At 41.6% G+C, this 57,671-nt stretch carries 50 protein-coding genes, 3 tRNA genes and 1 pseudogene (2 of these 54 only partly in view); 44 read left to right on the top strand and 10 right to left on the bottom strand.

Going from position 1 to position 57,671, the window contains the following annotated elements; all coding sequences use genetic code 11:
* On the bottom strand, nucleotides 1-524 hold the 5' portion of the coding sequence (locus FNT16_RS02730) for a putative RNA methyltransferase (protein ID WP_143870116.1). 337 nt of this gene lie to the left of the window's left edge; the window shows 524 of its 861 coding nt (coding positions 1-524); the start codon lies at nucleotides 522-524; the stop codon falls past the left edge of the window.
* A 297-nt stretch (nucleotides 525-821) separates the two neighbouring features.
* Between FNT16_RS02730 and FNT16_RS02725 the strand changes: the two genes are divergently transcribed.
* Together FNT16_RS02725 and FNT16_RS02720 are read left to right on the top strand one after the other, a co-directional pair.
* The gene (locus tag FNT16_RS02725; protein WP_143870115.1) at nucleotides 822-1,532 is read left to right on the top strand and encodes a SapC family protein; all 711 of its coding nucleotides are present in this window, start codon (nucleotides 822-824) and stop codon (nucleotides 1,530-1,532) included.
* A gap of 45 nt (nucleotides 1,533-1,577) precedes the next feature.
* Nucleotides 1,578-2,126, top strand: a complete 549-nt coding sequence (locus FNT16_RS02720; RefSeq protein ID WP_143870114.1) for a SprT-like domain-containing protein — start codon at nucleotides 1,578-1,580, stop codon at nucleotides 2,124-2,126.
* Between the two features lie 43 nt (nucleotides 2,127-2,169).
* Here FNT16_RS02720 and FNT16_RS02715 read toward each other — a convergent pair whose 3' ends face one another.
* From FNT16_RS02715 to FNT16_RS02705, 3 genes are all read right to left on the bottom strand, one after another.
* Nucleotides 2,170-3,375 carry a pyridoxal-phosphate-dependent aminotransferase family protein gene (locus tag FNT16_RS02715; protein WP_143870113.1) on the bottom strand — a complete coding sequence of 402 codons (1,206 nt, stop codon included), beginning with the start codon at nucleotides 3,373-3,375 and terminating at the stop codon, nucleotides 2,170-2,172.
* Between the two features lie 226 nt (nucleotides 3,376-3,601).
* A complete protein-coding gene (locus FNT16_RS02710) occupies nucleotides 3,602-4,654 on the bottom strand; it encodes an aldo/keto reductase (protein WP_143870112.1) in 1,053 nt (350 codons plus the stop codon).
* A 28-nt stretch (nucleotides 4,655-4,682) separates the two neighbouring features.
* Complete coding sequence (locus tag FNT16_RS02705; RefSeq protein ID WP_246072315.1) at nucleotides 4,683-5,237, bottom strand: YfaZ family outer membrane protein; 555 nt, start codon at nucleotides 5,235-5,237, stop codon at nucleotides 4,683-4,685.
* Nucleotides 5,238-5,429: 192 nt separating this feature from the next.
* Between FNT16_RS02705 and moaE the strand changes: the two genes are divergently transcribed.
* The 3 genes from moaE to pyrE all read left to right on the top strand — a co-directional run bounded on the left by moaE (nucleotide 5,430) and on the right by pyrE (nucleotide 7,333).
* Nucleotides 5,430-5,873: a molybdopterin synthase catalytic subunit MoaE gene (gene moaE / locus FNT16_RS02700; protein WP_143870111.1), complete on the top strand. Its 444-nt coding sequence runs from the start codon at nucleotides 5,430-5,432 to the stop codon at nucleotides 5,871-5,873.
* A gap of 87 nt (nucleotides 5,874-5,960) precedes the next feature.
* Nucleotides 5,961-6,674, top strand: coding sequence for a ribonuclease PH (rph, locus tag FNT16_RS02695; RefSeq protein ID WP_143870110.1), 714 nt, complete (start codon nucleotides 5,961-5,963; stop codon nucleotides 6,672-6,674).
* A gap of 14 nt (nucleotides 6,675-6,688) precedes the next feature.
* Nucleotides 6,689-7,333, top strand: coding sequence for an orotate phosphoribosyltransferase (gene pyrE / locus FNT16_RS02690; protein ID WP_143870109.1), 645 nt, complete (start codon nucleotides 6,689-6,691; stop codon nucleotides 7,331-7,333).
* On the opposite strand, the gene FNT16_RS02685 is transcribed toward pyrE, so the two are convergent.
* The 4 genes from FNT16_RS02685 to metK all read right to left on the bottom strand — a co-directional run bounded on the left by FNT16_RS02685 (nucleotide 7,330) and on the right by metK (nucleotide 11,081).
* On the bottom strand, nucleotides 7,330-8,340 hold the full coding sequence (locus tag FNT16_RS02685) for a phospholipase A (protein WP_143870108.1): 1,011 nt from the start codon (nucleotides 8,338-8,340) through the stop codon (nucleotides 7,330-7,332). The two genes, pyrE and FNT16_RS02685, sit on opposite strands and share 4 nt — an antisense overlap.
* Before the next feature lie 57 nt (nucleotides 8,341-8,397).
* Nucleotides 8,398-9,369, bottom strand: coding sequence for a putative metalloprotease CJM1_0395 family protein (locus tag FNT16_RS02680; RefSeq protein ID WP_143870107.1), 972 nt, complete (start codon nucleotides 9,367-9,369; stop codon nucleotides 8,398-8,400).
* A gap of 23 nt (nucleotides 9,370-9,392) precedes the next feature.
* Complete coding sequence (locus FNT16_RS02675; RefSeq protein ID WP_143870106.1) at nucleotides 9,393-9,689, bottom strand: hypothetical protein; 297 nt, start codon at nucleotides 9,687-9,689, stop codon at nucleotides 9,393-9,395.
* A 240-nt stretch (nucleotides 9,690-9,929) separates the two neighbouring features.
* A complete protein-coding gene (metK, locus tag FNT16_RS02670; protein ID WP_143870105.1) occupies nucleotides 9,930-11,081 on the bottom strand; it encodes a methionine adenosyltransferase in 1,152 nt (383 codons plus the stop codon).
* 472 nt (nucleotides 11,082-11,553) lie between these two features.
* Between metK and tkt the strand changes: the two genes are divergently transcribed.
* From tkt to FNT16_RS02640, 6 genes are all read left to right on the top strand, one after another.
* On the top strand, nucleotides 11,554-13,548 hold the full coding sequence (tkt, locus tag FNT16_RS02665; RefSeq protein ID WP_143870104.1) for a transketolase: 1,995 nt from the start codon (nucleotides 11,554-11,556) through the stop codon (nucleotides 13,546-13,548).
* 67 nt (nucleotides 13,549-13,615) lie between these two features.
* Nucleotides 13,616-14,626: an erythrose-4-phosphate dehydrogenase gene (epd, locus tag FNT16_RS02660; RefSeq protein WP_185976737.1), complete on the top strand. Its 1,011-nt coding sequence runs from the start codon at nucleotides 13,616-13,618 to the stop codon at nucleotides 14,624-14,626.
* 30 nt (nucleotides 14,627-14,656) lie between these two features.
* A complete protein-coding gene (locus FNT16_RS02655) occupies nucleotides 14,657-15,835 on the top strand; it encodes a phosphoglycerate kinase (RefSeq protein WP_143870102.1) in 1,179 nt (392 codons plus the stop codon).
* Between the two features lie 205 nt (nucleotides 15,836-16,040).
* On the top strand, nucleotides 16,041-17,723 hold the full coding sequence (locus FNT16_RS02650; protein WP_143870101.1) for an esterase-like activity of phytase family protein: 1,683 nt from the start codon (nucleotides 16,041-16,043) through the stop codon (nucleotides 17,721-17,723).
* 102 nt (nucleotides 17,724-17,825) lie between these two features.
* The gene (locus tag FNT16_RS02645; protein ID WP_143870100.1) at nucleotides 17,826-18,971 is read left to right on the top strand and encodes a DNA alkylation repair protein; all 1,146 of its coding nucleotides are present in this window, start codon (nucleotides 17,826-17,828) and stop codon (nucleotides 18,969-18,971) included.
* A gap of 97 nt (nucleotides 18,972-19,068) precedes the next feature.
* Nucleotides 19,069-19,305, top strand: coding sequence for a DUF1059 domain-containing protein (locus FNT16_RS02640; protein ID WP_143870099.1), 237 nt, complete (start codon nucleotides 19,069-19,071; stop codon nucleotides 19,303-19,305).
* Here FNT16_RS02640 and FNT16_RS02635 read toward each other — a convergent pair whose 3' ends face one another.
* Entirely contained in the window at nucleotides 19,306-21,174 is a 1,869-nt protein-coding gene (locus FNT16_RS02635) for a sigma 54-interacting transcriptional regulator (protein WP_143870098.1), read from the bottom strand.
* Between the two features lie 293 nt (nucleotides 21,175-21,467).
* Here FNT16_RS02635 and cynS point away from each other — a divergent pair, with 293 nt between their 5' ends.
* From cynS to FNT16_RS02515, 23 genes and pseudogenes are all read left to right on the top strand, one after another.
* Entirely contained in the window at nucleotides 21,468-21,908 is a 441-nt protein-coding gene (cynS, locus tag FNT16_RS02630; protein ID WP_143870097.1) for a cyanase, read from the top strand.
* 128 nt (nucleotides 21,909-22,036) lie between these two features.
* Nucleotides 22,037-22,849, top strand: coding sequence for a formate/nitrite transporter family protein (locus FNT16_RS02625; protein ID WP_143870096.1), 813 nt, complete (start codon nucleotides 22,037-22,039; stop codon nucleotides 22,847-22,849).
* A 148-nt stretch (nucleotides 22,850-22,997) separates the two neighbouring features.
* Complete coding sequence (locus tag FNT16_RS02620; RefSeq protein ID WP_143870095.1) at nucleotides 22,998-24,704, top strand: bifunctional protein-serine/threonine kinase/phosphatase; 1,707 nt, start codon at nucleotides 22,998-23,000, stop codon at nucleotides 24,702-24,704.
* A 772-nt stretch (nucleotides 24,705-25,476) separates the two neighbouring features.
* A complete protein-coding gene (locus FNT16_RS02615) occupies nucleotides 25,477-25,959 on the top strand; it encodes a zinc ribbon-containing protein (RefSeq protein ID WP_246072313.1) in 483 nt (160 codons plus the stop codon).
* A gap of 906 nt (nucleotides 25,960-26,865) precedes the next feature.
* Nucleotides 26,866-29,457 carry a leucine--tRNA ligase gene (gene leuS, locus FNT16_RS02610; protein WP_143870094.1) on the top strand — a complete coding sequence of 864 codons (2,592 nt, stop codon included), beginning with the start codon at nucleotides 26,866-26,868 and terminating at the stop codon, nucleotides 29,455-29,457.
* 40 nt (nucleotides 29,458-29,497) lie between these two features.
* Nucleotides 29,498-29,983: an LPS-assembly lipoprotein LptE gene (locus FNT16_RS02605; RefSeq protein WP_246072311.1), complete on the top strand. Its 486-nt coding sequence runs from the start codon at nucleotides 29,498-29,500 to the stop codon at nucleotides 29,981-29,983.
* On the top strand, nucleotides 29,983-31,026 hold the full coding sequence (gene holA / locus FNT16_RS02600) for a DNA polymerase III subunit delta (RefSeq protein ID WP_143870093.1): 1,044 nt from the start codon (nucleotides 29,983-29,985) through the stop codon (nucleotides 31,024-31,026). Before FNT16_RS02605 ends, holA begins: the two co-directional genes overlap by 1 nt.
* Nucleotides 31,013-31,666: a nicotinate-nucleotide adenylyltransferase gene (gene nadD, locus FNT16_RS02595; protein ID WP_143870092.1), complete on the top strand. Its 654-nt coding sequence runs from the start codon at nucleotides 31,013-31,015 to the stop codon at nucleotides 31,664-31,666. Before holA ends, nadD begins: the two co-directional genes overlap by 14 nt.
* 31 nt (nucleotides 31,667-31,697) lie before the next feature.
* On the top strand, nucleotides 31,698-32,018 hold the full coding sequence (rsfS, locus tag FNT16_RS02590) for a ribosome silencing factor (protein ID WP_143870091.1): 321 nt from the start codon (nucleotides 31,698-31,700) through the stop codon (nucleotides 32,016-32,018).
* Nucleotides 32,015-32,485 carry a 23S rRNA (pseudouridine(1915)-N(3))-methyltransferase RlmH gene (gene rlmH / locus FNT16_RS02585; RefSeq protein WP_143870090.1) on the top strand — a complete coding sequence of 157 codons (471 nt, stop codon included), beginning with the start codon at nucleotides 32,015-32,017 and terminating at the stop codon, nucleotides 32,483-32,485. Before rsfS ends, rlmH begins: the two co-directional genes overlap by 4 nt.
* A gap of 5 nt (nucleotides 32,486-32,490) precedes the next feature.
* Nucleotides 32,491-34,428 carry a penicillin-binding protein 2 gene (gene mrdA, locus FNT16_RS02580; protein WP_143870089.1) on the top strand — a complete coding sequence of 646 codons (1,938 nt, stop codon included), beginning with the start codon at nucleotides 32,491-32,493 and terminating at the stop codon, nucleotides 34,426-34,428.
* Entirely contained in the window at nucleotides 34,425-35,537 is a 1,113-nt protein-coding gene (gene rodA, locus FNT16_RS02575) for a rod shape-determining protein RodA (RefSeq protein ID WP_143870088.1), read from the top strand. Before mrdA ends, rodA begins: the two co-directional genes overlap by 4 nt.
* Nucleotides 35,537-36,319, top strand: a complete 783-nt coding sequence (locus tag FNT16_RS02570; RefSeq protein WP_143870087.1) for a septal ring lytic transglycosylase RlpA family protein — start codon at nucleotides 35,537-35,539, stop codon at nucleotides 36,317-36,319. Before rodA ends, FNT16_RS02570 begins: the two co-directional genes overlap by 1 nt.
* 64 nt (nucleotides 36,320-36,383) lie before the next feature.
* Nucleotides 36,384-37,535, top strand: a complete 1,152-nt coding sequence (locus FNT16_RS02565) for a serine hydrolase (protein ID WP_143870086.1) — start codon at nucleotides 36,384-36,386, stop codon at nucleotides 37,533-37,535.
* Between the two features lie 643 nt (nucleotides 37,536-38,178).
* Entirely contained in the window at nucleotides 38,179-38,442 is a 264-nt protein-coding gene (gene ybeD / locus FNT16_RS02560) for a DUF493 family protein YbeD (RefSeq protein ID WP_143870085.1), read from the top strand.
* A gap of 1 nt (nucleotide 38,443) precedes the next feature.
* Entirely contained in the window at nucleotides 38,444-39,091 is a 648-nt protein-coding gene (gene lipB / locus FNT16_RS02555; protein ID WP_143870084.1) for a lipoyl(octanoyl) transferase LipB, read from the top strand.
* The gene (lipA, locus tag FNT16_RS02550; RefSeq protein ID WP_143870083.1) at nucleotides 39,084-40,049 is read left to right on the top strand and encodes a lipoyl synthase; all 966 of its coding nucleotides are present in this window, start codon (nucleotides 39,084-39,086) and stop codon (nucleotides 40,047-40,049) included. Before lipB ends, lipA begins: the two co-directional genes overlap by 8 nt.
* 138 nt (nucleotides 40,050-40,187) lie before the next feature.
* Nucleotides 40,188-42,404: a TonB-dependent receptor gene (locus FNT16_RS02545; protein WP_143870082.1), complete on the top strand. Its 2,217-nt coding sequence runs from the start codon at nucleotides 40,188-40,190 to the stop codon at nucleotides 42,402-42,404.
* Between the two features lie 139 nt (nucleotides 42,405-42,543).
* A tRNA-Phe gene (locus FNT16_RS02540) sits at nucleotides 42,544-42,619 on the top strand.
* A 419-nt stretch (nucleotides 42,620-43,038) separates the two neighbouring features.
* Nucleotides 43,039-43,114 (top strand) — tRNA-Thr (locus FNT16_RS02535).
* 20 nt (nucleotides 43,115-43,134) lie between these two features.
* Nucleotides 43,135-43,210: transfer RNA gene (locus FNT16_RS02530), tRNA-Phe, on the top strand.
* Between the two features lie 733 nt (nucleotides 43,211-43,943).
* Nucleotides 43,944-44,274: pseudogene (locus FNT16_RS02525) on the top strand (nucleotidyltransferase substrate binding protein).
* Nucleotides 44,267-44,563, top strand: a complete 297-nt coding sequence (locus FNT16_RS02515; protein WP_185976667.1) for a nucleotidyltransferase family protein — start codon at nucleotides 44,267-44,269, stop codon at nucleotides 44,561-44,563. The pseudogene FNT16_RS02525 and the gene FNT16_RS02515 overlap by 8 nt, the downstream one beginning before the upstream one ends.
* Nucleotides 44,564-44,572: 9 nt before the next feature.
* Here the strand turns inward: FNT16_RS02515 and FNT16_RS02510 are convergent, their stop codons facing one another.
* Entirely contained in the window at nucleotides 44,573-45,019 is a 447-nt protein-coding gene (locus tag FNT16_RS02510) for an REP-associated tyrosine transposase (protein ID WP_143870079.1), read from the bottom strand.
* A gap of 551 nt (nucleotides 45,020-45,570) precedes the next feature.
* On the opposite strand from FNT16_RS02510, the gene FNT16_RS02505 reads away from it, so the two are divergent.
* From FNT16_RS02505 to FNT16_RS02460, 10 genes are all read left to right on the top strand, one after another.
* Nucleotides 45,571-46,941 carry a Fic family protein gene (locus tag FNT16_RS02505; protein ID WP_143870078.1) on the top strand — a complete coding sequence of 457 codons (1,371 nt, stop codon included), beginning with the start codon at nucleotides 45,571-45,573 and terminating at the stop codon, nucleotides 46,939-46,941.
* 344 nt (nucleotides 46,942-47,285) lie between these two features.
* The gene (locus FNT16_RS02500; RefSeq protein ID WP_143870077.1) at nucleotides 47,286-50,372 is read left to right on the top strand and encodes an SLBB domain-containing protein; all 3,087 of its coding nucleotides are present in this window, start codon (nucleotides 47,286-47,288) and stop codon (nucleotides 50,370-50,372) included.
* Nucleotides 50,373-50,492: 120 nt separating this feature from the next.
* Nucleotides 50,493-51,488, top strand: a complete 996-nt coding sequence (locus tag FNT16_RS02495) for a Wzz/FepE/Etk N-terminal domain-containing protein (RefSeq protein ID WP_143870076.1) — start codon at nucleotides 50,493-50,495, stop codon at nucleotides 51,486-51,488.
* A 23-nt stretch (nucleotides 51,489-51,511) separates the two neighbouring features.
* Complete coding sequence (gene rfbB, locus FNT16_RS02490; protein ID WP_143870075.1) at nucleotides 51,512-52,588, top strand: dTDP-glucose 4,6-dehydratase; 1,077 nt, start codon at nucleotides 51,512-51,514, stop codon at nucleotides 52,586-52,588.
* 244 nt (nucleotides 52,589-52,832) lie between these two features.
* The gene (gene rfbA / locus FNT16_RS02485) at nucleotides 52,833-53,693 is read left to right on the top strand and encodes a glucose-1-phosphate thymidylyltransferase RfbA (RefSeq protein WP_143870074.1); all 861 of its coding nucleotides are present in this window, start codon (nucleotides 52,833-52,835) and stop codon (nucleotides 53,691-53,693) included.
* A gap of 25 nt (nucleotides 53,694-53,718) precedes the next feature.
* On the top strand, nucleotides 53,719-54,642 hold the full coding sequence (locus tag FNT16_RS02480) for a methionyl-tRNA formyltransferase (RefSeq protein ID WP_143870073.1): 924 nt from the start codon (nucleotides 53,719-53,721) through the stop codon (nucleotides 54,640-54,642).
* A 2-nt stretch (nucleotides 54,643-54,644) separates the two neighbouring features.
* Complete coding sequence (gene rffA / locus FNT16_RS02475; protein WP_185976666.1) at nucleotides 54,645-55,778, top strand: dTDP-4-amino-4,6-dideoxygalactose transaminase; 1,134 nt, start codon at nucleotides 54,645-54,647, stop codon at nucleotides 55,776-55,778.
* On the top strand, nucleotides 55,769-56,545 hold the full coding sequence (locus FNT16_RS02470) for an NDP-hexose 2,3-dehydratase family protein (protein ID WP_221935051.1): 777 nt from the start codon (nucleotides 55,769-55,771) through the stop codon (nucleotides 56,543-56,545). The genes rffA and FNT16_RS02470 overlap by 10 nt, the downstream gene beginning before the upstream one ends.
* Nucleotides 56,542-57,522 carry a Gfo/Idh/MocA family protein gene (locus tag FNT16_RS02465; RefSeq protein ID WP_221935050.1) on the top strand — a complete coding sequence of 327 codons (981 nt, stop codon included), beginning with the start codon at nucleotides 56,542-56,544 and terminating at the stop codon, nucleotides 57,520-57,522. Before FNT16_RS02470 ends, FNT16_RS02465 begins: the two co-directional genes overlap by 4 nt.
* Nucleotides 57,519-57,671, top strand: the 5' portion of a protein-coding gene (locus tag FNT16_RS02460; protein ID WP_185976665.1) for a TDP-N-acetylfucosamine:lipid II N-acetylfucosaminyltransferase family protein. It continues 915 nt past the right edge of the window; the window shows 153 of its 1,068 coding nt (coding positions 1-153); it begins with the start codon at nucleotides 57,519-57,521; its stop codon lies beyond the right edge, outside the window. Before FNT16_RS02465 ends, FNT16_RS02460 begins: the two co-directional genes overlap by 4 nt.

Here is a 57,671-nt window from a genome sequence, read left to right as displayed (position 1 = left end):
AAACATGCAAAAGTTGGGAAGCCAAACAGACATAAGATATGGCTTAAGCGCTCGTTTTGAATGGGCAGGGCTTTATTTGATGCGACAAAATAACATGCGTGTTTATCCTGTTTGGCGGCACTTAAAATAGCGTCTTTGGAAATATCTGATGCATAAAAATTGGCTTTAATATTGTGCTGATGCAAACATTTTTGTAGTTGACGAAGGTAATACCCTTCTCCGCATCCAGCATCCAAGATATTGATTGCCTGTTGATCAGATGGCATATCAGATATCATTTTTAATATCTGTTCATTCAAAGCTTGGCTGATAAATTGATATGCACCAGATTGTAAAAATTCACGGCGCGCATTAACCATTAACTTGTCATCACCGGGTTGTTTAGAGCGCTTGTTTTGCACGGGCAATAGGTTTACGTAACCTTGTTTGGCTATGTCAAAGGTATGTCCGGCATCACACTGCAGACTGTTGTTGTGTTGAGTCAAGGGTTTTTGATCAAAAGGGCAGGTTAATAGTTGAGCCATGGTGTTTTATTGTATTCGACTGCTAATGTATCAGTTGTGCACTATACGCTTTTTTTACAAGTATTTTAACAAGCTGTCTGTGAGGATGGGTGTTTTTTAAACTGACAAAAGCTAAAAAACATACGAATGAACAAAAAAACTGCGTTCATTTACCCTAATTTAACTTTTTATTTATTTTATGCTTGATTTAAATTCCCGAATGCATATCTTAGAAGCTACTTTTGACTCAATTGCTGGTCGGTTGAGCTTAAAGCTGAGACACTAACTGAAAGATATTATAAATACCGGAGAACCCAGATGTTCAAGAAATTGGTTCCTATTAACTCAAGCCAACACAAAGACATTAAGCTTAAGCGAGCACCGAATTATAACTTTGCTAAAAATGTGCATGTAGCACCTTTACTTGCCCATGAATTCCCGCAAGCATCATCCAGTTTTCCAATTATCTTCCACAAAAATGAAGAAAATGGTGAATTTCATCCGTTAGCACTATTAGGTTTGAAAAAAGAAGAAAACCTAATGATTCAAGATGGTAAATGGTCTGCTAACTATGTTCCTGCTTCAATTCGCCGTTACCCGTTTGCTGCTGCGTCTGTCAATGGCGACGATGGCAATATGGTTGTCTGTTTAGATGAAGAAGCAGAAATGTTCAACACAGATGAAGGTGAAGCATTATTCAATGAAGACGGTTCTGAAGGTGAAGTATTAACTCAAGTTAAAGAGTTCATGAATTCATTTTTAGAGCGTGAAGCGGCGAGCCGTGGATTTGTTGCTTTTGTCGCTGAAAAGGAACTATTAGTTCCGCGCACTGTGGGTTATACAAAACCAGATGGTGAGCGTGTAAATATTGGTAGTTTTTACGCCTTTGATGAAACTAAATTTAACGAATTGTCTGATGAAGCATTTTTAGAAATGCGTAAGCGTGGTTATTTGCCAGTTGCCTATGCAATTTTAACTTCTATGCAGCAAATGGAAACTTTATTCCGTTTACAGCAGCAACAGGGTTAATGATAGTGCGGCCTGTTGTTTTGCAGGCCGTTATTCAATTTGAACATGCAAAATTTGACAGAAAAAAAAGCGCAGATTGTATCTTTTTTCACACAACTTCAAACACAACATTCAAAACACCTGCCTGAATTATCCGCTTACCAATTAAAATTTAGTCAAACCAAACGCCAGCTTGGCAGTTGTCATTATCGCGACAAAATTATTCGTATATCCGAACACGTGCTGCAACACAATGGTATAGAGATGCAGCTAGACACGTTAAAACACGAATTCGCGCACGCCATTGCTTTTCATAAACATGGTGAAAGGGGGCATGGCTCTCGTTGGAAATACTGGGCACTTCAATTGGGGGCGACTCCAGCGAGCAGAGCGCAGGAAGCCGTTAAAACGGAATATAATTACCGTTTGGTCAAATATGCGCAAGGGGAATTGGTACCCTTAAAACGTTTTTATCATCGAAAGGTTGCACTAAAAAACCGCTATATACCGAATGATCCAAACAGCTTAAACTGCTTGTTTTTAGTTTCTACTCAAGCACTAGAGCAATACTTAAAGGGTGAAATAAAACTCAACGAGCTGGAATTTCACCAATAAGTAACAGAGACACCTAAAACTGCGTTATTCAGTTAGGTTTACGCTATTCAGCGTCACTCAAGTTATTTTGTAAACCGCGCTCTAATTCTGCCATGCCGGTCGGTAAGTCAACATTGCCACCGAGATCGCGGATCGCACACCCAAAAGCATGCAAGGTTCTAAATAAATGATGAGCACGGCTTTGTTCGCCCATTTGTCCAATTCTAACAATGTCTAAGCCAAAAGAACCGGCTATTTCGACTCGGTATCGGTTTGAAATATGTTGGCATAATGCATTTTGCGCTATGCCATTTGGCACCTGTATGCCAATAACCGAATTGAGTCGGGCTTGTGCCGGTACAAATAGTTTCAAACCCAGCGCTTCAATCCCTCTTTGTAACGCCAATGAACATCTTAAATGACGGGCAAAGCGGTTTTCTAAGGTTTCTTTACAGATAAGCGCTAATGCTTCGTGAATGGCTAAAATGCCCGATACAGGAGCCGTGTAGTGGTAAGAGCTTTGATGCCAGAATTTTTCTGCCAAACGCGCATCCAGACACCACTGTGGACAATCATTTGGTCGGCTGTGAATACGCTGATAGGCACGCTCAGAAAATGCGATCAGTGAAACACCCGGTATTGAAGAGAGTCCTTTTTGGCCGCCGGTTATAACAGCGTCAATTTTCCACTCGTCCATTTGCAGTGGCATGGTACTAAGTGTACAAACAGCATCTACAATCACGTAGCACTGATACTGACTTGCAAGTTCTGCAATTTCACGTAAGTTTTTATTACAAACGGTATTAGACGTTTCCCCTTGAACCAAGGTGATGACTTCCGGTTTATGCGTTTCAATATAAGATTTAATGCTTTCTAAGTCGGCTGTTTGTTGCTGTTCTACCTGATAAACCACAACATCCGCGCCTACCCGACGTGCCATTTCTGCCAATCGGCTGCTGAAAAAGCCATTACTGATACTTAAAACTTTAGTGTTTTGCCAAATTAAATTGGTGATCGCCATTTCCATTGCGGCAGAGCCCGGGCCTGCAACCCCCATGATCCATTTAGATTGAGTTTGAAACACATACCGCGACATTTGTTTAACTTGTTCGATAATCTTCGCCATGGTATCACCGAGGTGATTGATGACGATTGAATTTGCTTTTGCTACGCGTTCAGGGATAGGTACAGGACCTGCGCCCATCATGAGTAAAGGTTCTGTTGGTAAAATATTGTCTAAAGAGGTTAGTTCGGGCAATGGGATTTGCATATTAAGAAAATATTCCGAGTTTCAGATTTATGACAGCTGTATTTTGATTGTCGCGTAAATTTATCTAAATCGCTAGGGGCTGTTGATTATTTAGCTCGGTTTTTACTTCGACGTCTGTTTAATTGATCTTGCAGGTTGGCAGCTTAGTTGGCTAAACCTTCAAACCTGCAATGATTTTAAACGCCTTAGTTTGAATTTTTAAACTAATTGTTTGAGGTGTTGCTTTTTAAAACGGCGCGGGATAATTTTTTAATACGTCACTAATTTGTTGCAGTGTTTGCGCAGAAAGCTTGATATCAAAAGCGGCAATATCTTCAGCTAGCTGTGCCATAGAAGTCGCACCAATAATGGTTGAAGTTACCCCATCCACCTGATCGCACCAAGCTAACGCTAATTGCGCAGGAGTTATATTATTGGCTTTTGCTATTTCTAGGTATTGTGCAACCGCTTCATGTGTCGTTTGTGTATCTCTAAATAAACCATTGCGCTGAGCTTTACACCAACGGCTGCCTTCAGGTCGGGCGCCGTTTAGATATTTACCGGTTAACACGCCGCCTGCAAGTGGCGACCAAGGTAAAAAGGCAACGTCTTCATGAATACAGTTTTCGATTAAATAAGGCCAATCTTTAGTGTGCAGCAAACTAAACTCATTCTGAATTGAGGTTACGCGCGCCAGATTGTGCTCTTTACTCAGTTTAATATATTCGTTAATACCCCAAGGCGTATCGTCAGACAAACCAAAGTGGCGGATCTTACCTTGTTTAATGGCTTTATCCAGTGCTTGCAGAATGTCTAACATGCCAGCACGCTCTTGCTCTGCGTCAGCATCACTAAAACGGATAGTGCCGGGGTGGTGTTTACCAAAATGAGGAGAGGTGCGGTTTGGCCAATGCAATTGATACAAATCAATATAATCGGTTTGCAAGCGCTTTAACGACGCATCAATTGCCTGAGTTACCGTTTCGCCAGAAATATCAGCACCACCTCGAATGTAAGACAAGCCGGTGCCAGCTATTTTACTGGCCAGAATAATCTTGTCGCGCTTTTGCTGATTGTTTGCCAGCCAATTACCAATAATGGTTTCGGTAGAGCCATACGTATCGGCAGTCGGTGGAACGGCATACATTTCGGCGGTATCAATAAAGTTGATACCTTGCTCAAGTGCATACGCGATTTGTTGATCCGCATCTGATTGGTTGTTCTGTGTACCCCAAGTCATTGAGCCTAAGCATACTCTTGATACCGACAGTTCACTTGAGCCCAGTTTAGAATATTGCATGCACCTTCTCTCCTGCTAAATAATTTAACTAGAAACTAAATTCAAACCCCAGGTGGATACCTTTGTCTAAGATTAAATTTCTAGAGTCTTCAATATTGGTTTGTAAATAACGGTAGCCTGCGTAGACAGCACCATTTGGTAATAATTGATAATTTACACGCACGTTTAAGTCAGTTTGATAGTCTATATCGTCACTTGAAGTAATACCCGGTGCATAGAAAAACTCACCAATTAACGAAACTTCTTTCGCTGTTGGAATATTGTATTGCGCAAAGCCACCTAAAGCAAAAGCCTGCATGTTGTTATCGTACGCATCCGCATAATATAAACGTGCACCTAAACCCGCATTGATCTCTTTATATTGCTGCACGGGGCCAGCCATGACAGCGGTCGCAGCAAAGACATTTACATCATCATCTGTGCCCAAACCAGACAAAGACAAACGGACATCTGGGATCAGTCTTTCGGAGGTGATTTCAACTTTAAATGCATCATTGCTTAAATCAGCGGTTAATTGGTCGGCTGATAAGCTAAAACTCGCTAATAATGAAGTGACTGCTAATGCTGTATATTTAATATTCATATTGATTTCCTTTTTCAAGAAGTAATGCCGCGCATCATATAGGCAAAGCGTTATTAGTCAAACGACTGTTACTGTAACTTGTGATATTTAAAACAAAAATAAAATTCTCTTCGTCATCAACGGAATAAAATAAAGCCTGATGAATAGGTTATACTTATAAGGCTTTAGTATTACAGTTAAGTGGCGGTCTATATGATTAGGGTACAAACAGAAGATTTCAATATTGCAGATGAATATCAAAAATTAATTGATGATAATCAGAAAGATGGTGCTATCGTTTTTTTTGTCGGTATGGTGCGTGATTTTAATCAGAACGCAAACATCAAAGCACTGACATTAGAACATTATCCTGCAATGACTAACAAAACACTCGTTGAAATTGTCGATACAGCTAAGGCTCGTTGGCCATTAAGCCGGGTCTCAGTGGTGCACCGTGTTGGGCGTTTGCCATTAGGTGAGCAAATTGTATTTGTTGGCGTCACAAGTCAACATCGACAAGATGCTTTTGAAGGTGCGCAGTTTATTATGGATAAACTTAAAACAACCGCGCCATTTTGGAAAAAAGAAGAAACAGAACAGGGCACACACTGGGTTGAAGCCAAAGCAAGCGATGCAAAAGCCGCAGATTCCTGGTAAATCTAAATCAAATTGTTTAGCACTCATGCATCTTCGGTTAATTTGGGTATAATGTCGGCCTAAATTAGTGCATTACAGGAGAATTCCATGCGTCCAAGTGGCCGAACTGCGAGTCAAATCCGTCCTATCACAATTACCCGTAATTTTACCATGCATGCCGAAGGGTCAGTATTAATTGAATTCGGCGATACTAAAGTACTCTGTACAGCCTCTGTAACAGAAGGGGTGCCTCGTTTTATGAAGGGCAAAGGTGAAGGTTGGATAACGGCCGAATATGGCATGTTGCCTCGTTCTACACATACCCGATGTGATCGAGAAGCTGCGCGTGGCAAACAAGGTGGCCGAACACTTGAAATTCAACGTTTGATTGGTCGTGCATTACGAGCCGCGGTTGATTTAAAAGCATTGGGTGAAAACACCATTACATTAGATTGTGATGTTATTCAGGCCGATGGCGGCACGCGTACCGCATCTATTACCGGTGCTTGTGTGGCACTCGTCGATGCATTATCACATATGCGCAGCAAAGGCATTTTAAAAACAAACCCGCTTAAATACATGATTGCGGCGATTTCAGTGGGCGTATATAAAGGGCAAGTTATCGCTGATTTAGAATATCTTGAAGACTCAGTCGCTGAAACTGACATGAATGTTGTGATGTCTGAAAATGGCAAACTTATCGAAGTGCAAGGCACAGCAGAGGGTGAACCTTATAGCTTTGACGAGATGCAGGAAATGTTGGAATACGCGCGCTTGGCCACCAAAGAAATCTTTGATATTCAAAAAGCCGCTCTAGCTTAATAAGGGAACTGACGATGCAAGATTATAAAAAAGACTTTATTGAATTTGCTTTGTCTCGCGGTGTCCTTAAATTTGGTGAATTTACCCTGAAATCCGGTCGTACCAGTCCTTATTTCTTTAATGCAGGACTGTTTAAAACCGGTGGAGATTTAGCTAAGTTAGGTCGCTTTTATGCAGCTGCGTTAGCGCAAAGCGGTGTTGAGTTTGACGTGTTGTTTGGCCCCGCTTATAAAGGGATCCCAATTGCGTCAGCAACCAGCATCGCGCTGGCGGATCATTACGAAAAAGACGTGCCTTATTGTTTTAATCGTAAAGAGAAAAAAGATCACGGCGAAGGGGGGACTTTAGTCGGTTCCGATCTGATCGGCGACATAATGCTAGTCGATGATGTGATCACCGCTGGCACAGCGATTCGCGAGTCGATGCAAATTATTCAGGCGCAAGGTGCAAACCTGAAAGGCGTTTTGATTGCTTTAGATCGTCAAGAGCGTGGCAAAGCTGAGTTGTCAGCAATTCAAGAAGTTGAGCGAGATTTTAATACGCAGGTTATTTCAATTATTCAGCTTACCGATTTAATTGAATATTTGGCGCAACAACCCGGCAGCGAAACCGAATTGTCGAAAGTTGAAGCCTACCGTCAAGAGTATGGTATCGCTTAAAACCAGTCCGCTAATAAAAAGCCCAGGCTAATACGGTTCACCTTGTGATTGTAGTCTATCAATGACTCACCGTAGCCTGTGCTATATTGCACAAACCCTTTGAGTTGAGACGCAGGTAGCGGAAAACTCCAGTTCATTTCAAGATAGCCTTTATTTTCTTTTGCTCTAAGATTATTTCTGACTTTGCCGGACAAGGTATGCTTGCCAAGTTTATAGGCGGCAGATAGGTCAAAATAGCCCATGTAATAACTGGTTCTGCTGTCATGAATATTGAGTCGGTCGCCTGGTAAGCGTATCCAGGGACGAAATGCGACCAACCAGTTGTGATCACTGAAAGTGGCGTTAAAGACGATTCTATTCCAGCCAAGTGAGAAATGATTTGAGCGGCCATTAGACTGGTGATTAAAAGCCACACCAACTGAATCCAATGGTAAACCCAATAGGCTAGGCGATTCTTTGTCGTCAAAATCTAGTTGGTACATGATTTCAGGCTCGTAATTGTTTTCTCGAAATGGTTTTGACGCTCGGTTGTTGTACAACTGCCAAAATGAAAGTTGGGTATAGTTGATGCTTATTTGGTCACGCGGGGTAAAAAGAGAATTCAATATTGGAAGCTTAAAGCTGATTTGAAATTTAACTTCGGTTTCCGAGATGTCCAAGTTTTTTTTCGGACTATTAAACAATATATTTGGGTCAATATCGTTTTGGTTTGGATTGTAACTGAGCGGTAAAAAGTAGCTAGGGCGATAAGACTGAATAATAAAAGGCGAGTTTTGTGCCTGTGCTTCTATATCGCGGCGTTCACGTTGCAGTGATTTTTTTTGTGTTTTTACAGTTGAATGATGTGTATCGAAACATTGTAAGCGCGCTTCGTTTTGCGTAATTTGGCTACATTTTTGATAACTGCTGGTGTTCGCAGAATTGATTTTTTGCTGGCTAAAGCAGGTCGCGGAGAAAAGCGTAAACATGACGGCGTAAAAAGCGTTTACGCTGGAATTTAGTGGCATATAAACTGTCCAAAAGTGGAAAATACTCTTTACAGTTTATCACAAGATTGAATTTCTTCAGGCGTAGCGGGTAAATTGATTCCCGCTGGGAACACTGGTGGTATTGTAAAATTTCTGAATGCGTAGCGCTCGCGCGTTTACAGACTCATCCCGTGCTGAGATGCTTTGTGTATATTCGTCAATTTTAGCATTCATTGATAAAGTTTGTTTTGCTTCTACATTGGGCACAGCGCCATTAGCCCCTTGGATTTCCGGGTTGGCTGGATTGAAGATGTCTGCGACATTTGCTGAAGTAATTGTTGCACTAGACGATATACTTTCAATATTTTCTTTTTGTAGTTCGACACGTGCTTCTTGTGCTTTTTGCGAAGCTTCATTCGCGACGTTTCTATCTGCAGATGACGGCTCTGCTGGCGCAAGTGCAGCCCGTTTTACTTGCTCCATTTTCCGTATTGTTGCTTGCGGGTCGCCGTTAACAACCGAAACATCTATTTGCACTTCTCCCCCAACAGCATATTTTTTGCCATCCGGTCCTTGTTCGTATTCGTAGCTGGGTGCACTGGCGTACTGGCCACCAATTGATGCATGCGCTTGTTCATGCGTTTTAACTTCACGATCACGTGCTTGTAATTCGTCTATTTCTTTTTGTTCTTGCTCGCTAGGTTGCTGATTTTGCGCATCTTGCTGTTGGTTACTGCTATTTTGTTCAGCGTTGTCATCAGCATTATCACCAGTATTATCATCAGCTGTATCTTGTTCGCCAGCATTATCAGCATCGTTTTGCTGTTCGCCTTTATTTTCTTTATGTTCTATTTCCTGACGGGGAAATTCGTAAGTCAGTGGTTGTTGCAGGCCTCGAGCTTGAGCCCGTTCGCGCTCAGAACCGACTCCTGATTCATTCGCTTGTTGCTCTGTTTCACCGGTTTGTGTAATCAGTTCACGTGACAGCGCCTCTTTGCGCGCCGCTTCGGTTTGCGGGTTGGCAAAGTTCAAGTTTAAGTTGATTGGAAACTGCGTCACTATATTCATGGTTTTAACTTTTAGTTGTCTGATTACACTTTAATGTCAATCAAACTCCCCAACACCTCATTCTCGGTTTCCAGTGCTTTGATGTTTGCACTGGCCAGATTTCTGTTTTCTAGTAGGCCCGTTAAATCATCTGTTATGCTGGTTTTAGGTTCTACCTGGTTTGCCTGCGAATTTTGTTGTGCGGGCGCTTGTCCTGATGTTTGTGCCGGAGTTTGTTCAGGCAAACTCTTGCTGGCGATGTCAGCTGAGTTCTGCGTAATGCCCTGACTGCTTTTTTGCAAGCCATATAAACTGGTGTTGAGCGCTGAACTAATATCCATACAAACCTCATTGGACATAAATCTAAATAATGTTTAATTATTAACCAAAATGGCGTTTTTGGGAAGGGCAGGTGGCAATTATTTGCCGCTTTTGGCAAATTTATCGGCTCTCGACAGCGCTCAACCAGCAGACACTAAAAAAGGCGCGTAAAAACGCACCTTTTTGTGTGGTAAGTGGTGTTATCAGCAGCACGGGCTTTTAAATACTAAGCGATGCTCGCCAAAAACAAACCATACTCATTACAGACCGGCTGCGTCTTTTAATGCAGCGGCTTTATCTGTTGCTTCCCATGGAAACTCTTCTCGTCCAAAGTGACCGTAAGCCGCAGTTGCTTGATAAATTGGGCGCTCTAGATCTAACATTTTAATTAAACCATAAGGGCGTAAATCAAAATGCTCACGGGCCAGTTCAACCAAACGTGCTTCTTCTACTTTGCCTGTGCCAAAAGTTTCGATACTGATGGAAGTTGGCTCAGCCACACCAATTGCATAAGAAACCTGAATTTCGCAGCGGTCAGCTAAGCCAGCGGCAACAATGTTTTTGGCAACATAACGGCCCGCGTATGCTGCGCTGCGGTCAACTTTTGATGGATCTTTACCCGAAAATGCACCACCACCGTGACGTGCCATACCGCCGTAAGTATCAACAATAATCTTACGACCCGTTAAACCACAGTCACCCATAGGCCCACCAATCACGAAACGACCGGTTGGATTGATAAAATATTTGGTTTCTTTGTTTAACCATTCAGCTGGCAATATCGGCTTAATGATTTCTTCCATCACCGCTTCACGCAGTGCTTCAGTTGATATGCTATCGCAATGTTGCGTTGACAATACAACCGCATCAACACCAACCGGTCTGCCATTTTCATAGGCAAAAGTGACCTGGCTTTTTGCATCAGGGCGTAACCAAGGAAGCGTTCCGTTTTTACGAACTTGTGCTTGGCGTTTAACCAAACGGTGCGCGTAAGTAATAGGCGCAGGCATTAATACTTCCGTTTCGTTGCTTGCATAACCAAACATTAAACCCTGGTCGCCGGCACCTTGTTCTTCTGGGCGAGCTCGGTCAACACCTTGATTAATATCAGGAGACTGTTTACCAATGGTATTTAAAATGGCACAAGAGTCAGCATCAAAACCCATATCTGAGTGGGTGTAACCTATTTCACGTACGGTTTTACGTGTTAAGTCTTCAATATCAACCCAAGCGCTGGTTGTGATTTCACCCCCAACCATCACCATCCCTGTTTTAACATACGTTTCGCACGCCACACGGGCGTGTGGGTCTTGCTCTAAAATAGCATCTAATACAGCATCAGAAATTTGATCCGCAATTTTATCCGGATGACCTTCTGAAACTGACTCAGAGGTAAAAACGTGTTTTGCCATTTTACTGACTCCTAATAAAAAATTGTCTGATTATTCGCCACAGCGAAAATGTTGGCTAAGTTTAGACGGATTTTTTAAATTTGCAAGTCTTTACGTCTAGACGTCTAAACATCCAAAAGCACAGTCTAGTTTAGCAGTTGCGCATGTATTTGACTTGTTATAAAGTATTACTATTTGGTGCGCTTCTTTTTACAGCTTTAAAATAGTGTTATTCCAGAGTCATTATTCATGTTTTTGATTCTGCGAATACAAAATTTGCTCATTAAGCTGAAAAGTCGATATTTTTAGCCCGTATGTCACATTTATAATTTAATATGCTGGCTATAAGTGATAAAAATTTGCACTTGTTACAGTGCTGGTAGAAAATACCCGCCGGTTTTATTGTACCAGTGGTAATCCACCCGCACATTTTCTGGTACATCTATTAATTCGATGCTCAAATACATATTTAAGGTTATCTTAAGGAGTCAAAATGCCGTCACGCAAAGAACTTGCTAACGCTATTCGTGTACTAAGTATGGATGCAGTACAAAAAGCTAAGTCAGGTCACCCAGGCGCCCCTATGGGTATGGCAGATATTGCCCAAGTATTGTGGTGTGATTTTCTGAACCACAATCCAAACAACACAAAGTGGTCTGACCGCGATCGTTTCATTTTATCAAACGGTCATGGCTCTATGTTGATTTATTCATTATTGCATTTGTCAGGTTACAATCTGCCAATTGAGCAATTAAAGCAATTCCGCCAATTACACTCGCAAACGCCAGGTCACCCTGAATATGGTTACACAGACGGTGTTGAAACAACGACGGGTCCTTTAGGCGCTGGTATTTCAAATGCAGTTGGTTTTGCAATTGCAGAAAAAACCTTGGCTGCACAATTTAACCGTGAAGGCCATGACATCGTAGACCATTACACCTATTGTTTCTTAGGTGATGGCTGTTTGATGGAAGGTATCTCTCACGAAGCATGTTCTTTAGCGGGTACTTTAGGGTTAGGTAAGTTAATCGCATTTTGGGATGACAACGGTATTTCTATCGATGGTCATGTTGAAGGTTGGTTTACGGATGATACACCTAAGCGCTTTGAATCATATGGCTGGCATGTAATCGCTGGTGTTGACGGACATGATCCTGAAGCTATTTCAGCGGCAATCAAAGAAGCACAATCTGTGACTGATAAACCGACTATGATTTGTTGTAAAACAATCATTGGTTTAGGGTCTCCAAATAAATCAGGTAGCCATGACTGTCACGGTGCACCATTAGGTGACGAAGAAATCGCAGCAGCACGTGAATTCTTAAGCTGGCCACATGCGCCTTTTGAAATCCCTTCAGAAGTCTATGCAGGATGGGATGCTAAAGAAACCGGTAATGCAAAAGAAGCAGCTTGGAATGCTAAATTTGAAGCTTACAAAGCAGCATACCCAGAATTAGCAGCTGAATATGAGCGCCGTGTGATTAAAGGTGAATTACCTGCAGAGTTTGCTGCTAAAGCAGAAGCTTTCATTGCTGAAACTCAAGCTAAAGGTGATAAAATTGCTTCACGTAAAGCTTCACAAAATACGATTGAAGCATTTGGTAAAATATTACCAGAATTGTTAGGTGGTTCAGCTGACTTAGCCGGTTCTAACCTAACTTTATGGTCTGGTTCTAAAGGCATTCAAGACGATCCTGCCGGTAACTACATCCACTATGGTGTACGTGAGTTCGGTATGTCTGGCATTATGAACGGTATTTCTTTACACGGTGGTTTTATTAACTACGGTGCTACTTTCATGATGTTTATGGAATACGCACGTAATGCGGTTCGTATGTCTGCGTTAATGGGTATTCAGAATATTTTTGTCTATACGCACGATTCAATTGGTCAGGGTGAAGATGGTCCAACTCACCAACCAGTAGAGCAAGTTGCTAACTTACGTATGACACCTAATATGTCAACTTGGCGCCCTGCGGATGCAACTGAATCAGCAACCGCATGGAAAGTTGCAGTTGAGCGTCAAAACGCACCGACAGCATTGGTATTCAGCCGTCAAGGTTTACCTGCGTTAGAGCGTAATGCAGAGCAAGTAGCAAATATTCAAAAAGGTGGTTATGTATTAGTTGATACTGACGGTACACCTGATGCTATTTTAATCGCAACAGGCTCTGAAGTTTCATTGGCTGTTGATTCTGCAAAAGCATTGACTGAACAAGGTATTAAAACTCGCGTCGTTTCTATGCCTTCTACAGATACCTTCGATGCACAATCTGCAGAATATAAAGAGTCTGTACTACCGGCTGCGGTTACTAAACGTGTTGCAATTGAAGCTGCACATGCTGATTACTGGTATAAGTATGTTGGCATGAATGGTGGTTTTGTATGTATGACAACATTTGGTGAATCTGCACCGGGTGGTGACTTGTTCAAACACTTCGGCTTCACAGTTGAAAATGTTGTAGATACAGTGAAAAAATTAGGCTAATCACTAGCACTAGTGTTTAATAAAAGGCAGACTTAGGTCTGCCTTTTTTGCTCATGGAGATTCAATTATAATTCGCATTGCTATAAATGGTTTTGGGCGTATTGGTCGTAGTGTCGTTCGCGCGATATACGAATATGGCCTACAGGACGAGTTTAAAGTTGTTGCTATTAATGAATTAGCCAGCCCAGAAGCTGTTCTGCACCTGCTCAAATATGACACTTCACATGGCCGCTTTAAAACAGAAGTGAATTTACAAAATGGTCGCTTAAAAATTGCCGACCAGTGGATTCATTTATTGCAAGAATCAAGTCTGGCCCATTTACCTTGGGATAATATGGGCGTTGATGTCGTCTTTGAGTGTACTGGTAAAGTGCAAGGCTTTGAAGATGCGTTTGTTCATATACGTCAAGGTGCCAAAAAAGTATTGTTGTCACATCCGGGTGATACTAATATGGATGCAACAATCGTATATGGGGTGAATCATGATACTTTACGTGCACGTGATCGCATCGTATCGGCCGCATCCTGTACAACCAATGGCTGTGTACCTGTAATTGATATCCTAGACAAAGCATATGGTATAGAAAGTGGCACTGTTACCACGATCCACTCTTCAATGAATGATCAACCTGTCATAGACTCATTTCATGAAGATTTACGGCGTACCAGAGCTGCGAGTCAGTCTATTATTCCGGTCGATACGCGATTAGCCGCAGGTATTGAACGAATATTGCCAAAATTCCAAGGCCGTTTTGAAGCAATTTCAGTGCGCGTGCCAACGGTTAACGTGACCGCACTGGTATTGAGCTTAGCGATGGAAAAAGAAGTTCGTATTAATGATGTGAATAAAGTCGTCAAAGAAGCGGCAGCAGGAAAACTCAAAGGGGTATTGGATTATACCGAAGCGCCTTTGGTTTCAATAGATTTTAATCACGACCCACATTCTTGCATTTTGGACGGTACACAAACTCGGGTCAGCCATAATAAGCTGGTAAAAGTACTGGTCTGGTGTGACAACGAATGGGGTTACGCAAATAGAATGTTAGATACTTGCCGCGAGATGTTTGCGGCGCAATAAAGATTTTTTAATTTAATTGGAGACACGCTTATGTCAGTAATCAAAATGTCTGACTTGGACTTACAAGGTAAAAAAGTATTAATCCGTGAAGATTTAAACGTGCCATTGGATGATGATGGAAAAATCACATCAACTGTGCGTGTAGACGCAGCAATTCCAACTATCAAACTGGCATTAGAAAAAGGCGCCGCTGTATTGGTGATGTCTCACTTAGGTCGTCCAACAGAAGGTCAATACGAAGACAAGTATTCATTGGCGCCAGCCGTTGAATATATTGCTGAAAAATTAGATGCACCAGTGCGTTTAGAAAAAGATTATTTAGATGGTGTTGAAGCAAAAGCCGGTGAAGTGATCATTTTAGAAAATGTGCGTTTCAACGAAGGTGAAAAAGCAGATGACGAAACACTCGCTAAAAAATTAGCGGCATTATGTGATGTTTTTGTCATGGATGCATTTGGTACAGCACACCGCGCGCAAGCCTCTACTCATGGTGTTGCTAAATTTGCACCGGTTGCTGCCGCAGGTCCATTATTGGTGAATGAATTAGACGCATTAGGTAAAGCTTTAGGTAAGCCAGAGCGTCCGGTTGTCGCTATTGTCGGTGGTTCTAAAGTATCTTCAAAGTTAGCGGTTTTAGAAGCATTTTCTAAAATTGTTGATGTATTGATTGTCGGTGGTGGTATCTCAAATACTTTTGTTGCATCAGCGGGTCATGAAGTCGGTAACTCTTTATATGAAGAAGACTTAATTCCAGAAGCTCAGCGTTTACGTGCAACAACAGAAGTTATTTTTGCAACAGATGTACGCACGACAAAAGAAGGGTTTAGTGATTGGAGCCATACTTCAAAAACTGAAACCAAAAAAGTGAATGAAATTCAGGCAGACGAAGAAATTATCGATTATGGTCCAGAGTCAGCAGCCAAGGCAGCTGAAATCATCAAATCAGCAAAAACGGTAATTTGGAATGGTCCTTGTGGTGTATTCGAATTTGATGCGTTTGCTAAAGGTACTGAAGTCGTTGCTCGCGCAATTGCAGAAAGTGAAGCCTTCTCTATTGCCGGTGGTGGTGATACTTTGGCTGCTATCGACAAATGGGATTTAGCAGACAAAATTTCTTATGTATCAACAGGTGGCGGTGCATTCTTAGAGTTTGTTGAAGGTAAAGAATTACCTGCAGTTAAAATCTTAGAAGAAAGAGCTAAAGCTTAATCTACAGCTAAATCTATAGTTAAATCTATAGTTAAATCTATAGATTTAGCTACCGTACGAAGCTAGCACGCTAGCAAAATAAAAAACCTCGGCTTGCCGGGGTTTTTTATTTTGTGAAATCTATCTTGATTTAATTTTCACCTAACTTTGATAAGCCTTTGTTTAATCTGCATCTGATTTTTCAAATGAATAAGGATTATAGGTTATGAATATTAAAAAGACAGATGTTGCTCGGGTACAATTATCCATGTTATCGGCAGGATTCTTATGTATATCTTTGTTATCCGCTTGTGGTAGTGATAGCAACAATACAGCAAATACGGAACGTGTAACTGCATCACAACAAAAGGTTACAGCAAAGCGTTCAGCGCAGGATATTGAACTCGAAAGTTTGGATAACCAAAGGTCGCTTGTCGAAAACTTTCCGATATCAGCGTACATTACCTATCCGGATAATCAAATCAAACTGACGGCTATCACGAGCATTAGTACCAATTGGCCGCGCTTTAACGTTTATCAAGCAGAGCATGCTCATGGATATATTGATGCCGCTTCAGAAGAAATGTTTTATCACGCCGCAGAGCAAACTAATCAGCAAATTAAACAGCACAAAATCAAAGCGCTTGATATTGAACAAACAGATGAAGCGATCTGGTTTGTTGAAGGGGGTGAAACAATACACCAACTCAATGTACAAACTGAGCAAACAGAAGTTTGGCAGTTTGCCACTGCCCGTCATTTTACGGAACTAGCTTTACAGGATGACGGGCAAAATTTAGTGTGGTTGTACGATCAAAAACAACATGAAATTCTTCGCCTCAACATATCAACCTCAGAAGCAACCGCATTTTCAATTGCAAAAGATATCGTTATTAATGGGCTGAGTTACTGGCAAGATCAGCTATATATTCTGGTGAACGAACAGCAAAATGATTTTGTCGTTGAATTATCTGTCGATGAACAGCATGTCCTTTATCAGCAATCATGGAAGTTAGAAGGTTTTAGTGGCAAACAATTTACCGATATGACTCTGCTGCCCGATGGTAATATTGTTGTCAGCATGGATGGCTCAGACGGTAATTTAGTTCAGGTTAGCGATAAATCAGAAACCTTGGGAGATGGACCGATCGAGCAAAGCGCTGAGCTTGAGCTTGAAAACAAGATTGCGCTGGATACTCGTATCGCACAGCCATCAGGGTTATGGCCAAAGGCAGATGATGGATGGATGTTGGTCACGGACAAAGCCGAAGTCTTTGTGCTAGATGCTGCATTTAGCGTGACTGAACAAATTGATTTTACGTTTTCCAGTTTCAACTGTAATCAAGGTTGTACCGAAGGTGTCGTTACAACGCATGATGGTTTTATCGTGTTAGCCGACCAAGGTTTGATAGGGCATTTTAGCTTAACGTCAGGTCAAGCTGAATTGATTGCTGAATATCAAATAGATTTGTTGAATAATGAAGGAGAACATTACGGTTATGCAGGTATTGCGCATAATCCTAGCAGTGGGAATTATTATTTATTAACGGACGGAAATGCTGCAGATGAAGTCGATCTTTTACTCACATTAAATGCTGACTTTAGCCTGCAAAGCCAACAACAAGTCGAATATCAGGGCGATGTTGAAGATAGTATTTATAGCTATGATGCACAAGGCATTGCATACTATGGTGGCTATTTATACGCTATCTCAGAGCAATTTACTAAGCTGTTAAAATTAAACCTAAACGGTGAAATACTCACGGTTTTTGAGTTAGATCACGAACTCTTAGCCTACCCAAGCGATATTGCGATTAAGGATGATAAAGTATACCTAATTGGCGATCATGAAAATGATGAAGCGTTACCGCCAGTGCATATTTTTGCATTACCGGATTCATCATTGTGAAAATTTAAATCTTCAGTAGAGCAGTTGGCTGTTTGTGTTTGAGTGCTGACTGTTTTACATTGCAATTAATGTGCTAATCATAAAACAAGGCAGTGCTTCACAGTGGAACCTTTTAAAAACGTTTTTAATATTAAGCTAATAGAGCAATTGGCGAGACAAATTAAGCGCCAGGATGAAAATTTTAATGAAGCAGGCTTTGTTTCAATCGCGGCGCATAATTTAGAGCGCTTAGAGCTTAAACAGCGCAGCCAACAAATTTACCAAGCTCTACTCCAAACACTACCGGATGATTATCCAACAGCTTGTCAGATACTGCTGAACACGCTTGCGCCAGTTGACGAAACATCAGAAGAAATTCACTTTACTACCGCCGATAATGGCATGCGCGGCTGGGCGATTATGCCAATGGCCGATTTTGTTGCACTCAAAGGTTTAGATAACATCGAATATGCACTCAGCGTGCTTAGAGAAATGACCAAACGTTTTAGTGCAGAGTTCGCAATACGCTATTTAATTGAAAAAAATCCGACAAAAGTACTGGATGTTTTAGATGTTTGGCTGCAAAACGACACCTCGCAAATAAACACGCATGTTAGGCGGTTAATCTCAGAAGGCACAAGACCTCGTTTGCCTTGGGGGATCCGCTTAAGTTGTTTTATTACCCAACCAGAACTCACTCTAACACTGTTAGAAAAATTAAAAGATGATCCCAGTGAATATGTCAGGCGCTCTGTTGCGAATCATTTAAATGATATCAGCAAAGATCACCCAGATTTGGTCATCAAGGTGATGCAAAGTTGGATGAAGGATGCAAATGCAGATAGACAAAAACTCATTAAACACGCGGCTCGAAGTTTAATTAAAAATGGCTATCAACCCGCGTTGAGGGTATTCGGCTATGCACAACCTATAGAGCTGAGTTGCCAACTCAAACTAGCGACAGAAAATGTGCAAGTGGGGCAGTCGTTAGCGATAGAAATAATCGTGAGTTCAGCTTTTTCTGAGCGACAGAATTTGATCATTGATTATTTAGTTTACCATCAAAAAGCGAATGGGCAGTTAAGCGCTAAAGTGTTTAAGTGGAAAACACTGACTATCAAAAAAAATGAGACAATAACGCTCAACCGAAAACACTCATTTAAACCCGTGACGACACGAAAATACTATGCCGGACAGCATCAAATCGAAATACAAATTAACGGATCTGGTATGGCAAAAAAATCGTTTAATCTGCTCAATTTATCGTGAGAAAAATCGCAAAAAAGTTTTGTTTGGAAATGTTGCTACTAACAGGCGATAATCAATGTATAAGACGATATGAAGAGTATGAAAACGAGGTGATTTTATGAAAACAATGACATGTAAGCAACTTGGCGGCGCTTGTGATAAATCTTTTACGGCAGAAACATTTGAAGAACTAGTCGAGCTGAGCAAAGCACATGGTATGTTAATGTTTCAGCAGCAAGATCCGCAACACCTTGAGGCCATGCAAAGGATTATGCTATTGATGCAACAGCCCGCTGCGATGGAAGAGTGGTATCAAACCAAGAAAAAAGAATTTGAAGCGTTAGCCGATGATTAACTAGCGCTTGTTTGGTTTATATTGCCATGCGTCAATGTTATATTTTTTAAGTTTTGAAGCTAGCGTGGTGGGTTTTAAATCCAACAGCTCGGCTGCGCCACCGCTACCATAGATTTTTCCATCGGTCGCGACGAGCGCTTTTCTGATATTTTCTTTTTCCAATGTTTTTTGCATTGAGGCACTGATAATTTCACTATTTTCGATTTGTTTTATATCGCTCTCAGTGGTGGTTGGATTGTGCTCATCGGCTAAAAAATCAAAACTCAACTTATTGCTTTTAGCTAGGATCACCTGCCGCTCTATAATATTTTCTAACTCTCGGATATTACCCGGCCAAGTATACTGCTGAAGATACTGCATTTGCGCCATTGAAACTTTCGGCTGAGGTTGATTAAAACGCATACATACTTTATAGATAAAATGTTGCACCAGCAGCGGTAAATCTTCTTTTCTTTCTCGCAGCGCAGGCGTTGAAACCGGAAATACATTTAAACGAAAATATAAATCCTCCCTGAATTTATTCTGTTTAACCAGTTTTTTGAGATCTTGATTGGTTGCCGCAATAACCCTGACATCGACATGACGGGTTTTAGATTCCCCCACACGCTCAAACTGTTGTTCCTGTAAAACGCGCAGCAGTTTTCCCTGCAACTGCAGCGGAATTTCACCGACTTCATCTAAAAAAATCGTCGCACCATCGGCCAGTTCAAAGCGACCCAGTCGATCGGACACTGCACCGGAAAAAGCGCCTTTAACATGACCAAAAAACTCACTTTCAAACAACTCTGCCGGAATGGCGGCGCAGTTTACGCGGATCAGAGGTCTACCCTGGCGTGAACTCACTTCATGAATCGCCCGCGCAACCAATTCTTTACCTGTGCCAGATTCACCGATTATCAGCACATTAGCATCGGTTGGACCCACCAGTTCAATTTGGTGCACCATGCGCTGGACTGCTGCACTTTGCCCAATTATCTGATGGTGGTTAAAATCGGCATTAATTTCTTCCAGCAGATAGGCATTTTCCATTTCTAACCGACTTTTTAGTTTATCAACTTCTTGCAATGCATTTACCAGCTTTTGTTGGGTGCGTTTACGCTCGGTAATATCTCTAAAAATAACCACTGCACCTATTAGCACGCCATTGTCAGTCACTGGGGTGCTGGTGTATTCAACCGCGATTGGCGATCCACTTTTAGACCAAAATACTTCGTCTTCAATAATATGTACGGTACCGTCATGAAAAGCTGCATATATCGGACATTCATGGGCAGGGTAAGGGTGACCATTGTGATGCGTATGATGAATAATATCGTGAATTTTTTGCCCGATGATTTCATGCTTTTTCCAACCCAAGATCTGCTCAGCTGCGCTATTGACAAAGGTCGTACAGCCTTTCGTATCGACCCCATAAATACCATCGCCTACCGCACTTAATAACAGTTGATTGTGGCGCTCAATTTCTTCAAAAACCGTTTCATTTTTACTCCAATGAAACAATCCCAAACGATAATGGTTTTCAGCTTCGGCCTGATATCTGTGTTTAAAAGTATATGAGCTGTCCTGACAACTGAGGATCAGTTGTTGCTCAAATGCCTTAGCTGTGACTTCGAGATAAAGCGGGATTTCGTCTACTTCAATAAACAAATCGTCACACCATGCACTGCCTTGTGACAAAGCTTGTTCGCTAAAAACAAGCAATTTATCTAAACACTTATTAAAAAGCTGACTGACTGTTGGCTGTTTAAGTTGCGCCTGCGGCAGATTAAATAACGCGAGTGCAGTTTGATTTGCCTTGATAATAATATCCTGATAGGGGTTGATTACTAATAGTGCAGTTGGGCACTGCATAAAAAATGAATCGGTCATTAAATCCAACGTTTCGTTATTGGCTATCTATTCATATCCACCTTATTCAATATTCGAGCCAAACAACGAAAAATCGTTAATAAACCACGATATTTCGTGAATAACGAATTATCGTGCTGCTTAAATCTCCATTGGTTGATTTGTAATGTGTTAAAAATCAATGGGTTAATTGTTTTTTATTAAATTGGCACACTTATCGCTATATAGCTTATGTACAGCGCAGGTAGTGATAACTCAACTTATCCTGAGTGATTTTTTAAACATTTAATTTGCACTAATTTGAGGATTTATCGATGAATAAACTAGACGTAACAGAAGCTATTTTCGCCATTAAAAAAGAAAAAGGTCTAAGCTGGGAAGGCATTGCGGATGCAATTGGCATGTCGACGGTTTGGACAACTTCAGCATGTTTAGGGATGAATAGCTGTCCACCAATTGCTGCTGAAAAACTGGTCGAGTATTTGGGCTTACCGCCTGAAGCCAAATCAGTCTTAATGGAATATCCAACCAAAGAATGGGATAAATCAGTGCCACAAGACCCATTAATTTATCGTTTATATGAAGTGGTTGGTGTATACGGCGACACGCTTAAAGAAGTCATTCAGGAAAAGTTTGGCGATGGCATTATGAGCGCAATCGACTTCTCAATGGAAGTTGATAAAGAAGAAAACCCTAAAGGTGACCGAGTCATTTTAACCTTGAATGGAAAGTTTCTACCTTATAAAGCATGGTGATCTAATTTGGTGCGCAAAACCACATTAAAAATACCATTGAATTTATTATTTACTTATAAAACAACACATTAAACTTCTTGGCTTTGTTATTGCTTTAGCATTAACAGACATCAACAAGGGAAAACACTATGGCTTATATCGAACCGAATGAATTTGTCACCAAAATGGTTGATTCAGGAGAACAAAAAGTTTTCATGTCAACTAAAGATACCTTTATCCGTGCATTTATGGCGGGTGCAATACTAGGTTTAGCAGCTTTGTTTGCGATAACCGTTGCGGTTACAACCGGAAACTTTTTAGTCGGGGCACTATTGTTCCCAGTCGGCTTCATCATGCTGTACTTGATGAAATTCGACTTGTTAACTGGGGTGTTTACCTTGGTTCCTCTGGCATTAATAGATAAACGTCCGGGCGTAACATTCAATGGCCTGATGCGAAACTGGGGGTTGGTATTTGTCGGTAACTTTGCCGGCGCACTTACCACTGCATTTTTTGCATCATTCATTTTAACTTATGGATATTCAGTTGACGGCGGGGCGCTGGCAGAAAAAGTAAGTTCCATCGGTGAGTCCAGAACCTTGGGGTATCAGGAACATGGTGTCGCGGGTTGGTTTACGATATTTATTCGTGGCATGTTATGTAACTGGATGGTCTCTATGGGGGTTGTTGGTGCGATGATTTCTACCTCTGCGGGCAGTAAGATGGCGGCGATGTGGATGCCGGTTATGCTGTTCTTCTTCATGGGCTTTGAACACTCAATTGTAAACATGTTCTTATTTCCATTTTCTATGATTATGGGTGGTGAGTTTACAGTATCTGATTATTTAATTTGGAATGAACTTCCAACAGCATTAGGTAATCTTGCGGGCGGATTCTTGTTGGTTGGTTTACCACTTTACCTAACGCATGTGAGAACTTCACCTGAACGTAGAATTGCTTAATATTTAGTTTTTAGTCAGTTGAAATTAAGTCAGTTAAATTAAGTACACTAAAAAGCTCCGTTATCTATTCAGATACACGGAGCTTTTTTGTTTACCGTGTGAGCGATCTAATCGTATTAGACTATTTACCAATAAAAGGCTGAGTTAGATGAAAAAACCTTTGCGGGTCTCGGTAGGGCAAGCCAGTCAGGCAGGTGTGAAAAGTATTAATCAGGATTTTATTGGCCGTAATTTACCTCAAGAGCCATTGCTCAGCAGCAAAGGGATTGTGCTAGCGATGGCTGATGGTATCAGTTCTAGTAAGGTCAGCCAAATTGCCAGTCAAGCGGCGGTCGCAGGGTTTATAGAAGATTATTATTGCACTTCAGACTCTTGGTCAGTTAAAACATCTGCACAAAAAGTGCTTAGCGCAATCAACGCCTGGTTGTATGCACAATCGCAAAATAGTCCAAATCGCTACGATAAAGATAAAGGATACATCTGTACGTTTAGTACGCTGATTCTAAAGTCAAATACCGCACATTTGTTTCATTCGGGTGATACCCGGATATTTCGTCTGGTTGACGATAATTTAGAAGTGTTGACGCGCGATCATCGTCGTGTTGTATCTGCTGATGTGAGTTATTTAACGCGTGCGCTGGGGGTTGAACCCATTTTAGAGTTAGACTATCAAAAGCAAATATTAGAAACGGGTGATACATATGTGCTGGCAACTGACGGGATATATGAGTTTTTAACAGATCGTCAGATAGTGAAAATTATACAAACCGCCGGTTCACAACAGGAAGCTGCCGATACCTTGATAACAGAGGCACTTAAAGCGGGCAGTGATGATAATTTAAGCATTCAAATAGTGCGTATAGAGCATGTACCAGATTATCAACTAGATGAAGTGCAACAGTTTACCAGTTTACCGCTGCCACCAACGCTGGCAGCCAGAAAGGAATTTGATGGTTTTCAGATAATTCGTGAGCTCTATATTAGTAGCCGCAGCCATGTATTCTTAGCAAAAGATAGTGCAACAGAACAAACTTTGGTAATAAAAACGCCTTCCACAGAGCTCGCAAGCGACAGCAAATACCTTGAGCGCTTTATGTTAGAAGAGTGGATTGCCAAGCGCGTTGATCATGTCAATGTCGCCAAAGCAATTGATACAGGGCGTAAGCGAAACTATCTATATCTAGCAACTGAATATATTGAAGGTCAATCATTGGCGCAGTGGATGTTAGACAACCCAAAACCTTCACTAAATGAAGTACGCTCAATTGTTGAACAAATCGCAAAAGGATTGCAGGCTTTTCACCGGCAAGAAATGATCCATCAGGATATACGTCCGCAAAACATTCTAATAGATGCAGATAACACGGTTAAAATTATTGATTTTGGCTCGGTATTTATTGCCGGCGTGACCGACAGTCAAAACGAAGAAGCTGTACGCGGCACCATGCGCTATTCCGCGCCTGAATATTTTCTGGGCCAGCAGGGTAGCCCGCGCTCGGATATTTTTGCATTAGCGGTAATAACCTATCAAATGTTATCTGGACGATTTCCATATAGTATTGAAATCGCGCAGGCAAAAAGCACGGCCGCTCAAAGACGGTTAAACTATCGCAGTGTAATAGATGAAACCAGTGAACTGCCAGCATGGATAGACGATGCACTGCAAAAAGCGCTGCAAATAGACCCATTGAAGCGCTACGCTGAACTTTCTGAGTTTGTCTACGATTTACATCATCCTAATAAATCATTTTTACAACGCACAAAACCCCCACTGATCCAGCGCAGCCCAGTCATGTTCTGGCAAGGTATCAGCTTTATTCTGCTGCTGTTGTTACTATGGCAACAAACGAGTTAACGTATTTAGCTGCGAGTTTTAAGCTACGAGCTTCGAGCTACGAGTTTCGAGCTTTAAGCCGCGAGCTACAAGCTGTGTAGGTCGTCCTTTAGGGCGACAAATTGCTGCAGGTTGCAAGTTTCGAGCTGTGTAGGTCGTCCTTTAGGGCGACAAATTGCAGGATTTAAGCTACAAGTTGCAAGTTAAAAGCCGTGTAGGTCGTCCCTTTAGGGCGACAAAGTTTATTTCGATATTTGTGTATTTTGCTTTTGTCGGGCTAAAGCCGCGACCTACAGGGCAACTATTATTAATTCGACATCGTGCATATTTCGAGATTTGTCGGGCTAAAGCCGCGACCTACAATAATTAGCTCGTAGCTCGTAGCTCGAAGCTCAAAACTAAATTAATTGGCATGCATTGATTTTCACACCTAAGATATAAATATATAGAGTAAGGTTTCAAATGAAAATGTAGGTCGTCCCTTTAGGGCGACAACTTGCAGATTTCAAGTTACAAGTTGCAAGCTGTGTAGGTCGTCCTTTAGGGCGACAAATTGCAGGATTTAAGCTACAAGTTACAAGTTTCAAGCTGTGTAGGTCGTCCCTTTAGGGCGACAAAGTTTATTTCGATATTTGTGCATTTTGCTTTTGTCGGGCTAAAGCCGCGACCTACAGGGCGACTATTATTAATTCGACATCGTGCATATTTCGAGATTTGTCGGGCTAAAGCCGCGACCTACAATAATTAGCTCGTAGCTCGTAGCTCGTAGCTCAAAGCTCAAAGGAGATTGTCAGTGAATTCACCTAAAAAATATCAAACATTACTCGATAAATTTTCTAGTTGGCTTAAAAAAAGTAGTGAAGAAGAAACCCGATCAATGGCGGAAGGTGTTGAGTTATTGAAGGAGTGGATTGAAGCTGGTTTAGAGGTTCATCAAGAAGAGTTTTATCATTCATGGCAATACTTTCAGCGTGACTTGGCGTATTTTTACGACAGCTACCAAAAAGAAGCAAACGAGTCGCCTTATTACTTGTCGGTAAAAGATAATATTTGGCAGACGCTTGCAGAAATGACGGATAGAACGCAGTTAGAGTGGCGCGAGTTTAGTTCTGATTTAGATCATTTAGGTACATACAATGCCGGTGAAGAAGTTGCTTTTGGACGTTTAAAGTGTCAAAAGTGTGGCGAGCTGCTAGAAATCAGTCACCCTCAAAAGATCCACCCGTGTTTTAATTGTGGTCACAAAGCTTTTACACGCAGTGCACCTGCGCCATAAATACCATCATTTGTGTTTAGTTACGGGAAGCGAGCTACGAGCGGCGAGTTGTAAGTTTCAAGCTTCAAGCCACACAATGTAGGTCGCGGCTTTAGCCCGACAAAAGCAGAATGCACGATGTCGAATTAATAATTGTCGCCCTAAAGGGACGACCTACACAGCTTGAAGCTCGCTGCTCGAAGCTTAAAGCTAAAATGTAGGTCGCGGCTTTAGCCCGACAAAAGCAAAATGCACAAATATCGAAATAAACTTTGTCGCCCTAAAGGGACGACCTACACAGCTTGAAGCTCGCTGCTCGAAGCTTAAAGCTAAAATGTAGGTCGCGGCTTTAGCCCGACAAAAGCAGAATGCACGATGTCGAATTAATAATTGTCGCCCTAAAGGGACGACCTACACAGCTTGAAGCTCGCTGCTCGAAGCTTAAAGCTAAAATGTAGGTCGCGGCTTCAGCCCGACAAAAGCAGAAAGCACAAATATCGAATTAATAATTGTCGCCCTAAAGGGACGACCTACACAGCTTGAAGCTCGCTGCTCGAAGCTTAAAGCTAAAATGTAGGTCGCGGCTTTAACCCGACAAAAGCAGAATGCACGATGTCGAATTAATAATTGTCGCCCTAAAGTGACGACCTACACAGCTTGAAGCTCGCTGCTCGAAGCTTAAAGCTAAAATGTAGGTCGCGGCTTCAGCCCGACAAAAGCAGAAAGCACAAATATCGAATTAATAATTGTCGCCCTAAAGGACGACCTACACAGCTTGAAGCTCAAAACTCGTCGCCCTAAAGGGCAGACCCATATCACAGAAATTATTGGCGTCCCGATAGCGGGTAAGTTATCCTATGCAACCAAAATTGTACTAGGTGCAATAATCAAATCATTTTTTCAGTAGCGAATATTCGGATCAACTGCATGCAAGAGCAATATAACCCGCGAGAAATAGAACAAAAAGTCCAAAAATACTGGCAAGAAAAAAAAGTATTTGAAGTAAAAGCAGACGACAGCAAAGAAAAATTTTACTGCTTATCCATGTTCCCATATCCAAGTGGCAAGCTACATATGGGGCACGTACGTAACTATACAATTGGCGATGTTATCAGCCGATACCAGCGTATGTTGGGTAAAAATGTAATGCAACCAATGGGTTGGGATTCATTTGGTTTACCGGCTGAAAACGCGGCAATCAACAACAACACCGCGCCTGCAAAATGGACATACGAAAACATCGAATACATGAAAAAACAGTTAAACCAATTGGGTTTTGGTTACGACTGGTCTCGTGAACTCGCCACTTGCACACCAGAATATTACCGTTGGGAACAATGGTTATTCACCAAGTTATACGAAAAAGGCTTGGTTTATAAAAAAATGTCGACGGTCAACTGGGATCCGGTCGATCAAACCGTATTAGCCAATGAACAAGTAATCGATGGTCGCGGCTGGCGATCAGGTGCACTCGTAGAGCAAAAAGAAATACCACAGTGGTTTGTTAAAATCACCGATTACGCACAAGAATTATTAGACGACTTAGATCAACTGGAAGACTGGCCCGATCAAGTAAAAGCCATGCAGAAAAACTGGATTGGCCGTTCAGAAGGGGTTGAAATAGACTTTCAACTAAACAATGGTACAGACCAGTTTACCGTCTACACCACACGCCCAGATACCTTAATGGGTGTGACATACGTTGCATTAGCCGCGCAGCATCCACTGTGTATTGCAGCGGCAGTAGACAACCCAGAATTGGCTGATTTTATTCAGAAATGCAAAAACACCAAAACGGCCGAAGCAGACATAGCGACAATGGAAAAAGCCGGCGTCGATACAGGGCTGCGCGCAATACACCCAATTACAGGTGAAGAAGTTGCGGTTTGGGCGGCTAACTTTGTGTTGATGGACTATGGCACAGGTGCGGTTATGTCCGTACCTGCGCACGATCAGCGTGACTACGAATTTGCACACAAATACGGTTTATCAATCAAACAAGTTATCGAGCCTGCTAAAGACGCTGAAATCAGTATTGATCTAGAACAACAAGCCTTTACCGAAAAAGGGATTTTGGTTAACTCAGGTGAGTTTGATGGTTTAGATTTCGACGCAGCTTTTAAAGCGATTGCAGAAAAACTGGAAAGCTTAGGCAAAGGCACAGTTAAAGTGAACTTCCGTCTGCGCGACTGGGGGGTTTCACGTCAGCGTTATTGGGGTGCACCGATTCCAATGTTAAACTTGGAAGATGGCGAAGCGGTTCCAGTACCAGAAGATCAATTACCGGTTATCTTGCCAGAAGATGTGGTTATGAATGGCACCACATCGCCGATTAAAGCCGATCCAGAATGGGCTAAAACTGAATACAAGGGACAAATTGCGTTTAGAGAAACAGACACCTTTGATACCTTTATGGAATCAAGCTGGTATTACGCCAGATACTGCTCACCTCAATGCGATGACAAAATGTTAGATCCAACCGAAGCCAATTACTGGCTGCCGGTTGACCAATATATAGGTGGTATCGAACACGCTATTTTGCACCTCTTGTATGCCAGATTCTTCCATAAGCTATTACGTGATGTAGGTTTAGTAAAATCAGACGAACCGTTCAAACAATTATTATGTCAAGGCATGGTACTGGCAGAAACTTATTATCGTGAAGACGAAAAAGGCGGTAAAACCTGGTATGCACCATCAGATGTAGATGCTGAATACGATGACAAAGGCAGAATTGTAAAAGCCATCTATAAAAAAGACGGCAAGCCGGTAAAAATTGCTGGTATGGGCAAAATGTCTAAGTCAAAAAATAACGGTATCGATCCACAAACGGTTATCGACCAATACGGTGCCGATACCGTGCGCTTATTTATGATGTTTACCGCACCGCCCGAACAAACCTTAGAATGGATAGACTCAGGTGTAGAAGGCGCAAACCGCTTTATCCGTCGAGTGTGGCGTGCGGTATACGAACACAATGAAAGTTATCAGGGCGGTACTTTAGATCTGGGGCAATTAACCAGCGAACAGAAAAACCTGCGCCGCGAATTACACAAAACCATTGAAAAAGTCAGTGATGATGTGGGTCGTCGACAAACGTTCAACACGGCGATTGCTGCGGTTATGGAATTTATGAACAAACTGGGTAAATTTACCGCAAAAACAGAGCAAGACCATGCACTAGTGCATGAAGCACTGAGCAATGTGGTATTGTTATTATCACCCATTACACCGCATATTTGTCATGAACTTTGGGCCGCCTTGGGTAATCAAACCCCGATAGAAGAAGCCAGCTGGCCAGTTGCTGACAAATCTGCTTTGGTTGAAGATGAAAAACTTATTGTTGTGCAGGTAAACGGCAAATTAAGAACCAAATTTACCGTGCCGGCAGATGCCAGCAAAGAAGAGCTTGAAGCCAAAGCGATGCAAGACGACAACGTGACAAAATTTACCGATGGAAAAACCGTACGTAAAGTTATCTACGTACCGGGTAAGTTGTTGAACATCGTTGCTAACTAGCGCGCTAAACAGACAAATCAGCAAATTAGGTGGTTAGGCTTTGATAAAAAAAGTCGTTATGTACTTAACAGTGACATTGAGCGCGATGCTGCTAACCGCTTGCGGTTTTCAGCTGCGCGGCAGTTATGCGGTACCGCTGTCAATGCAAAATATTTGTTTAGATTCGCAAGCAGCACCTTTGCTAGGTAAAGAACTGACCAAACGGTTGCAGCGCAGTAATGTCCGTTTAACGCAAGATGCTGATTGTACCAAGCTCAATTTAGTTTCGGCTGAATTAGAAAGAGCGGTTTTATCGCTCTTTCCAAACGCGCAGGTGGCTGAATACGAGCTGATCTATACCGTAAACTATGTGCTGATACATCATTCACAGCCTCAACAATATAGTGTGCAGGTGGTGCGAGATTATCAGGACGACCCAGATGCTGTATTGGCAAAATCTAAAGAAATGAAAATTTTGTTGTCAGAACTGCGACGCTACGCAGCAGAGCAAATTTTACTACAACTCGCGTCTTCGGAAAATCGATAATGCGCGTCTATTTTAACCAAGTTAATCGTCAACTGGCGCAACCTTTGCCTTCATTGATCTTGCTGTTTGGTGATGAACCCTATCAGCAGCAAACGGTGCTGGATCAAATCCGTGCGGCTTGCAAACAGCAAGGGTTTGAAGAAAGATTGAGATTTAATACAGAAGAAGACTTTAACTGGCAAAATATACTCAACGAAGCGCAGGCCATGTCATTGTTTGCCAGCAAAAAACTAATAGAAGTCGAAATGCCCAATGCCAAACCGGGAAAAGAAGGTGGCGCATTTTTTAAAGAATGGTGCGATATAACCGACAACGAGCATATATTAGTGGTTTGGGGCGGCAAAATGGAAGCGGCTCAAACGAAAACAAAATGGTTTAAAAACATTGAGAATCACAGCTGGTATATACCAGTGTATGAAATCGAACGGCAAAAATTACCCGACTGGTTCAGACAACAATTTCAACAGCATCAATTGAATGTAACACCGGCTGCCCAAGCTATTTTATGTGATTTATTTGAAGGCAATCTAGCAGGTGCTGCACAAGAAGTCAGCCGCTTAGCACTGATTTACCCAAATCAAACAATAGACGTTGAAGAAATCAAAAAAGCGGTTTCTGATCATTCACGATTTACCGTTTTTCAACTGGCAGAAGATTTACTGGCGAACAACCGCAAAAAAGTCGTGCAAATCATTCAGCGTTTAGAAGGCGAAGAACTTGAACCTGTTATTATTACCTGGATGTTGCAACGCGAAGTGGATTATTTGGCGCAGTTGGCATTAGCGGGTAATCAGTTTGATGCACAATGCAAAAAACTACGCATATGGGACAATCGAAAACACTTGTATAAAATGGCACTGCAGCGCTTAAACTTAAACATGTTAGAAGAAATCCAGCAAGCCTTGGCACAGTTTGAAGTAGAATATAAAACAAGTGGTTTGACAAACCCGTATTTTCGCATTGCACATATTTGTGCATTGTTTTTTGCCCAGCCAGATATATTTAAATTTAATCAACTAATGCTGGCCAATGAAACCGAATAAATACCCGCTCAGTTTGTATTTTGGTGGCACATTTAACCCGATTCACAACGGGCATTTACAATGCGCGTTTGAAATAGCAGAACAAATAGCTGCAACACAAATATATTTATTGCCCAATTATATTCCGCCACACAAAGCGACCCCAAATGAAAGTGCACAGCAAAGAGCTGAGTTGTGCCGCACTACGTTATCCATTGATAGCAGGCTCAAACTAGATACACGGGAATTAGAAAAAACCAGCCCCTCGTACACAATAGAAACACTTAAGCAACTGCACCGTGAATTTCCGCAGCATGCAATTGCCTTTATGATTGGTATGGATTCTTTACAGACACTGGATACTTGGTCACACTGGCAGTCGTTAACCGACTATTGCCATTTGGTAGTTGCCAGACGAGGCGGGTATAATAGCGTGTTAAACCCGCAGATAAACGAATATTTGCAGCAACATCAAACCATGAATCAGCAAGATTTAACCGCCAAAAGACACGGTTATATTTATCTGTCAGATACCAGTATGTTGCAGATATCATCAAGTAAAATCCGCGAACGTTATAAAAAAGGGCTTAATTGTGCCTGTTTACTGCCAACTGCAGTAAATGACTATATAATGAAACACAGCCTGTATCAGGCTGATTAAACAACTTAATACATTTAGGAGATTTATCCTTTTGCAAATCGAAGAGTTAAAATCGTTTGTAGCCGACAAAGCCGACGATATGAAAGCGCACGATATAATCGAATTAGACGTGCGTGAAAAATCAACATTCACCCAATACATGCTCGTTTGTTCAGGTAATTCAAAACAACATGTCCGTTCAATTGCTAAACATGTTGCAACAGAAGCCAAGCGTGCAGATATTCGTCCATTAGGCATGGAAGGAGAAGACTTTGGTGAATGGGTCTTGGTTGATTTTGGTGACGTTATCTTGCATGTCATGGTTGAAGAACAAAGAGACCTGTATCAACTGGAAAAACTCTGGCAAAAATGAAGATCCAGCTGATAGCCGTTGGGCAAAAAATGCCAGGCTGGGTTGAAGCCGGATTTGCCGAATACCAGCGACGTTTCCCGCGAGATTATGCATTAGAACTGGTTGAAATACCGGCCGGGAAACGCGGAAAAAACGCAGACATAAAACGTATTCTGGAAAAAGAAGGCGAGTTAATGTTAGCTGCAGTGGGTAAAAGCAACCGCATTGTCACGCTGGAAGTGACAGGTAAAGCTTGGACAACCCCGCAACTGGCTAAACAAATGCAAGCCTGGCAATTAGACGGCCGAGATGTCAGTTTACTGGTTGGCGGGCCAGAAGGTTTAGCGCCAGCTTGCATAAAAGCCTCAGAACAAAAATGGTCATTGTCTGCACTCACTTTACCGCATCCAATGGTACGCGTGATCGTGGCAGAAAGTTTATATCGTGGGTGGAGTGTCAATCAAAATCACCCGTATCACAGGGAATAGCTTAAATGCTGAACTGGCGTCGCCGAGTCGCAATTCGTGATCATTTAGCTGAAGCCAATTTATTTGCGCGCCGTGCAATTGTCGGTTTAGTCTGTGTGGTGCTTGCCTGTATTATCCTGGCGTTAAATATGCGCACGTTGCAAGTTGATAAACATCAGGATTACCAAACGCGCGCAGACGGTAATCGCATTAAAGTATTGCCAATCCCGCCTAACCGCGGACTCATTTATGATCGCTTTGGCCGGATATTGGCCGAAAATACCTCATTTTACAGCTTAGAAATTATTCCGGAAGAAGTGCAAGATCTGGATGAATTACTATTGCAAATACAACAACTAATCGCATTAGAAGACGAGGTAATAGAAGACTTTCGTCGTCAGGTTAAACAGCAAAGACGCAAGTTCAAACCGGTTGTTGTTGAATCCAGATTAACCGAAGAAGAAGCTGCCATTATTGCGGTTAATCAACACAAAATGCCGGGCGCGTATTTAGAAGCACGATTAAAAAGACACTACCCATACGGAGAACTAACCACGCATGCATTGGGCTATGTCGCAAAAATAAACCGGCGTGATGCAGACACGCTAGAAATGGTAGGCAAAAAGGCTAATTACGAAGGGACATTTGACATTGGCAAACTGGGTATAGAACGTTATTACGAAGATTTACTACATGGTCAGGTTGGATATCAGGAAGTAGAAGTCAACAACCGCGGGCGTCCAATCCGCACATTATCAGAACAGCCACCCGTGCCGGGGCAAGATTTGGTGCTGAATCTAGATATCGAAATGCAAAAACTGGCGCGCGATCAACTGGGCGAACGGCGCGGTGCAGTGGTTGTGTTAGATGCAAAAAATAACGGTATATTAGCGCTTTACAGTAATCCAAGTTACGATCCCAACTTATTTGTACATGGTATCAGCAGCAAAAATTATAAAGCCTTACTAAACAACCGCAGTCGCCCGCTGATAAACCGCGCTACACAAGGGCGTTATCCGCCGGCATCAACAATAAAACCGCATATCGGTTTATTAGGCTTAGATGAAAAACTGATCACCACCAAAACCAGAATTTGGGATCCGGGTTACTACCAGATAAAAGACATAGAACATAAATACCGCGACTGGAAAAGTTGGGGCCATGGCTGGGTGGATATATATCGCGCGATTGAAGAATCTTGTGATGTGTATTATTACGATTTAGCCGTGCGCTTAGGGATGGATAAAATATCAGAATTTATGACTCGCTTTGGTTTTGGCGAACTAACCGGCATTGATATCCACGAAGAAACCAGTGCGACCATGCCATCGCGCGATTGGAAATATGGCCGTTTTCGTCAGCCATGGTATGCAGGTGACACGGTATCAATTGGTATCGGTCAAGGCTACTGGACCGCGACCCCGCTACAACTGGCAACCGCAACCAGTGTGTTAGGTAATGAAGGGCAATATTACGAACCCAAACTGCTAAAAGCAACCCGCACGCAAACCGGCGAACTGCCGATTCCAGCGCAAGATCGCCGGCCGGTTGAAATAGAAAACGAACGCAACTGGCAAATTATTAAAACCGCCATGCAAGGGGTTGTAGAAAAACCGACTGGTTCAGGTTTCGCGGCATTTAAAGGCGTGAACTATGAAGCGGCCGGTAAAACCGGTACCGCGCAAGTTATTGCCATTGCACAGGACGAAGAGTACGACGCCGAAGCAATCGAAGAAAAATACCGCGACAACGCCTTATATGTTGGTTTTGCCCCGGTTGCTGAACCGCGTATTTCTGTAGCGGTGATTATTGAAAACGCAGGTGGTGGTGGTAAAAATGCGGCACCGGTTGCCAGAGCAATGATGGATTATTATTTCCAAAACTATCCGTTTCAAGAATATCCATCACAAGAATTTCCATCTCAAAACTATTCTACTCAAGAATACCCGGAGACCTTTCAATGAATGCGCAAGTGGGCAATCAAACCAGTTTCTGGCGAAAAATTCATATAGATACCTCACTATTAATCGGTTTGTTATGTTTAATCGGTATGGGCTTATTTATTATCTATAGTGCGTCTGGTCAGAATATGGATTTATTAGTCCGTCAGGGCACACGGCTTGGCGTAGCCTTAGTGGTGATGTTTGCGGTTGCGCAAATTCCACCCACCTTTTACCAAAGATGGGCTGCGCCACTGTTTATCATAGGTTGCTTACTATTACTTGCCGTACTGTTTTTTGGGGTCGTTGGTAAAGGTGCGCAGCGTTGGTTAGATATCGGCATTACCCGCATTCAACCGTCAGAAATGATGAAATTAGCACTGCCCATTACACTGGCGTGGTTTATTGCACGTAAACCTTTGCCCCCGACAATCGGTTATTCAGTGATTGGTTTAGCGCTGATAATGTTTCCAACTTTACTGATTGCCAAACAACCTGATTTAGGCACTTCGCTGCTAATTGCATGTTCCGGTTTGTTCGTACTATTTTTAGCTGGATTAAGCTGGCGGCTGATAGGCGGGTTCGCGGTCATCGGCTCAGCACTTGCACCGCTTATCTGGTATTTTTATATGCACGACTATCAAAAGCGCCGGGTACTGACATTTTTAAACCCAGAAAGTGATCCACTCGGTTCGGGTTATCATATAATTCAATCCAAAATAGCAATAGGCTCAGGTGGCATGTGGGGTAAAGGCTGGTTAAAGGGCACGCAGTCACAACTGGAATTTTTACCCGAGCGTCATACCGATTTTATCTTTTCGGTATTCGCCGAAGAGTTCGGCTGGGTGGGGGTATTAATCTTACTGGCCATTTACATGTATATCATTGCGCGTGGCATGGTGATCGCGATACGAGCACCAGATGCCTTTACCAAATTATTAGCCGGTAGCATCACCTTAACCTTTTTTGTTTATGTATTTGTCAATATCGGGATGGTTTCCGGATTATTACCGGTTGTTGGTGTTCCGCTGCCACTGGTTAGTTATGGCGGTACATCCATGGTGACCTTAATGGCCGGTTTTGGCATACTAATGGCGATAAGCACTCACAGAAGATTTTTGCGAGATAATTAATGAAAAAATTAATCGTTTTTTATTTCACAGCTTTTTGCAGCACAATAGGTTTAACTGCGTGTAGCAGTACACAAAAATCGCCAAATGAAGGGCGCTACAGTTTGTCGCAAGACATCGCGCCGGCAAGATTGCCAGAAGCGCACGAACTGATAGACCCAACCCCAATCTACGAACAGCCCAGCCGCGGCGGCAATAAAAATTACAACGTACTGGGACAAGATTATCGGGTGCTTACCAACGCCGAAGGATTTTCTGAAGAAGGGATTGCCTCATGGTACGGGCAAAAATTTCACGGCCATTTAACCTCAAATGGCGAAATTTACGACATGTACTCAATGAGCGCGGCGCACAAAACGCTACCACTGCCAACTTATGTACGTGTGACCAATTTAAGCAATGGAAAAAAAGCGGTGGTAAGGGTAAATGACAGAGGCCCTTTTCACGAAGGCCGAATTATCGATTTATCTTACGCAGCGGCCTATAAACTCGGTATTACCGCAACTGGCACCGCAAAAGTGAAAATAGAAGCTTTGCACTCAGCGCCCGGATTTTATATTGAAGTTGCACAAGATCAGGAAAAATCAACATTGAAAGATAAATCGGCAGCGGTTGCGGCACTCTTTCAAATTCCAACAAAAATAGTTGAAAACAGCGGAATTTTTCACCTGATCGCAGGTCCGATGGACAAACAGGATCAGGCAGATGCATTAATTGCCGATTTGTTACGCAGTGGCTATCAACAAGCGCGCCACTTTAGTAACATACGCCCTGTCATGCGGTAAGCCAATAATGGTATACTTCGCCGTGCAATTTTCCCATTAACCAGCAACCCATATAAGAATGATTATGAAATTGATAAAAAGAACACTTACTTTGCTCTGTATGAGTTTTGTTTTGGTACAGTTTAATGTTGCTGCAATCACGCCCAGTGCACCTCAGGTAAATGCCAAAGGACACATATTAATTGATTTTAATACCGGACACGTGATTTCGCAGGAAAACGCAGATATGCAACTTGCGCCGGCTTCGTTGACAAAAATGATGACCAGTTACGTGATTGGCTTAGAAATTAAGAACGGCAATATCAAAGAAACCGATATGGTCACCATTAGTGAAAATGCGTGGGCGAAAAACTTCCCAGAATCTTCAAAAATGTTTATTGAAGTGGGCAAACAGGTCTCAGTCGCTGATTTAAACCGCGGTATTATTGTGCAATCGGGTAATGATGCCTGTGTTGCGATGGCAGAGCACATCGCTGGCACAGAAGACGCTTTTGTCAGCTTAATGAACGCACATGCCGAAAAACTAGGGATGAGTTCCACTTACTTTGAAAATACACACGGTTTAACGTCTGCAAACCACTTTACCACGCCCAGAGACATGGCCACATTGGCAGCGGCGTTAATTCGTGACGTACCAAATGAATATGCCATTTATGCTGAAAAATCTTTTACTTTCAACGGTATTAAACAATACAACCGTAATAGCTTACTGTGGGATAAAAGTTTGGATGTAGATGGCATTAAAACCGGTCATACTGAAGAAGCAGGCTACAGTTTAGTGACTTCAGCAACAAAAGGTGAAATGCGTTTAATCTCAGTTGTGATGGGCGCTGATTCTGAGCGATCACGTAAAGAAGAAAACAAAAAGCTTTTGAACTATGGTTTTCGCTTTTTTGAAACCATCACACCATATGATGCAGGTAGCAAGTTTGCCGATCAACCTATTTGGATGGGCGATAAAGAAACCGTTAAATTGGGCATAACGCAGAGTACACAAGTCACCGTACCGCGTGGCCAGCGTAAAAACCTAAAAGCCAATATTCAGTTAGACGAAGAGCTGATAGCACCGCTTAAAAAAGGCACCGTAGTTGGCAAATTATTTTTACAATTAGAAGGTGAAGACATCGCTGAATATCCACTTGTTGCGTTGGAAAGTGTGAATGAAGGTGGTTTAATGTCGCGCGCTATCGACTATATAAAAATGCAACTTAGATAAATTGGTTTATATTACCTATTTAAAATCTTGATGTGCAATTTTTATAAAAAGTAGATAGTGTAGGTCGCGACGAGCTACGAGCCAATGTAGGTCGCGGCTTTAGCCCGACATTGTAGCAGCGAGTTTCGAGCTACAAGTTACAAGTTGCAAGAAATGTAGGTCGGACTTTAGTCCGACAAAGCAGGAAGCGCAAAAATCGAATTGAAAATGTCGCCCTAAAGGGACGACCTACATATTAGCGGCGAGTTACGTGTTTCGAGCTACAAGTTGCAAGATAAAAGTTGAAAGTCGCAAGAAATGTAGGTCGCGGCTTTAGTCCGACAAAGCAGGACGCACAAATATCGAATAAAAAACGTCGCCCTAAAGGGACGACCTACATATTAGCGGCGAGCTTCGAGCCAATGTAGGTCGGACTTTAGTCCGACAAAGCAGGATGCACAAAAATCGAATAAAAAACGTCGCCATGTAGGTCGGTGTTTACGCCGACAAATCTCGCAATATGCGCGATTGTTGAATTAAAATTGTCGCCCTAAAGGGACGACCTACATATTAGCGGCGAGTTATGAGCCAATGTAGGTCGCGGCTTTAGTCCGACAATGCAGGTACAAATTTACAGCTTCGAGTACAATTAGAATTGAATTAAATGAAAACAAAATTTGACGAATATTTAGAATTTCCCTGCCAGTTCCCATTCAAAGTACTGGGACAAGCAGATGACAAATTAATTGAAAAAGTAGTCGCAGTGGTACAAAAACATGCGCCGGGTGACTATCGCCCAACAAGCAAACCCAGTGGTAAAGGTAACTTTCAATCAGTCACCATATCCATCACGGCAACCAGTAAAACACAGCTCGAAACGCTTTACCAAGAACTGGCAAAAATTGATACCGTACGTATGGTGATGTAAGTTGGACAAACTGATTATCCGTCAATTGGGCTTGCGCGATTACCTGCCAATCTGGCAAAAAATGCAGGATTATACACAAACTCGTACACCACAAGATCTCGATGAAATCTGGTGGGTCGAGCACAACCCTGTATTTACTCAAGGGCAAGCGGGTAAAGCTGAACACCTGCTGATGCCAGGCGAAATACCCGTTGTAAAAGCAGACCGAGGTGGGCAGGTTACCTACCATGGGCCAGGACAATTAGTCGGGTATACACTTATTGATATTCGACGAAAAAATATGGGCGTGCGTCAACTGGTTAGCATACTGGAAAACAGCATCGCCAACATACTAAAACAATTTAAAATAGACGCATACCCCAAGAAAGACGCCCCCGGCGTATACGTCAACGAAGAAAAAATAGCATCACTCGGACTTAGAATTCGCAGAGGATGCTCATTTCACGGATTAGCACTGAATATCAATATGGATTTAGCGCCATTTCAGCGCATAAATCCCTGCGGCTACCAAGGGTTAAAAATGACCCAAAGTAGCTTACTCGGCGGGCCACAAACAGTGACACAAGCCAGCCAATTGTTAGGTCGTGAGCTGATAGCCCAACTAGGCTACCAGCAAATTGAAGAAAAAATAGGGTTCGACAATGAATAAACCAGCACGCCCAGTAGCCGGTGTCAAAATGCGCGATGAAGACAAAATGCGCTTAATCCCGATCAAAGTGTTACCAACCGAAAAATCTGAAATGCTGCGTAAACCAGAGTGGATCAAAATCAAACTACCACCCAGCACAGAAAAAATAGAACACATCAAAAAAACCATGCGTAAAAACAATTTACACTCAGTGTGTGAAGAAGCCTCATGTCCAAACTTGGCGGAATGTTTCAACCATGGCACGGCAACATTTATGATCTTGGGCGATATTTGTACAAGACGCTGTCCATTTTGTGATGTAGCACATGGCCGCCCGTTGGCACCCGATGCCAACGAACCCGAAAAGCTGGGGAAAACCATTGCAGAAATGGGCTTAAAATACGTTGTGATTACATCCGTTGACAGAGACGATTTAAGAGACGGCGGCGCGCAACACTTTGTCGACTGTATCGATGCCATTCGCAAATACAGCCCAGAAATCAAAATAGAAGTATTGGTCCCTGATTTTCGTGGCCGCATGGACGTCGCACTAAAAATACTGAACACCAGCCCACCCGATGTCTTTAACCACAACTTAGAAACCGCACCACGGTTATACAAAATGGCGCGCCCAGGAGCAGACTACAAATGGTCACTAGAATTATTGCGCCGTTTTAAAGAAGACAACCCGAACGTGGCAACCAAATCGGGTTTAATGATGGGCATGGGCGAAACCAACGAAGAAATCGTTGAAGTATTAAAAGACTTACGCGCACACAATGTTGATATGTTAACACTCGGTCAATATTTGCAACCCTCAAAACACCATTTACCCGTTAAACGTTATGTGCATCCAAAAGAATTTGACGAATTAGACGCGATAGCACAAGACTTAGGTTTTACGCATGCCGCTTGCGGACCCATGGTACGTTCCAGCTACCACGCTGATCGTCAAGCTGCGGGAGAAGAAGTTAAATAGCCAGTGAAAGAACCGCCTTTGTGCATTACAATCAGCGCTCGAGTAGCGAAAGCGTACCTCAGCGCTGATTTTGCTCGCAAAATCTATTTCCTCTATTAAACTGTTATTAATCAATTAATAAAGTTACCGGAAGAAATAATGAAGGCAGAGTACTTGGGGGTTGTTGCAGTTGGTTTCTTATTAAGCGGGTACGTGACCACCACGCAAGCACAAGAAATTGAAACAATACAAGTTACCGCACAGCGTAAACTACAAAATATACAAACCACGCCACTGGCCGTGTCGGCGCTTAATGCAGAAAAACTAAATCAGTTTCAGGTAGAAGATTTATCTGATATTGAAACCCGCATTCCCGGAATGTCGATGGGCACCTTAAATGGCGTGCAACCACAAATATTTATACGCGGGATCGGCTCTAATGACGACAGCGCAGGCGGCGATAGCTCAGTTGCAATATTTATCGACGATGTATATATCAATCGTGCTGCGGGCGTTCAATTTAATGCATTTGATATGCAGCGCATTGAAGTATTACGTGGGCCGCAAGGTACGCTTTACGGCAAAAACGGTGTGGGAGGCGTTATTCATTTTATACGCAATAAACCCAGCCAAGATGAAGAAGCGAAAATTACCGCAGGGGTTGGCAATTTACAACATCGTCAACTCAACGCACTATTAAACACCTCTTTAAATAAAAACTTGGCAAGTCGCTCAACAGTCAGTATTCATAAACGAGACGGATACGTAAAGGGGGTAGAAGACGCTGTACAGTTTTCAGATGTCGACAACCAAGCGGCGAATTTACAACTTACCTATCAAACCGGTGAGCACCAATTAAATCTCGCATTTGACTATTACGACGAAGCACAAAATAGCATAGGGCACCGGCCTTTAGGTGGTTCAATTGGGCAACTGATAAAATTATCGCAAGGTGAAAAAGCCAATGACTTTTACCGCAATTTCTCCTCAGCGCCTGGCTGGCAAAAACGCACGTTACAATCGTTAAGTTTAAGCTATGACACGCAATTAAACTGGGCAGAACTCACATCGATTACTGCGTATCGCGATATAGATGCCAATGTGCAAGACAAAGTTTCATCAACCGATATTCAATATACTGAATTATTAGATGTAAATAACCAAATAAACGAGCAAGCCACACAATTCAGCCAAGAACTTAGATTGTCTGGCGAGCCACTTTTACAGGGTAAGCTCAACTGGTTATCCGGCTTATATTATTTAAATGCGGATACCAAGCGAAACGAAAGCTTTATATCCGACATGGGCTATTTAATTCTGTCAACGCCACAACAGCCCGTACCGCCGGGTACACGTTTACAACTGATCTCACAAGCCGAACAAGTTGTAGAAACAAACAGTTACGCCGCATACGGGCAAATAAATTATCAGCTAAACGATACGCACACATGGACAACCGGGTTGCGTATCAGTTACGAACAAAAGCAAGCCACTCAACACGCACCACAGGCAGACGGCCTAATTGTATTTGAACCCTATCAAGCCAGCGCCGAAAAAGGTTTTAATAACCACTCATGGGAAACTATGCTAGAAAGCCAATGGCAAGATAAGCTATATAGCTACGTGCGTTATGCACAAGGCTTTAAAAGTGGTGGTTTTCAAGGCACCTCACCGAGCAAGGCGGCAGCAGAAAAACCGTTTTTTCCGGAAACAGCAGATAACTATGAAATGGGCGTACGTTCTGATTGGTTTGAAAATCAATTACGGCTAAATGCCACCGCCTTTTTAACCGAATACAAAAACTTACAAGTACTGCGCCAACAAGATGCGCAAACAACCATAGCGCCAATTATAATTGTGAACGCAGCCAAAGCACAAAGCAAAGGACTAGAGCTAGACTGGATATTTAAACCCGCAATTTTACAACAAAAAAATCAGCAAGTTGAACTGAGCGGATACTTGGCATACTTAGATGCAGAATATAAAGAATATGAAAATGCGGGCAACTCACTGGCGGGTAATCGACTGCGCAACGCGCCTAAAAATAGCTATGCAGTACAGCTAAGCTGGTACCTAAACTTAATACAAGCAGGGCGAGTGAGTACTCATATTGAATACCGATATAAAGGTAAAACCTATCAAGAGCCTGAAAACTTAGAAGCATCCGCAATACCTGCCTATCACCTAACCAATGCCAAAGTTAAATATCGCAGTACAAATGAAAAATGGTTTGCAGAAATATGGATAGACAATCTATTTGATAAACAATATTACATTCACAATTTTGCTTCACCGACATCAACCGGCCAACTCGCGGTAATCGGCACACCGGGATTACCAAGACATTATGGTATAAATATAGGCTATACATGGTGAAATTGAACAGAGAATAATCAAACAGAAAAATAATCGATAATTAAACAGATTTTTCTTATAAATTAGTTGACTTAGACCCCCAAAATCCGTTTAATACACGCCCGCAGCAGAAGGATAACTGCAGCGCTTAAAGTGTAAAGCCCAGATAGCTCAGTCGGTAGAGCAGGGGATTGAAAATCCCCGTGTCGGTGGTTCGATTCCGCCTCTGGGCACCATTTAATGTAGGATACAAGCTTCGAGTTACGAGCTTCGAGCTGTGTAGGTCGTCCCTTTAGGGCGACAAAACAAGGAATAACCATTTAGCTTCACAGTTAAATGTAGGTCGCGGCTTTAGCCCGACAAATGCATCTTACATAAGATATGTAAACACATATTAAATGTACAATGTAGGTCGTCCCTTTAGGGCGACAAAAATGGAATAACCATTTAACTTCACAGTTAAATGTAGGTCGCGGCTTTAGCCCGACAAAAATGCATGTTACACAAGATATGTAAGCACATATTAAATGTACAATGTAGGTCGTCCCTTTAGGGCGACAAAATGCAAACTAGTTAACTAGCAAGCATACGTAATTGTAAATCACGGCTTTAGCCCGAAAAAAACAATTACCGCAATTTAAGAAAGTTTTAGTGTGCCGGCTTAGCTCAGTTGGTAGAGCAACTGACTTGTAATCAGTAGGTCGCCAGTTCGACTCCGGCAGCCGGCACCATTTAACTTTCCTTCAAGTTAGCCCAGATAGCTCAGTCGGTAGAGCAGGGGATTGAAAATCCCCGTGTCGGTGGTTCGATTCCGCCTCTGGGCACCATTTAATGTAGGTCGCGGCTTCAGCCCGACAAAAATGCATCTTACAAAATATCTAAGCACGTATTGGCTGTACAATGTAGGTCGTCCCTTTAGGGTGACAAAAAATAGAACAACCATTTAATTTCACAGTTAAATGTAGGTCGCGGCTTTAGCCCGACAAATCTCCCGACAAACATCAATGCCCACAACTTAAAACCCACAATTCAAATCCCGCTCACCTTAATATTCATTTATCACGCAGACACGCGTAAATATATCCCTATAGCTTTAGCGCAGCATCCATGCTGCGAAAGTCTGCTTAGATAAACTGAGTATCAAGCCTCACTCGAACCTAATTTCTTAAAACTTAAAACTTAAAACTTAAAACTTGAAACTTGAAACTTAAAACTTAAAACTTAAAACTTAAAACTTAAAACTTGTAGCTACAATGTAGGTCGCGGCTTCAGCCCGACATTTTAGCGACGAGTTACGAGCAGCGAGCTTCGAGCCAATGTAGGTCGGACTTTAGTCCGACAAAAGCAAGCAACACAAATATCGAAATAAACGTTGTCGCCCTAAAGGACGACCTACACGGCTCGTAGCTCGCGGCTTAAAGCTCGAAGCTCAAATTGTCGCCCTAAAAACGACCCACACACCATATAGCCCGTCGCAGAACTAACAACACGTTAATTGGTTAAAATCAACGGTTAAGTTATAATTAAACACTAGCTCTAACCCATAGAAGATAATTCTTAATGCTTGACTTTACACCGCTTAAATCGGCTCTTGATTCACTAAAAGAATCTATAGATGTAACAAATCAATATGCCGAAGAACATAAAACCAATATATCTACACCACTTTTTAGAACACTTCGAGCAGGCGTTATTCAAAATTTTGAATTTACGTACGAACTTAGCTGGAAATCAACTCGCCGTTGGTTAGCTGAAAATTTTTCATTTTCAACGCAATCAAACTTCTCACACATACGAAGAGAAAACCGCAGCGGAAGTGTATGAAATTACCCATGACTTTTATCAACATGCAAACAAATTATATGAACGATTGGTGCAAAAAAATGATTAACATCACAGCGGCTGAAAAACAAATCATTGAGCAAATTATTCAACAATCATTGCCCGATAATGTTCAGGTTTATGTATTTGGCTCGCGAACGAAAAACCAAAATAGACAGTATTCAGATTTAGATATAGTACTAAAGTGCGACAAAAAGGTGAGTCCGGAATTGCTGATAAATTTAAAAGAAGAGTTTATGGAATCCGATCTACCTTTTAGAGTAGATATCACAGATTGGCACCGGTTATCTGAAAGTTTTAAACCCTGTATAGAAAAAGATTTAATACAAATACACTGAAACACAAAACTACAAATAAACTGAATCCCAAAAAGGATAACAACGTACGCTCTTAACTAAATTACGTCGTAGGGGATTAGCAACAATATATCTGGCAATGTTTTTCCTGTCTTCATCTTTACGCAACGCATGCTCGTAAAACGAAGGTTGCCATACGTGGCGACTTTGCCGGTGTAGCAAATTAACTCTATACGCCGACAATCCTTTTAAATGACCAACCATAGGTGGAAGATTTGCCGTATTTAACTGCACCAACCCATGAAAATGATCAGGCATTAATACCCAAGTAAGCCATTTACAATTAAATTTGGATTCATTGACGGAAATCTGCTGGCAAAATGTTTGAGCAGTACAAAAATCAGAAAATAACGGCGCGCGTTTTTTGGTAACAAAAGTGACAAAATATTCGCGATTAGCTTGAGAAAAACGACCCTTGCGTAAATCATTCCATGACATATGATTGAATCCATTCAAAAAAACATAAAAAAATAATAGACACAAAATAGAAAATTGCAAACCAGCAATTAAAATTATCGCCATGTAGGTCGGTATTTATGCCGACATTTTAGCGACGAGTTACGAGCAGCGAGCTTCGAGCCAATGTGGGTCGCGGCTTTAGTCCGACATTTTAGCGACGAGTTACGAGCAGCGAGCTTCGAGCCAATGTAGGTCGGACTTTAGTCCGTCAAAAGCAAGTAGCACAAATATCGAAATAAACGTTGTCGCCCTGTAGGTCGGTATTTATGCCGACAAATCGCGCAATATGCACATTGTCGCCCTAAAGGGCCGACCTACACAGCTCGCATCTTTCAACTTGAAACTTAAAACTTGTAGCTTCAGTGTAGGTCGCGGCTTTAGCCCGACAAATCGCGCAACATGCACAATGTCGCCCTAAAGGGCCGACCTACACAGCTCGCATCTTAAAACTCATAATCGCGCCAAAAAACTTTTAATTGCGCCACAAATGCGCCAAAATAAACTATAAATGCGCCAATTCAGAACTAAACATGACAAAAGCAGAAAACAACATCCTACTTTATATTCAAAACAGCGAACAGCCAGTTCAACTCGCTCAATTAGAAATTGCTTTTCAAACACAATCAAGGCGCACAATTCAAAGAATCATAAAGCGGCTCATCGACAACCAACAAATAAAAAAAATTGGTCAAGGGCGAAGCACTGCTTACACAGCTAATCAGTCACATAAAAGTCAAAAGCAAGCTGAAACGCAACCACCCACAGATATCAACTACACAGACTACATACCCTTAACACCGGCAAGTCGCGAGATCATTAAATACCTAAACCAACCAGAACAAACGCGAGAGCCAATAAGCTACCAACTGGAATTTTTACAAGAATACACACCCAATCAAACGTACTACCTGTCCGCATCCACACGTGAACAACTTAAAAGGCTCGGTTCAACCAATACAGGCCAACAACCTGCAGGTACATTTGGGCGAGAAATATACAGTCGGCTGCTTATCGATCTGTCATGGGCATCAAGCCACCTAGAAGGCAACACCTATAGTAAATTAGATACGATTGAACTTATAGAACACGGCAAGATCGCCAAAGGCAAAAATGCGTTAGAAACACAAATGATACTAAACCACAAAAACGCAATAGAACTACTAATAGAAAACGCCAGCGAGCTCGGATTTAACCGCTATACGATAACCAATTTACACAGTGCCTTATCAGAAAACTTACTGCCGAACCCAGCAGATGAAGGCCGAATCCGCATACACACAGTTGAAATTGGTAAAAGCGTCTACAAACCGATCAGCGGCGCTAAACAAATAGAAAATATACTGGATATCATATTAGAAAAAGCGGAAAAAATAAGCGATCCATTCGAACAGGCGTTTTTTACCATGGTACACATACCCTATTTACAGCCATTTGCCGACGTAAATAAACGCGTGTCACGTTTGGCGGCCAATATTCCATTAATTAAGCAAAATTATTGTCCGCTCACCTTTTTAGACGTACCAGAAAAAGCCTATAGTGCCGCCATGCTAGGAGTATACGAACTTACGCGAATCGACCTTTTAAAAGATTTATTTATATGGGCATACGAACGCTCAAGCAAAGAATACATAGCCATAAAACAATCACTCGCCGAGCCAGACCCGATTCGATTGATATATCGCGATATCATCAAAAAAACAGTATTTGAGATTGTCACACACCCAGACGAAGACGCCGAAACAATGATTGAAAACATCATTGAACAACAGAAAATCAACAGGCAAGATAAACCAGCACTAAAAGAACAAATTAACCAAGAAATTGCACGCTTACATGAAGGTGTACTCGCAAGGTATGGGCTAACACCATCACAATATAAAACATACCGACGCAAAATGTAGGTCGGACTTTACGCTAAAATGTAGGTCGTGGCTTCAGCCCGACATTTTAGCGACGAGTTACGAGCAGCGAGCTTCGAGCCAATGTAGGTCGGACTTTAGTCCGACAAATCGCGCAATATGCAAACTGTCGCCCTAAAGGGACGACCTACACAGCTCGCCGCTCGCCGCTCGAAGCTCGAAGCTCGAAGCTCGTCGCTCCAAAATAGAACCTCTTCACAAAAAATTACTCGCAACTTGCCATAAATTTGTTATATTACCGCGCTATAAATATCTAGATGAATCAAACTCCAGATTATAAGCAAATTGTAAAATTTGTGTCGCATTTGAAAGGGAAAAGTTAACACATGAAGCGAGTACTGCTTTTACTCCTCACGAGTATCCTATTTAGCCACCAAGCCCAAGCTGTCGCACCATCGCAAGAGCAAATAGCGCAATTTAAACAACTTCCCAAAGCGCAACAAGAAGCGCTTGCTAAACAATATGGCATAGATTTATCAGAAATCAACCAAACCACCACAAGCAAAAAAATAGACAACCCCAAAGTGGTTACCTCACGCTCGGTCGACGATGCCGTCGTAACCGAAGTAGATAAAGGCTTAGCCAGTGGCACCGGATTAACCTCAGACGGCGATGCCAAACAAAAAGGCAAAAGCGCGCGCGTCTTAAAACCCTTTGGATACGAATTATTTGCCGGCAGCCCATCTACATTCGCACCTGCAACCGACGTACCCGTACCACACGAATACGTATTAGGCCCGGGCGACACGGTAAAAATCCAACTATTTGGTAAAGAATTCAAAAGCTATGAAGTCACAATAGACAGAAACGGCACCTTTATGATGCCAGAAACCGGCCCGCTACAAGTCGTCGGTATGTCATTTTCAGAATTCAAAAACTTTATTAACGAACAAATCTCACAAAAAGTAATAGGCGCAAAAGCCAACATAACCATGGGCGCACTACGCTCAATCCGCATCTTTGTATTAGGTGAAGCCTACAAACCGGGTGCTTATACCGTTAGCTCATTATCCAGCATTACCCATGCATTATTCGTATCAGGCGGGGTAACAGAAGTGGGTTCACTTAGAAATATCCAACTAAAACGTAAAGGCAAGGTTATCACCACCTTCGATTTATACGACTTACTACTAAAAGGTAACACAGCAAACGACACCAACTTACTACCGGGTGACGTCGTGTTTATTCCACCTGTAGGGACAACCGTAGGGGTAGATGGCGAAGTAAAACGCCCAGCAATATACGAGCTTAAAAACAGTGTAAATGCCGGTGAAGTCATAGAACTCGCAGGGGGCTATTTACCCACCGCCTATCCAAAAGCTTCCAAAATAGAACGCATAGGCAAACAAGGTGAACGCACAGTCGTAGATGTTGATTTAACGCAAAAAAGCGGAAAACAACAAGCACTCAGCAATGGTGACATTGTGCGCGTATATTCAATACTCGACTCGCGTGAAAACGTGGTATCGATAGAAGGCCACACACACCGCCCAGGCGCATTTGCATGGAAAAAAGGCATGCGCGTCAGCGATCTTATAAACGACGTGCGCGATTTAAAATCAGAACCTGATTTAGTCTACTCACTAATCATTCGCGAAGAACAACCACTGCGCACCATAACAGCACTGCAGTTTTCAATTGGTCAAGTACTGGCCAACCCAAGCAGCGAACACAATATAAAATTACAGCCCAGAGACAAAATTTATGTATTTGGCGCAAACCAAGCAAGACAACTTGATGGTGTACTAGCACGTTTACGTTCGCAGTCACGCGCGACACAACCGCCTAAAATTGTATCGATAAGCGGAAATGTTGAATTTGCGGGTAACTACCCGTTAACCACCAGCATGACAGTAAACGACCTAATAAAAGCGGCATACGACTACCGTATGGACACCGACTTACAATTTGCACTATTACAGCGCCGTTCACGTAACCCAAAACGTACCTGGTTTGAAAAAGTAGATTTAACCAACCCTGCAGAAAAACAAACTAAATTACGCGAAGAAGACAAACTATTTATATTCTCAACCAGCGAACAACGCAGCGGTCAAATTGGTTTATTATCTAACAGCTTAATTGAGCTACAACAACAAGCCCGCAATGGTGAACCTGCAGAAATTGTACAAGTAGTGGGTAACGTTAAATATCCAGCTTATTTTCCACTGCACAGAAACATGACAGTAAACGACTTACTGCTTGCAGCGCACGATATAAAGCTAGAAACCGATCAAGATTACATGCTACTAAAACGCCGCAACTACGCGTTAAACCGCTTTGAATTTGAAGCGCTTAGCATGCGAAATCAGGAAGATCTAAAATTTCAACTAAGACCAGAAGACAAGCTGTACGTATTTTCAATTAACCAATCACGTACTGCGCTTATCGGTGATTTAGTTGCGCAAATTCGCCAGCAAACCAATAAAGAAAACCAAGTATTATTGGTAAATATTAGTGGCGAAGTTAGATTTCCGGGCACTTACCCACTGTCTAACAATATGACACTGCAAGACTTAATACAGGCAGCCGGTGGCTACACAGAAGCCAGTTACCTAAACGAAATTGGAATCAGCCGGTTTACCACAAACTTAGTCGACTCATCTGATTTTATATTAGAAACCATCGACTTAACCACCACCAATACCAGCGAATATCATTTAGCGCCGCGCGATAATGTATTGGTTAAAAAGATACCCGAATGGCGCGATCACGAAACTGTAACCTTAATGGGCGAATTTAAATTCCCCGGTGTGTATACCATAAACAAAGGTGAAACCTTAGCCAGCTTAGTAAAACGAGCTGGTGGATTTTCTGAAAACGCATTTTTAGGCGCCTCAATATTCACGCGTAGCTACTTAAAAACGCAAGAGCAAAAAATGCTAGACGAAGCCGAACGAAAATTAAGACGCGAACTGGTTGCAACACAAATAAACAGCGGTGAAGCCGGTAGATCAGAAACCATATTATCACTATTAGAACAGCTAGAAGCCGCGCAAGCGACAGGCCGTATGATAATAGAAAAAGAACAATTATTAGTGCAAGAAGAATCAGTAGAACTGCGAAACGGTGATGTATTAATAGTGCCAAGAATCAACCAAGCAGTTTCTGTAATTGGCGAGGTATATGCGCCAACTGCACAAATATATAACAGCAGCTGGGATATGGAAGATTATATAGCCGCCGCAGGCGGATATAACCAACTGGCAGAAAACAGCGATGCCTACATTATAAAAGCCAATGGCCGTGTAGTTTCAAATATCGGCTGGTTTGGCGGTAGCTCAAAAGTAGAGCCGGGCGACACTATAGTCGTACCAACTAATGTAGACCCAATACCAGCTATTACTATTTGGAAAGAAGTAACTGGTATTATATATCAATCTACAGTTGCACTAGCCGCCGTCGCCGCACTCTAGTGTAGGTCGCGGCTTCAGCCCGACAAGTAGTGTTGGTCGCGGCTTTAGCCCGACAACATTAAACCCGAAAAAATTTGAACATCGCACACACGCGACAAAAACGGACATTTAACACAAACAATGAACGAACTAGAAAACCGCTTAGCAAGAATAGAAGAAAAACTCTCGCAAAAGCTAGACAGCGACTTTACAGACAATCGTGATGATGAAATAGACCTGCGCGAACTCTGGAACGTGATTTGGGCGGGCCGCATAAAAATAATCGCTATTACCGCCGTATTTGCAATTGCTTCTGTTATTTACGCATTGTCGCTGCCAAACATGTATAAATCCCAAATTGTACTAACCCCTGCGCAGACAGATGGAAAAAATGGCATGGGAGCATTAGCCTCTCAATATGGTGGATTGGCAGCCATGGCGGGTATTAATTTAGGTGGTGGTGATAGCAGCAGAATAGAACAAGCTATTGAGTTGATAAAAAGTTGGCCATTTTTAGAAAACGTTATAAATAAATACAACTTAAAACCACAAATTATGGCGGTTGAAGGATGGAACAAAACAACAAAAGAATTAATTTATAACAAAGATATTTACAACCCTGAAAGTGGCGAATGGACGCTTGACGTAGATGAGGGAAAAGACCCAGAGCCTTCTAGCTGGAAAGCTTATCAGGCATTCAGCAGTATGTTAACTGTTACTAATGATGCTAAATCAGGTATGCTAACCATCGGCATCGAGCATTATTCAGCTCAAGTTGCTTTTGAGTGGGTGAAGCTATTAAAGCAAGAAATTAATCATTTTTACCAGCAACAAGATATGGTTGAAGCACAAAAAAATATTGACTATTTATCTGGAAAAATAGCAGAAACGAATGTAACAGATATGCAGTCAGTTTTTTACAACATGATTGAAAGTCAAACTAAAACTTTAATGTTAGCAGAAGTGAGTGATCAGTATTTGGTTAAAACTGTAGTTCCAGCGAAAGTGGCCGAAGAAAAATCTAAACCTAGGCGCGGACTTATTTGTATTTTAGGTACAATATTAGGTGGTATGTTTGGATTGCTGTTTGTGTTAGTTCGCCATTTCACAGCTAACAATAGAAATATCTCAGAATAATGTTTAAGGCTGGTCAAACAGGTATGAAAATTTTAGTAACAGGTGGCGCAGGTTTTATTGGTTCTGCGGTTATACGCCATATTATAAATAACACTGAGCATGCAGTTATTAATGTTGATAAATTAACTTATGCTGGCAATTTACAATCGTTAACTTCAGTGTCTGGCAACACCCGCTACGCTTTTGAAAAAGTGGATATCTGCGATGCAGAAGCAATAAAGGACGTTTTTAACAATCATAAACCCGATATTGTCATGCATTTAGCTGCAGAAAGTCATGTAGATCGTTCAATTGATGGCCCTGGCGAATTTATGCAAACCAACATTATTGGTACATATACGTTGTTGGAACAAGCAAGGGCTTATTGGTCAAACCTTCAAGGCGAAGCGAAAGAGCGCTTTAAGTTCCACCACATATCAACAGATGAAGTATATGGTGATTTACCTCACCCTGATGAGGTTGAGCACGGCACTGAATTACCTTTGTTTACCGAAGAAACAGCTTACGAGCCGAGTAGCCCATATTCTGCCAGTAAAGCAAGTTCAGATCATTTAGTTAGAGCTTGGGCGCGTACTTATGGTTTACCAACTCTTGTTACAAATTGTTCAAATAACTACGGGCCTTATCATTTTCCTGAAAAATTAATTCCGCTCGTTATTTTAAATGCTGTTGCTGGTAAACCTCTACCTGTTTATGGTAAAGGTAACCAAATACGTGATTGGCTTTATGTTGAAGACCATGCAGAGGCTTTGGTACTAGTCGCCACTGAAGGTAAAGTAGGCGAAACCTACAATATCGGCGGACATAACGAAAAACAAAATATTGAAGTAGTAAAAACTATCTGCCAAATATTGGATGAAATAAAACCCAAAGCCACTCAGTATGCTGAACAAATTACATTTGTAGCCGACAGACCCGGCCATGACATGCGTTACGCAATAGATGCAAGTAAAATACAAAAAGAGCTGGGTTGGAAGCCAAAAGAAACGTTTGAAACAGGTTTGCGAAAAACAGTTATTTGGTATTTAGAGAATGAAACATGGTGGCAAAACGTGCTGTCTGGCGATTACCAACTAGAAAGACTAGGTCAAGCCGAGTAATGTAGTTCGCGGTTTCAACCCGACAGTAAATGTAGGTCGGCCTTTAGGCCGGCAATTAAAAAGTTATATAGGTCGTGGTTGCAACCCAGCGGTTAATGTAGGTCGGCCTTTAGGCCGACAATTAAAAAGTTATTTAGGTCGTGGTTTCAACCCGGCGGTTAATGTAGGTCGGCCTTTAGGCCGACAAATGAAAAGTTATTTAGGTCGCGGTTTCAACCCGACAAGCAAAAAAGGACAATAAATCATGAAAGGTATAATCCTCGCTGGTGGCTCCGGCACTAGGCTTTACCCTATAACTAAAGGTGTATCTAAACAACTTTTGCCCGTTTACGATAAACCTATGATTTATTACCCAATTTCAGTACTCATGTTAGCTGGAATTCGAGATATATTGATTATCACCACACCAGATGATCAGTCTTCATTTCAACGTTTATTAGGCGACGGTTCAGATTTTGGAATTAATTTACAATACGCAGCCCAGCCAAGCCCTGATGGGTTAGCACAAGCTTTTATTATCGGCGAAGAATTTATTGGCGATGATTCAGTTTGCCTTGTTTTAGGTGACAATATTTTCTGGGGGCATGGTTTTACCCCCATTTTAAAACGAGCAGCGACAAGGTCAAAAGGCGCTACTGTTTTTGGTTATCAAGTAAAAGATCCTGAACGTTTTGGCGTAGTTGAGTTTGATGAAAATCAAAAAGCTATTTCAATTGAAGAAAAGCCTAAAAAGCCAAAATCGCATTTTGCAGTGACAGGCTTGTATTTTTACGATAACTCAGTAGTTGAAATTGCTAAAAATGTAAAACCTTCTGAACGAGGTGAATTAGAAATTACTGCGATTAATCAAGCTTATTTAGAGCAAGATAGCTTAAATGTAGAGTTGCTTGGCCGCGGTTTTGCTTGGTTGGATACAGGCACTCATGATAGCTTGCTTGAAGCTGCAACCTTTGTTGAAACTATTGAGAAACGACAAGGTTATAAAATAGCTTGTTTAGAAGAGATTGCTTTCAATAATAAGTGGCTAGATAAAAAATTGATAAAAGAACTGGCTAAGCCACTTTTAAAAAATAGTTACGGAAAATACCTTATGGGCTTGCTGTAAAAAATAAATTATAGGTTTTAATTAAATGAATATAGTTTTATTGGCTGCCGCCACAAGAGGGTTACTCTGTCTTAATAAAATAGGTGAACATTTGTCTAACTCAGATAAGCTGACGGTTTTCAGCTTTAAAGAGGAGGCTTGGGAACCGGAATTTAGTGAAGGCATAAAAATGGCTACTGTCAAGTTAGGTGGCCAATTTTATTTGACAAATAAAGTGCACAATCCTGACTATAATTTTATATGGGATGAGAGCCCTGATCTTATTTTAGTTATTGGATGGCGTTATCTTATACCAAAATCAGTGTATTCATCAGCCAAAATCGGTTGTTTTGTATTTCATGATTCCTATTTACCTGAGTATAGAGGTTTTGGGCCAAGTGTATGGGCTTTAAGAAACGGCGAGGAATATACTGGTGCAAGTCTATTTAAAATTAGCGATGAAATGGATGAAGGGCCAATCGTAGCCCAAAAAAAAGTGACTATAAATAAATCTGATTATATTGGTGATGTCGTTGAAAAAGTTACGAATACTTACCTCTCTATATTGGATGAGTATATACCACAATTTCGGCAAGGTAATTACACATTGACTGAGCAAAATCACTCAAATGCTACATATACATGTAAAGCGATCCCCGATGATTTTAGGATTAATTGGAATCAAACAGCGGAACAAATAAGAAATTTAATTAGGTCTTACGCGCCCCCATACCCTGGAGCTTTTTGTAAATTAAATGAAGAAAAAATATTAGTGCTTGAAGCTGATGTCGCCAACGATAAAAAATATGTTGGATTGCAACCAGGTCGAGTAGTTAAAATTGTGCAAGGTAAAGGAAGTTATGTAGGCACTGGTGATGGACTTCTTTTTATCCGAAAAGTTCAAATCGAAGGAAAGAGCATTGAAAATGCGAGCTGTGTTTTTAACAAAATAAGTATGACTTTGAGATAATTATGGACACTATTAAATTTAACGAACCTTTTCTTGCTGGTAACGAGCTGGAGTACATACAAGATGTTTTCGCTCAAAAGCATTTCTATGGCAATGGTAAATATACCAAGCTCTGTACTGAGTTTATAAAAGCGCAATTGAATGTTGAAAATGTATTAATTACTGATAGTTGTACCTCTGCATTAGAGATCACAGCGCTCTTATTAAGAGATACTGGTAAAGAGCAAGAAATAATTTTACCTTCTTACACCTTTTCATCAACCGCATCTGCATTTGCACGAGCTGGCTTTAAACTTATATTTGCTGAAGTCAATCCTAAAACAATGATGTTGGATGTTGATGATGTGAAATCTAAAATTAATGCAAATACAACTGCTGTCGTGGTCGTGCACTATGGTGGTTATTGTGCAGATATTTATGATTTTAGAGATATTTGTGATGAAAAAGATATCTATTTAGTTGAAGACGCCGCTCAAGCATTTAATTGTTTTATAGGCGGTAAAGCGCTGGGAAGCATTGGCGATTTCGGTTGCTTTTCATTTCATGAAACTAAGAATATACATGCTGGTTTGTCTGGTGCACTTCTTGTAAAAGACAATAACGTTATCGACAGAGCAACTTATATTTGGGAAAGAGGTACAAACCGACAAGACGTATTAAAAGGTATTGCTAACAAATATTCTTGGGTGGAGATTGGCGGTAGTTTTTATCCCACCGAGTTGCAAACTGCCTTCTTATATGCACAACTAGAAGCTGTTGAACAAAACTTAGCAGAAAGAAAAGTTATTTATGATGAGTATAATGCTGGTTTAACACCTCTTAAAGATGCCGATATCTTGCATTACCCAGATTTTCAAGATGATTATAAGTCTAATTATCACGCGTTTTTTGTGGTTTTTAACAGTGAAGTTGATGCAGATAAAGTTCGAGAATTATTAAAAGAAAATAATGTTCATGCTTATATCGGCTATATTCCCTTGCACTCATCACCTGTCGGCTTAAAAATGGGTTATTCAGCCGATACGTTGCCAGTTACAGAAGAATATGCAAAACGCGTACTTCGCCTGCCTTTCCATAACCAGTTGACGCTCACACAAGTGTCTGAAATTATAAAATTAATAAAGGGATGTTTTTAGTGACTACTGAATATAAGAATAAACTAGAGAAATATATTAGCTATTTAGAAGACCATAACTTTGAAGTGACGCAATTGAGAGCTGAAACACAATTTGAATCATTTCGTGACTGGTCCGTTGTTGGCGATTTAGAGATGTTTAGTAGCTGGTTTTTAGAGCAGCAAAAAAATTGTCAAATGACAATCGAAGATATTCCATTGAGTGAATGCAATGGCTGGAATATAGACCCTGAAACAGGTTGGGTTAGTCACAAGTCTGGTGAATTTTTTGTTGTCCAAGGTGTAAGAGTCGCTTTTACAGCCGATAGGGAAGTTTCAGGTGGTTGGGATCAACCTATACTAACTCAAGTTGGTTTCGACGGTGGTTTGTTAGGTTTATTACGCAAACGAATCGATGGTGTACCCCACTATTTAGTTGAAGCTAAGGCTGAACCTGGAAATCCAGATAAAGTGCAAATTAGCCCGACACTTCAAGCCACTTTCAGCAATTTGAAACAAGCCCATGGTGGGAGAAAACCCAAGTTCTCTGAATACTTTGAATTCCCAGAAAAAAATGATGGTACTGTATTGTTTTCGCAGTGGATGTCAGAAGATGGTGGGCGATTACATTTAAAACGAAATAAAGGCATGTTAGTCGAGGTTCCAGAAGATACTCAATTAGAATTTACAGGTAATTTTTATTGGGCAAGCCTTTATCAGTTGAAAGAATTGATAAAGCAAAATTCATGGGTTAACCCTCATATTCGGGGTATTATTTCACATTTATGAGTAGTTTAGCTATGCAAAAACTTGGTGTTGCATGTTGGACAATTGGCCAGCATGCCCAGAAAAATATCATTCCAGCCATTGAGCGATGCGCCAATGTAAAATTAGTTGGTGCTTACACAAGAAATGAAGCGGTACTAGACAAGGTATGCTCTAAGACTCAATGTAAAAAATATCCTAACGAACAGGAATTGTTGTCAGACATTGAGGTGGATTTAGTATATCTAAGTAGTCCAACTGGAATACATTACGAGCAAATTAAAAAATGCATTACTGCAAAAAAATCTGTTTTAGTTGAAAAAACAGCTCTGACTAATCTTCAGCAGGTTGAAGAGATCATTGAATTAGCAAGAGCAAATGGGGTTTTAGTTATGGAGGCATTTATGTACCGCTTCCATAATCAATTTATGCAGCTTCAAGAGCTTTTAGCTTCTGAAAAGTACGGTGAAATTGTCCGCATTGAGTGTGAATTTGGTTTCCCTCATTTGCCTAACGATGATATTAGATACTCCAAAGATTTGGAAGGTGGTGCATTATATGATGCCGGTGCCTATACATTATCTTCAGCACGCATTCTATTGGGAGCTAACCCAAAGGTAGAATGGGCGAGAGTTGTAACGGACAAAGACTTTGAAGTTGATATCGCAGGTAATGCAGTTTTAAGCAATGATAAAAACCAATTAGCTATGTGTAGTTGGAAGTTTGGTGCCAGTTATATTAACCAAATTCGTATTTGGTTAGAAAAAGGGCATGTAATGGTAGATAGGGCATTTTCAAAACCAGAAACTTATGAAAGTAATATATTGATCCATCATAACGGTAAATTACAAGAAGACATAGAAATTGGAATGGATAATCACTTTGTGACTATGTTTGCCTATATAAGCAATGTTATTACAAGTGCAGATTTTGAATTTGAATACCAGCAAATCTATGATCAAGTTAAAGCTATTCAAGCGGTTGTTGAGAAAAAATCGTGATCAAACATAAAAATAAAATTATTCACATCTGTTCATTCGATAAGTTTATAAAAGATTTTATAGAGTTTAATGAAGAGCATTGCAGTGAGTTTGAACACGAGTATTTTATTATTGGTTATCATGCAAAATATGAATTACCTCAGTCTGGT

It is taken from the genome of Catenovulum sediminis (genome assembly GCF_007289895.1).
Classification (GTDB): Bacteria; Pseudomonadota; Gammaproteobacteria; order Enterobacterales; family Alteromonadaceae; genus Catenovulum; species Catenovulum sediminis.
Note: the sequence above shows the minus strand (reverse complement) of the source record. Positions and strands in the feature narration are given on the sequence as shown.

What these genes read in the sequence shown, in the direction of transcription:
- FNT16_RS02725 (WP_143870115.1), top strand. Translation starts at nt 822, where the DNA reads ATGTTCAAGAAATTGGTTCCTATTAACTCAAGCCAACACAAAGACATT.
- metK (WP_143870105.1), bottom strand. Translation starts at nt 11,081, where the DNA reads ATGGCAAAACACGTTTTTACCTCTGAGTCAGTTTCAGAAGGTCATCCG.
- leuS (WP_143870094.1), top strand. Translation starts at nt 26,866, where the DNA reads ATGCAAGAGCAATATAACCCGCGAGAAATAGAACAAAAAGTCCAAAAA.
- FNT16_RS02720 (WP_143870114.1), top strand. Translation starts at nt 1,578, where the DNA reads ATGCAAAATTTGACAGAAAAAAAAGCGCAGATTGTATCTTTTTTCACA.
- rffA (WP_185976666.1), top strand. Translation starts at nt 54,645, where the DNA reads ATGGACACTATTAAATTTAACGAACCTTTTCTTGCTGGTAACGAGCTG.
- FNT16_RS02470 (WP_221935051.1), top strand. Translation starts at nt 55,769, where the DNA reads ATGTTTTTAGTGACTACTGAATATAAGAATAAACTAGAGAAATATATT.
- FNT16_RS02675 (WP_143870106.1), bottom strand. Translation starts at nt 9,689, where the DNA reads ATGGATATTAGTTCAGCGCTCAACACCAGTTTATATGGCTTGCAAAAA.
- FNT16_RS02635 (WP_143870098.1), bottom strand. Translation starts at nt 21,174, where the DNA reads ATGACCGATTCATTTTTTATGCAGTGCCCAACTGCACTATTAGTAATC.
- FNT16_RS02650 (WP_143870101.1), top strand. Translation starts at nt 16,041, where the DNA reads ATGAATATTAAAAAGACAGATGTTGCTCGGGTACAATTATCCATGTTA.
- rfbB (WP_143870075.1), top strand. Translation starts at nt 51,512, where the DNA reads ATGAAAATTTTAGTAACAGGTGGCGCAGGTTTTATTGGTTCTGCGGTT.
- pyrE (WP_143870109.1), top strand. Translation starts at nt 6,689, where the DNA reads ATGCAAGATTATAAAAAAGACTTTATTGAATTTGCTTTGTCTCGCGGT.
- cynS (WP_143870097.1), top strand. Translation starts at nt 21,468, where the DNA reads ATGAATAAACTAGACGTAACAGAAGCTATTTTCGCCATTAAAAAAGAA.
- FNT16_RS02510 (WP_143870079.1), bottom strand. Translation starts at nt 45,019, where the DNA reads ATGTCATGGAATGATTTACGCAAGGGTCGTTTTTCTCAAGCTAATCGC.
- FNT16_RS02705 (WP_246072315.1), bottom strand. Translation starts at nt 5,237, where the DNA reads ATGAATATTAAATATACAGCATTAGCAGTCACTTCATTATTAGCGAGT.
- FNT16_RS02620 (WP_143870095.1), top strand. Translation starts at nt 22,998, where the DNA reads ATGAAAAAACCTTTGCGGGTCTCGGTAGGGCAAGCCAGTCAGGCAGGT.
- FNT16_RS02505 (WP_143870078.1), top strand. Translation starts at nt 45,571, where the DNA reads ATGACAAAAGCAGAAAACAACATCCTACTTTATATTCAAAACAGCGAA.
- FNT16_RS02710 (WP_143870112.1), bottom strand. Translation starts at nt 4,654, where the DNA reads ATGCAATATTCTAAACTGGGCTCAAGTGAACTGTCGGTATCAAGAGTA.
- rfbA (WP_143870074.1), top strand. Translation starts at nt 52,833, where the DNA reads ATGAAAGGTATAATCCTCGCTGGTGGCTCCGGCACTAGGCTTTACCCT.
- rodA (WP_143870088.1), top strand. Translation starts at nt 34,425, where the DNA reads ATGAATGCGCAAGTGGGCAATCAAACCAGTTTCTGGCGAAAAATTCAT.
- nadD (WP_143870092.1), top strand. Translation starts at nt 31,013, where the DNA reads ATGAAACCGAATAAATACCCGCTCAGTTTGTATTTTGGTGGCACATTT.
- rph (WP_143870110.1), top strand. Translation starts at nt 5,961, where the DNA reads ATGCGTCCAAGTGGCCGAACTGCGAGTCAAATCCGTCCTATCACAATT.
- tkt (WP_143870104.1), top strand. Translation starts at nt 11,554, where the DNA reads ATGCCGTCACGCAAAGAACTTGCTAACGCTATTCGTGTACTAAGTATG.
- FNT16_RS02515 (WP_185976667.1), top strand. Translation starts at nt 44,267, where the DNA reads ATGATTAACATCACAGCGGCTGAAAAACAAATCATTGAGCAAATTATT.
- FNT16_RS02545 (WP_143870082.1), top strand. Translation starts at nt 40,188, where the DNA reads ATGAAGGCAGAGTACTTGGGGGTTGTTGCAGTTGGTTTCTTATTAAGC.
- FNT16_RS02500 (WP_143870077.1), top strand. Translation starts at nt 47,286, where the DNA reads ATGAAGCGAGTACTGCTTTTACTCCTCACGAGTATCCTATTTAGCCAC.
- FNT16_RS02685 (WP_143870108.1), bottom strand. Translation starts at nt 8,340, where the DNA reads ATGCCACTAAATTCCAGCGTAAACGCTTTTTACGCCGTCATGTTTACG.
- ybeD (WP_143870085.1), top strand. Translation starts at nt 38,179, where the DNA reads ATGAAAACAAAATTTGACGAATATTTAGAATTTCCCTGCCAGTTCCCA.
- FNT16_RS02715 (WP_143870113.1), bottom strand. Translation starts at nt 3,375, where the DNA reads ATGCAAATCCCATTGCCCGAACTAACCTCTTTAGACAATATTTTACCA.
- FNT16_RS02680 (WP_143870107.1), bottom strand. Translation starts at nt 9,369, where the DNA reads ATGAATATAGTGACGCAGTTTCCAATCAACTTAAACTTGAACTTTGCC.
- FNT16_RS02465 (WP_221935050.1), top strand. Translation starts at nt 56,542, where the DNA reads ATGAGTAGTTTAGCTATGCAAAAACTTGGTGTTGCATGTTGGACAATT.
- FNT16_RS02640 (WP_143870099.1), top strand. Translation starts at nt 19,069, where the DNA reads ATGAAAACAATGACATGTAAGCAACTTGGCGGCGCTTGTGATAAATCT.
- FNT16_RS02495 (WP_143870076.1), top strand. Translation starts at nt 50,493, where the DNA reads ATGAACGAACTAGAAAACCGCTTAGCAAGAATAGAAGAAAAACTCTCG.
- mrdA (WP_143870089.1), top strand. Translation starts at nt 32,491, where the DNA reads ATGCTGAACTGGCGTCGCCGAGTCGCAATTCGTGATCATTTAGCTGAA.
- FNT16_RS02570 (WP_143870087.1), top strand. Translation starts at nt 35,537, where the DNA reads ATGAAAAAATTAATCGTTTTTTATTTCACAGCTTTTTGCAGCACAATA.
- rlmH (WP_143870090.1), top strand. Translation starts at nt 32,015, where the DNA reads ATGAAGATCCAGCTGATAGCCGTTGGGCAAAAAATGCCAGGCTGGGTT.
- moaE (WP_143870111.1), top strand. Translation starts at nt 5,430, where the DNA reads ATGATTAGGGTACAAACAGAAGATTTCAATATTGCAGATGAATATCAA.
- FNT16_RS02480 (WP_143870073.1), top strand. Translation starts at nt 53,719, where the DNA reads ATGAATATAGTTTTATTGGCTGCCGCCACAAGAGGGTTACTCTGTCTT.
- FNT16_RS02655 (WP_143870102.1), top strand. Translation starts at nt 14,657, where the DNA reads ATGTCAGTAATCAAAATGTCTGACTTGGACTTACAAGGTAAAAAAGTA.
- holA (WP_143870093.1), top strand. Translation starts at nt 29,983, where the DNA reads ATGCGCGTCTATTTTAACCAAGTTAATCGTCAACTGGCGCAACCTTTG.
- FNT16_RS02565 (WP_143870086.1), top strand. Translation starts at nt 36,384, where the DNA reads ATGAAATTGATAAAAAGAACACTTACTTTGCTCTGTATGAGTTTTGTT.
- FNT16_RS02625 (WP_143870096.1), top strand. Translation starts at nt 22,037, where the DNA reads ATGGCTTATATCGAACCGAATGAATTTGTCACCAAAATGGTTGATTCA.
- lipA (WP_143870083.1), top strand. Translation starts at nt 39,084, where the DNA reads ATGAATAAACCAGCACGCCCAGTAGCCGGTGTCAAAATGCGCGATGAA.